Raw genomic sequence first — 57,671 nt, forward strand, 5'->3', positions numbered from 1 at the left:
AGCTACATCCTGATAAGAAGCGCCGGTCTCCTGCTTAAATCTTAATACATTCAGTTTAAAATTCAATGGATAGTGTTTGTTTGACTTCCTTTTCTTAAGCCCTGACGGGCCTTCCTCTCGAAACTGAGCTACCCATTTTTTGACTAAGGAAGAACTGGAAACGTCATATTTTTTGGTCAGTGACTCGTACCCTAACCGACCTTTTAAGTACTCTTGTACAATTTGTAATTTAAATTCGTAAGAATATTTTTTGGACATAAAATAACCCCCAAAAGTTAGATTTTTAACTCTAACTTTTGGGGGTCAGTACATCTTAGGGGTGGTCTTTTCTTAATTATAAGGCTTGATAAGTAGCTGAATTCATTTTCTTTAGAATAGCGGTCACGAGCTCTTTACAAGCTTGATAGTCTTCATAAGCGACATATCCGTAATGTGTATGCGGGTAGCGGACGGGTACGGCTACCACGATGGTTGGGATGCCTTGTTGAGCAAGATGGTAGGCAGCTCCATTGGTTCCTCCGCCGGATCGGACAGCTACTTGAACAGGAATCTTTAATTCCTTGGCAGTATCAAGAGCTAGGGCTTGGAAGCCAGGGTGAGTGATCATCGTGGTATCGAAATGTCTTAGCATGGGTCCCTTACCTAGACCGGATTGAATCTGATAGTCAGGAGCAAAGCTATCGTCAGCCGGAGCTCCTTCAAAGACGATGGCTAGGTCACATGCCACTTGGTTGGCAATCACTTTTGCCCCTCGAAGACCCACTTCTTCCTGCGTTGTCAGAGCCGCTTGAATCTGACAGTCTAGTGAATCCTTAATAGGAGCTATGTCTTGGAGCGTTTCCAGCAGGGCAGCTACACCAATTCGGCAATCGAAGGCCTTGCCGAGTAAGATTTGATCTTGATGCAGGCTTTCGAATTCAACACAAGGAACAACAGGATTACCAATTTCAATACCTAAGTCCTGGGTTTCTTGGCTACTTTTGCTTCCTACGTCGATTACCAGAGATTGGATGGTGACGTTTTGATTTCTTTCAGCTTCGCTCATATAATGGGGTGGTTTGGAAGCTACTACTCCTTTGATTAATTCGCCACTGCGAGTCTTGATGTGAACCAGATGGGCTGGGATGGTATAAGGGGTCCACCCACCCAAGGGTAAAAATTCAAGCATACCGTTGGGGCGGATATTTTGAACAATAAAGCCTACCTCATCCATATGTGCGTCAAGTAAGATTCGAGGACCCTTATTCTCTTGATCAGAACCCATATTTATCAATAAGTTCCCCATCTTGTCTTCTTTGTATGAGGCAAAGGATTGAACATAATTCTTGGCGATCTCCTTGACTTCACTTTCAAAGCCAGAAGGGCCGAAGGCATTCGATAAGTCTTTAATTAAATCAATTGACATAAAATCTTCCTTTCCTAATCGGATAATCAGCCTTATTATACCAGAACTTAACTTTCAATCGAATAGGGGTCAGTTATAGATATTTTGTTTGGTATATAGAGAATAAACCATCCCTGAGCAGATAGGGATGGTTCATTTAGTTATTAGATGCGGTAAGTGAGTCTATTAAGCTTCTGCTGTTTGGTACATTTTATCCACACGTTCTTGGACGTTCTCGTCGTTAAGATAGTCTTCATAAGTTGAGTCAATCCGGTCAAAGGCACCGTTCGGCGTTAATTCGATGATCCGGTTACAAGTTGTATTTAGGACCTCATAGTCATGAGAAGCGATTAAGATCGCGCCATCGAACTTAATGAGTCCTTCGTTAAGGGCAGTGATAGACTCCAAATCCAAGTGGTTGGTCGGTTGGTCCATGACTAGAACGTTGGCTTTGGATAACATCATTTTGGAGAGTAAGCAACGAACTTTTTCGCCCCCGGATAAGACATTAACAGGTTTCATCACATCATCCCCGGTAAATAGCATCCGACCTAGGAAGCTTCTGAGGAAGGTGTTATCTTGTTCTTCCTTATCAGCGTATTGACGCAACCAATCAACAATACTTAGCTCATTACCATCGAATTCATCGGCAGAATTACGCGGTAAATAAGTCTGAGAAGTGGTAACACCCCATTCAAAACTACCCGCATCCGCCTCCATCTTGCCCATTAGGATTTCGAATAGGGTGGTCATGGCCAAATCATTCCGGCTCAAAAAGGCAACTTTATCATTGCGGTTCAAGGTAAAGGTAATATTATCTAAGATTTTCTCACCGTCGATAGTCTTAGAAAGTCCTTCCACTCTAAGTAAATCATTACCCATCTCACGCTCCGGGCTAAAGCCGACGTAAGGGTACCGTCTTGACGAAGGTTGGATATCATCCAGGGTAATCTTGTCGAGTAATTTCTTACGGGAAGTAGCTTGCTTAGACTTAGAAGCATTGGCAGAGAAACGGGCAATAAATTCTTGTAGTTCTTTGATCTGCTCTTCCTTCTTAGCGTTTTGGTCTGCTTGTAGTTTAGCAGCTAGTTGACTGGATTGTAACCAGAAATCGTAGTTACCAACATAGATTTTAATCTTACCAAAGTCCACATCCGCCATATGGGTACATACGGAGTTTAGGAAGTGGCGGTCATGGGAGACAACGATAACAGTATTTTCAAAATCAATAATAAAATCTGTTAACCAATCAATCGCGTGAGCATCTAATCCGTTAGTTGGCTCATCTAGAAGCAGGTTATCAGGTTTACCAAAGAGAGCTTGAGCGAGGAGAACCTTAATCTTATCAGCCTCTACTAATTCTCTCATATGTTGCTGGTGCATGTCGGTGGTGATTCCTAGTCCTTGCAGCATATCGCTAGCTTGCGCTTCTGCTTCCCAGCCTCCCATTTCAGCAAATAAACCTTCTAATTCGCCTGCTCGAATTCCATCTTCATCAGAAAAATCTTCCTTCATATAGATGTTATTCTTCTCAGTCATAACCTCGTAGAGTTCTTTATAACCCATTAGGACCGTATCAAGAACTGTATAGTCTTCAAAACCGTAGTGATCTTGGTTTAATACAGCTAGACGTTCATTTGGATCCATAGTGACGGACCCTGTTGTTGGTGTTACTTCTCCAGATAGAATCTTCAAAAATGTAGACTTTCCGGCTCCATTAGCACCGATTACTCCGTAGCAGTTGCCCGGTGTAAAAGTAATATTCACATCATCAAATAGTTTACGGTCTGGAAATTGCAGACTGACGTTGGATACATTGATCATTTAGTTTCCTCCAGTATTTATAAAGTGATCGATTCTCTGTTAATCATATAAATATTAGCACAAAAGCTTAGAAAGTCCTAACTTTAAATGACTGCTTATTGCTAAGATTTATCTGAGGAATCTTACGTAAATATTCACATTTGATTGTTATAATGATTATTTGAGGAGGGGATTAAATGGATCGAAAAAACTGGTTTTTTATCATGTTATTAAGTTTCATGATAGCTTTTAGTATTCAAACTCCCTCTCAAGGATTGGTGATGGCAGAATCTCTCATCAGTGAAGTTGACAGGGATTCTGGTCAAGAGGACGAGTCAACGATTGGTGAAGTGGAAGATCTTGATGAGATCCGAGAAGATTTACTGCAAGAGACGCCCATCACCCAGGAACAATTACTTCAAATTGAAGACCAGATGATCGAAAGGATACTTGAGGACCAGCCGCAAGTATCGATCGAACAATTATTTGATCGACTTATTAAGGATTATCCAGGATTTTTTGTGACGGAAGCTAGTCGGATTCGTAAGTTATTGGTAGATCAGTTTGACTTGCAGCGTCATTTATTGGATCAAATGAGTGACCAAGAATTACTTTGGCAATCGTTTAAGGTGTATCAAGCCAATAATCAGCATGAAAATATTGGCGAACTAGCAGAAATCATTCGGCATGCTAATAAGCGATTAACGGATGCCAGTGGCGTTAGCCAGTCAGATCGTGATCTATCGCAAGTTAAGCAATTAAGAGAAGATTTGCGCCACGATACCCCAATCTCTGATCAATCTCTGGCTAAGATCAATGATCAGCAATTGCTACAAGTCGTTGATAGTCAAAATATAAAGATGGACTCCTTGAATTCAGACCAGTTAGAGTTATTGAGTCGCCAATTGGTAATGTGTTTTCCCCAAGCCTTTAATCAAGAGGAAATCCACGCTGTAGCGGATTACATTCGGAGTCAAACGATTGATTCATCAGCTATGACCCAGGCAATTGCTCGAGAAATACCTGATTTAAAGTTCTTGGCCTGGGGTGAGCAGGCGGTGTATCGCCAAGGGGACCCGATTAATTATCCATTCTTAAGAGCCTTCACTGAATATACAGATTTGTTTGAAGGCTTGGTCCAAGAAGCTCAGGCTAACTATCTACAATCCAAACTTCTAACCCAATTGGATATTCAACAGATTTCAGATATTGAACTGGTCGATGCCTTGTATAAGGCGGATGGTGCAGTGGACGTGGCGGTATCACAACTCAGACAACGATACCCTAACTTGTTAGCCCCACACCGCAAAAATCAAAAAGAAACCAATCCTGTCAAGAGCCGATCACAAGAATTTTCAAGTAGCATCCATCAATCAGAGCCTTCTAGCTTCTGGTTATGGCCCCTAGCCTTGGTGGCCCTTATATTAGCCATCGTGTATGTCATGGATCGAGTTCAATCTTAATCATTCACATATTAAAAACAACACCTACCCCTATTGCACAGGTTGACTAAAGCAGTCAAGGAGTGCTTAAAGTGGATAGGTGTTTTTTTGATCGAGTCTAATTAACTTAAGGTTTAGTGATCAAGCCTTGTAAACTTTTAGTCTTAACAGTGGGGGTCGCGTTCGGGCCATCTCTCCCACTGAATATGCCGATAGTGATGGTTGACCTGTCTCCAGTTTTCATCCCTAAACTGGTTTAGAGCTTTTTTGATGAGGTTAGCGATATCGTCCTGGGAAAGATAATCCACTTGGTCTAGGTTGAACCAATGATAGTCGCCCCCACCGGCTGCACGATATTGATTGAGAGCTAAACTATAGGTTTTTTCACGATCAATCGATTCTCCGCTGGCTTCATCAATGAGGTCGATGATCCTGATTTGTCCATCATGAACGTCTAGTTTAATGGTTAGACCGCTATACAAGTCATAATTGAAATGTTGAGGCTTAGGCTCAATATAAGTAGGGTTAATCGTTATTTGTCCTGCTTGATTGATCTGAAGATAGTTCAAGTTGTATTCCATTACTTCCCAAAGAGTTTGTCCGCTGACTTGGGTCTTAGCTACTAAGTTGAAGAAAGGGTAGGTCTTTAATAAGGTTTCATTGGTAATTTCCCCAGTAAAGGCTTGGTAAGCTTGATTGGGGAGGGCGACTCCACTAAATTGAGCCCCTGTTTCCTTGAGTTGGATTTGATTCAAGAATTCTGCAAAAGGGTGGCCTAACAACTTACTCTCAAAGTCAGTTTGATCAGGTAATTCGATCGGGGCTTGTCCGAGCGGCTGATTAAGCCATTCTTTGGCTTGGGAGAATTCGGGTTCCATTGCTTCTTGAACGAGGGTATCTTCAGGCGATTGATCAACGGGTTCCAGACTTCCAGTGATCGATTGGATGGCGTTTCCATTCATTTCGATACAAACATGGCCGACATACTCACCGGCGTAGCCAGGTTGGACAGTAAAGGTTTGCTGGCTCATCTGGGCAATTTCTCTGTGTTGATGCCCCGTTAAAAGTACATCTATCCCCTCAATTTCACGGACCATCTCAATCCCTTGATTTTCTCCTGTTGCTTGCTCGGTGGCTTGGAAGGTCTGTAAATCAGCTTCAAAGCCACCGTGATAGGCAAGGACAATGACATCAGCTTGATCGCGAAGTAGATCAACGTAATAGTGGGCGGTCTGCTTAGCATCCTTGAATTCAATCCCACGGTAGTGATCTTCAAGTTCCCAATTGGGGATGTAGTGGGTAGTGAGGCCGATGATAGCTAACCTTACTCCTTCAAAGTCAAGAATTTGATAGGCTTTCCCAAAGTAAGGCTCCTGGCTTTCTTGGCTAATGATATTTGCAGCGAGAACCTGACTGCTTAAATGATTCAAGGTATTTGTCAAATAGTCTAGGCCAAAATTAAATTCATGGTTTCCAATAACTTGTATATCATAGCCTACTTGGTTCATGGCGCGGGCAATGGATTGAGCATTTCCTACTTGTTCTTGTAAGTAGCTAGCAAAGGATGACCCTTGAATAAAGTCTCCTAAGTCTATAGTTAGCACGCTATCTCCAGCTTCTTGATATTGTTTTTTCAAGGATTGGAGGGTTGTTGCAGTGTTCAAGAGGCTTTTATGAGCGTTGTTTGGTCGATTCAGCCAATGACCATGCGTATCAGATGTATAGAGAAGATGTATCTTATGAGTCACTATTACGGTGTCCTTTCTTACGAGATAGAATTCTTTTCAGCCAATGATTGAAGGTGCTTCCGCCATGTGCTCTTCCTGGCAATCGAGAGGAATCCTTGGATCTAGGCTCTTCTAATCGTGCTAGGTTTTTCTCAGCGGCTTCTTCTATTAATTGATTGTGGTTGTTGAGCTTCACTTGAGATTGATCAGGTCTTACATAACAGCCATCTTCTTGCAAGACTCTCGCCTTCATTGTGTCAGCTAATTGCAGATCCAAAATATGTCTAATCGCTTGAGCAATTACGGGATCAAGAATGGGAAACTCAATCTCCACTCGTTTGATCATATTACGGGTCATCATGTCTGCTGAGGAAAGGAAGGTTCGATGCTGGCCATTGTGATGGAAGTAGTAGACTCGGCTGTGTTCTAAGAAACGCCCAACAATCGAACGAACTTGAATATTATCAGAAAAATTAGGAATGCCTGGCTTCAAGCAACAAATGCCTCGAACAATCAAGTCTATTTTTACTCCTGCTTGACTGGCCTGATAAAGTTTTTCGATGAGTGGCTTATCGGTTAATGAGTTCATCTTAGCGATAATATAACCATTGCCATACTGTTCTTGATAGCTAATCTCTTCGTCAATGTAATCCAAGAGCGAATCTCGGATAGCGAAGGGAGAAACTTGTAAGAGCTGGTAGTCGGGTCTTTGGGTATAACCACTTAAGTAATTGAAAAAGTCGGAAGCATCTTGTCCAATTTCTGGATAGGCGGTTAGGATTCCCATATCAGTATAAGTACGAGCGGTCTTATCATTGTAATTACCCGTTCCAAGATGGACATAGCGCTTAATACCATTATCTTCTTGGCGGACAGCTAAACAAATTTTACTATGGGTCTTCAAGTCACTCATGCCATATAAGACGTGGCAACCTGCTTCTTCTAACTCTCTGGCCCAGTGAATGTTGTTGGCTTCATCGAATCGGGCCTTTAACTCGACTAGAACGGTTACTTCCTTGCCATTATCGGCCGCTTCTTTAAGGGCTTGAATAATGGGGGAATGCTTGGAGACACGGTAGAGAGTTTGCTTGATGGCGATGGTTTGAGGGTCCTTTGCTGCTGTTTGAATAAAAGAGACAATTGGATCAAAAGAATCATAAGGATGGTGGAAGAAAATATCTCTTTCATTAATCTGATCAAAAATAGTTTCTCCCATCAAACTTGGATCAAGATAAGGCTTAAACGGTGGATATTGAAGCTCAGGATGGTCCTGGCCGATTTCATCCACCAGCTCAAACAGAAAGGTCAGATCTAGGGGACCATCGAAATAATAAATAGCTCTTTCTTCTAAGTTAAAAGTATTTTGAATAAAGTCATCATCCATTCGCTTAAAGTTGTTGCTAAAACTCGTATCAACTTCAAGGCGAATGGCTATACCATTTCTTCTTTTTTGGACATAGTCTTCAATTAACTCTAATAGATCGCTGGCACCATCTTCAATCACATCAAAGTCGGCATTTCGCGTTATTCTAAAGGGGAAAGCTTGGGTTACTGTATAGCCAACAAATAGTTGGGATAGGTGATGAATAATCATATCCTCAATCATTAAAATAACCGTTGAATCCTCTGTTGTGATGGTCAGGAAACGATCAATGAGGCTAGGAATAGGGACTATAGCCACTTGCGTGCTCTCCTGGTTTTGTAGTTCCACGTAAATATTTAAGTGTTTATTCTTTAAATGAGGAAAAGGTCGGTGGCTATCGACACCCAGAGGTGTTAGTGTAGGTAGAATAAATTCGTTAAAATAAAGGTCTGCTTGATGAGCTTCTTCTTCATTTAATTGGTCGAAACGCTTGAGTTGATAGTTTATTTTAACTAATTCGTCAACTATTTGGTGGAAGCGCTGATATTGATAGTTTATATTTCGTCGGTTTCTGGTCGATATTTCATCCAATAATTGGTCAGGGGACATTAAGGTTTTATTCTCAGCTATTTCCACTTGGTCCAAATACTGGTCATAAACGCCAGCAACACGCACCATGAAGAATTCATCCAAGTTTGAAGAACCGATAGCAAGGAAATTTAATTGCTCTAAAAAGGGATTGTTAGGGTCATAGGCTTCTTCAATCACTCGGTAGTTGAAATCTAGCCAACTTAATTCTCGGTTAAAGAAGTAGTCAGCTTGATTATTGGTTTTAGATGGGGTTATTACTTGCTCAGCCATGCTTGATGCTCCTTTGTATGGTCGATAAACATTAAATATCAATAAATTTTAGTTCTAACTTGCCGTCTAACGCCCGTTCCAAATGTTTAGCATAACGATGGGTTCGATAGTATTCTGCTAAGGCCGGGCCATGGTGATAAATTTTTAAGAGGTAGTTATGATCTTTAGTTGCCTCCAATTGAATGTCTTCAATAACAGCAGTCTTGGAATCGTTTAGCCCGCTAGCAAATTTTAAGAGACCACCTAATTTTTGCAGGTCTTGGATCTCTTCATCACTAAACCAAGACTTGAAGTCTTCCAAATAGCGTTTAAACAAGCTTTTATTACGATAGCTAGCCAGTAAGGCAAGGCGTAAACGCTTGTGATGACTGAAACCGAAGAGATTCATATTAGACAACAAATAGAAGGTGTGTTGGGAATCTGCTTCAGGGCTAATAAACTCTCCAAAACGATAGAGAATCGCAGCGTACTCTAATTCCTCTTGTTGATCAAAACTGTAAGCCATTAATTGGTGACGGTTCAACTCTTGATAGAGCTTCAAGATGAACTTGACTTGTTGGTCGGCGCCGAGTGTATTAACTGGCAAATCGCGAATTAAATTACGAATCGTTCGGGCGCGGATTTGGTCATTATCCAGTGGGGTATTGTAGTTGTTATTAATATATTTGAGTATAATTCCTTCTCTAAGCCCCTGACTAGATATTAAGAAGCAAGTCGCCTTGACCACGCGGAAAAGTTCGAGAAAGACTAGATTAGCAGGAATAATGATATCTGTACGGTCATTAGAAAGCCCTTCAATATCCCTCATCTCATCTTCAGTACTAGTGACAAATAGGTCCAAGGTTTCTTGGAGGGTCTCTTTAGACATATGGTAGCCGTGGATACCAGCCATGGGATAATTACTGGCTAGTTGATGAACATTAGCTATGTTACGGGCTGATCCTCCGATCGCAATGATGGGGACCTGGGCTTGACGTAACCAGTCCAGACTCTTAAAGGCTTTCTTGACGTAAGCTCGTAGCTCATCAATAGCTTCTGGATCGTTGTGGTCCTTATCTTTAAAGAATTTTTCCTTAAGAGTGACGACGCCAAAGGGGAAACTGTGAAAGTGGATGGGTTGCTTATCCTCAAAGTAGGTTATTTCGCAAGATCCCCCGCCGATATCGATGGTCACAGCTGTTGGGGTAATCATAGTATGGGTCACAGCGTACTGACCGAAAAGGGCTTCCCCTTCCTCGCTGATTAATTCGATAGTCAAGCCGGTCTTAGCCTGTACTTGTTGGAAGATCTCTGCTTGATTGGCTGATTGTCTAATAGCAGCCGTAGCCATTGACTTGATTTGATTGGCTTCAAGCGATTCAGCGGCTTGCTTGAAACTATTCAAGGCCTCTACCAATCGGTCGATCCCTGCTTGATTCATCCATTTCTGGCCTTGATCATCACTTTCCAAAAATTGGGAGAGTCGAGCAGGGGTCTTGATATTCAACAGTTCGATGTAGTCGTAGTTACTGTCAATTCCATAAACAACTAGACGGATGGTATTGGATCCAATGTCGATGATGGCAACTTTTTCTTTGAAAATCATGGTATCCCTTTCTATGCTTTCTTTTACTTATAGGTACTTTTTGAGGATTGAGACAAGGTCATCGGTTGAAGCGACTACTTCCCCGTTTAACTTGATAAGACCAATCGTGTAGAGATTAGCATAAGAAAATTGGGACTCAGCCAGCTCAGCTAAGGCTTCTAATTTTTGGGGGTTGTCATAACCTGCTTGACGACTGTCTGTATAAAGTCCGACAACTGGGATTCCTGCTTGATAAGCAATTCCAATCTCTGAGGCAACGCCTGGGTCAATGGCCAAGCCGTCAAGAACAGCAAAGAGGAGGTCACTTGATAGCACAGCTTGAGTATCAACTTGGGCAATCATTTTGGAATCGGCGTAGGCATTCTTGTCATTGATTTCCCCTTGTTCTTGAGGCAAGAAAACCTCCACATCACTGATTTCAGCGCGGATTTTGTCTGTTAAAGCTTGATTGAATTGAAGTTCACTGGCACTAAATAAGGGCGCAGCAAAGTAGATTTTTTTCATTTAAGTATCGCTCCTTCTAGCTAGCTTTGAAAGCCTATTCTTATTCTATTATAAGTAATTTTCAGTAAATTTGGCAGATTTTCAACAATCTTTACATAAAAGTTACAATTCGAACCCGTATTGTTTGTATGAAGATGAGATTTACATTAGTATGTATTTATGTTTTTAATTTAAGAAAGGAATGATTGAATGTTTGGACGTAATGAGAGTGGTTTTAATTGGGGTTCGTTTCTTTTAGGAATCTTCTATATCATTATTGCGGTAATGGCTTTTCGTAATTTGGATGCCAGTTTATTTGCAGTGGTAGCCGTTATTGGAGTAACAGCGATTATTAAAGGGATATTTGAGTTATTCTTCCGTCGCCGCCTAAAAGAATATACCGGTTATAAGTCTACCTTATTGATTGTGACCGGAGTGATCGATATTTTAATCGGACTCTTTGTCCTATTCAACTTTACGGCTTCCTTGGTAGCTCTACCTTATATTTTTGCCTTTTGGCTTATCTTTGATGCGATCTCGGCCATGGTAACAGCCGGCCCGATCCGTTTAGTGAGTAATACCCGTTTTTGGCTAGTGATTGCTATGGCGATCTTTGGCTTAATCTTAGGCGGTTGGCTATTCTTCCACCCTGTAACCGGATTGATTACGATCGCTGTGATGGTAGGAGTTTACTTCTTATTTAACGGCATTATGGCTATCATCTCAGCTTTTTAAGATGGATGCTACAAGCAATTAGACGAATAATAAGAATTTAAAATATCAAAAAAGTCGAACCTTACTAAATGATTGAGGTTCGACTTTTTTAGTATTTATTTGGTTAAGACTGTTTATACTAGTTAAATACTATTAAATATTTTTGAGTCTTAGAGCATTCAGGAGAACAGAAACTGAACTTAAACTCATGGCAAGAGCGGCAAACATAGGGTCGAGAAGAGGACCATCAAAGAAATAATAAAGGGCGCCCATAGCAATGGGGATGCCAATGACATTGTAGGCAAAGGCCCAAAATAAATTTTGCTTAATGTTTCTAATAGTTGCCCGGCTAATGCGAATAGCTTCTACAACATCTTCAAGATCGTCATGCATGAGGACGGTATCAGCTGATTCGATTGCTACATCGGTTCCTGAACCAATAGCAATACCGATATCCGCTTGAGCTAGAGCTGGAGCATCATTAATTCCGTCTCCAACCATAATGACGTGATGATCTTCTGCTTGCAAGGTCTTGACTTGCTCGGCCTTATCCTGAGGTAAGACTTCACTGAATACGCGGTCTAGTCCCATCTTGTCAGCAACTGCTTGAGCCGTAAGGCGATTATCCCCTGTGACCATACTGACTTCGATCCCTAAATCTTGTAATTCTTGTATCGCTGAGTAGCTAGATTCTTTGATAGGGTCGGCCACAGCAATAACGCCTACAAGTTTATCGTTAAGGGCTATGTACATAGCCGTCTTACCTTCTTGCGCTAGGTTTTGGACTTGTTCTTTGATTGTTGGATCCACTTGAGTGACAGAGGCCATTAACTGATCATTTCCGATATAAACAGTTTGACCTTCAACCATAGCTTTGATTCCCTTGCCTGTGATTGATTCAAAGTGGTCAGGACTTGTCAGGCTGAGTTGGTGTTCTTCTTTAGCATAAGTGACAATGGCATTAGCTAATGGGTGTTCTGAACTATTTTCAGCGCTAGCTACTAGGCGTAGAATCTCTTTGTCATCTCCGCCATAAGTATGATAATCGACTACTTTAGGTTGACCCCGGGTAATGGTTCCTGTCTTATCAAGTAAGACGGCGCTAGCATTATGGATGGACTCCAAGCTTGTTCCGTCCTTGATAAGAATTCCCTTGTTGGCGGCATTCCCAGTTCCTACCATAATAGCGGTAGGAGTAGCCAGACCCAAGGCACAAGGACAAGCTATGATGAGAACAGAGATAAAAATATTTAAGACAAAATCGATACTTTGTCCCGATAAGGCCCACATCAAGGCGGAAACAATAGCCAAGCTAATCACAATAGGAACAAAATAACCGGAGATTTGGTCGGCTAATTTGGCAATGGGTGCCTTGGATCCTTGAGCTTCTTGTACCATAGAAATAATCTGGTATAGAAGGGTATCTGAACCCACTCGAGTGGCTCTGTAGGTAAAGGATCCAGTCTTGTTGATACTAGCCCCGGTAACGGTATCTCCTACTTGTTTTTCCACGGGTAGGCTTTCTCCAGTAATCATTGATTCATCAATTGCGGAGTGTCCCTTGATAATGACGCCATCAACGGGCAGACTTTCTCCAGGTTTAACCATTATCAGATCATCTACCTTTAATAGGTCGACTGGCACCATTGATGTATGCCCTTGTTCATCTACCAAACGCGCTTCTTGAGGGGCAAGGTCCATCAGACTCTGAATGGCCTGAGAGGTCTTACCTTTAGCTATACTTTCCATGTAATTACCCAAGGTAATCAAGGTCAAGATAACGGCAGCAGATTCAAAATAAAGGTGCGGGTGACCCTGAACTTCGACCATTTCAAGGAAGATCATGGTAGTCATCACAATCCCTTGAAGGAGTGCAGCTAAAGTACCGATTGAAACCAGTGAATTCATATTAGGATGCCCCTTGAAGAGGGCTTTAAGTCCAGACTGATAAATATCTCTGGCTAAATAGACTACGGGTAAGGTGAGAATCAGTTGAACCAAGGCATTTCTTGCTGGCTCCTGACTTGGGCTTAGCCAATGAGGTAGGCTGAGTCCCACCATGGGTCCCATGGTCAAGATAAATAAGGGAACGGTAAAGCAGGCCATCGCTATTAATCGCTTCTTCAGTTGCTGGACTTCCTGTTCTCGTCTAGCTTGTCCTTCTTGGTACAAATCAGTAGATGATAAGACTAATTCAGCCTGATAACCGGCTTCTTGAACGGCCTTTTCGACAGCTTCTGGTCGGACTTGATCGATCCAATCGACGACCAAGGTGTTATTGGCCAAGTTTACTGAAGCTTGATTAACCCCATCCAATTGATTGACAGCCTTTTGAATGGTTTGAGCACAAGAAGCACATGACATGCCAGTAATTTGGAAGGACTGATGGCCTTTTGTTGACGCTTGGGCTAAGTCTTTATTGCTTAGTAGGTGATAACCCGCATCAGCTACTATTTGTTTGAGTTGATCTGAGCTAACCGCTTCGGGGTCATAGGTTACTTGGGCCTGGTTATTGGTTAAATTAACTTGAGCCTCAGTTACCCCGGGGGTTTCTTGCAGGCTTTTTTGAACCGTTTGGACACAAGAGGCACACGACATACCCTCGACAGTAAATGTTTCCTTCATCCTAATCGCCTAACTTCTCTAACTGGTAGCCTAAGTCTTGGACAGTATCAAAAAGACTAGATTCAGCCGTCACGGTCGGATTATATGAGACAGCTAGAAAGGCCTCTTCATAGTTAACTGCTGCTTCATCGACACCATCTAGCGCTTGAATTGCCTGAGTAATTTTTTGGGCACAGTGTTGACAACCCATTCCTATGATTTGAAATTCTTGATGTTGAATCATTTAATAACCTTCTTTCTTAATGCTGACAGAGGTGACATTGACATTGACCGGTTGGACATTGACAAGGGACTTCTTCTGGAGCAGTTTGCTTCTTTGTTTCAAGCGTATCAATCAAGGCTTGGCAATCCGCCCGGCTCAGGCTAGCTTGTTGGATTAGATCTTGAATTGCCATGCCGGCTTTTTTGTTGCAGATACGGCCAAAAATATCAGCTAGCTCTTCTTGAGTGGCTTTGCTTTGGGAGAGGCTAGGAAAATATTCGGCTGGGCGCTTTTGGCCTTTATTAACCAGTATGTTTTTTGAAACTAAGCGGTTAATGAGGGATTTTAAGGTCCCTTCTTTCCAGTTAGTGACGGATTGAGCCCGATCAATGATTTCTCGGCTGGTCAAACCTTCTTGGGCCCAAACAATCCGCATCACTTCCCATTCTGCATCAGTAATCCCAGTTGTCATAGACGAGTGCCTCCTTTCGAGTTTACAAATGTAACCTGCCTATTTAGTTTACGCTTGTAATCTTAACTTTTCAAGTTTTTTGGTTCAAATTAAACAAAATAATTTCAAACTGTGTTATGATTGAATTAAATCGGTGAAAGCGATTAATCATGTTTATTTAATGGAGGTATATTTTATGGGAATGTTTGAAGATCTAAGCGCAAAAATTAAAGGAAAAAATATTAAGATTGTTTTTCCAGAAGCTAACGACATTCGTGTCTTAGGAGCAGCTATTCGCTTGAATGCAGATGAACTGCTAGAGCCAATCTTAATTGGAAAGCCAGAAGAAATTAAGGAAATTGCAGATAAGAACCGCTGGAATATCGAAGGAATTACTATTTACGATCCTGCTAATTACGAGCAATTTGATGAGATGGTAGCAACCTTTATTGAACGCCGTAAAGGAAAACATACCCAAGAAGAAGCAGAGACAATGCTTCAAGATAATATCTACTTTGGAACCATGTTAGTCTACATGGACCTTGCAGATGGTCTAGTGAGTGGTGCCGTTTATACAACGTCAGATACTGTCCGTCCAGCCCTACAAATTATTAAGACTAAGCCAGGAGTCAACTTAACAAGTGGTGCCTTTATTATGTTACCTTCTGAAGAAGATGGTCAACGCTTAATGATGGGCGACTGTGCGATTAATATTAATCCAGACGCTCAATCATTAGCTGAGATTGCCGTAGAAACAGCTAAGACTGCAAAGATCTTTGATATTGATCCACGTGTAGCCATGCTAAGTTTTTCAACCAAGGGATCAGCTTCTTCTCCTGAAGTAGAAAAAGTAGCTGAAGCGACACGGATTGCCAAAGAATTGGCTCCAGACTTCAAGATTGATGGTGAATTACAATTTGATGCGGCTTATTCAGAAATCGTAGCTAAGCAAAAAGCACCTGATTCTGAAGTTGCAGGTAAAGCCAACGTCTTTATTTTCCCTGAAATCCAATCAGGTAATATTGGCTATAAAATTGCTCAACGTTTAGGTAACTATCAGGCAATTGGACCCATCCTTCAAGGACTAAACAAACCGATTTCAGATTTATCCAGAGGTTGTGTGGAAGATGATGTTTACAAACTATCCATTATTACAGCTAATCAAGCCTTGCTAAGTGAATAGTTGACATGGAGCACCGAAATAGTTATCAGCTATTTCGGTGATTTTTTATTTTAAAGGAGCTTATATGGTTGAATCAGTTAAATTATCTCAATTAGGATTAAGTCATTATTTGGGAGGTCGTTCTTATAACTTTCGTTTTCAAAAGAATCAAGCTCACTTTCCTGATCATGTCCGAGCCTTGGTTAATCAATTAGATTGTTCAGTGAATCAAGTCTATACTGGCCAGCAAGTGCATGGAGATGCTATCGAGTATTGCAAGGGGACCAACGGGGAAGAATTTGTGGTTGGACGTCAGTTTAAGTCCACAGATGGTTTGATTACTGATCAAGTCGGTATTGGCTTATTGATTAAATTTGCTGATTGTACACCGATTCTGTTGTACGATCCCGTACGCAAGGTGCAAGCTAGCTTACATTCAGGCTGGCGGTCAACGGTCAAGCAGATTGGTCCGCTAGCCATTCAGCGGATGGTTGATGACTTTCATTGTCGTAGGGAAGATATCCATGCTTTTATTGGTCCCTCAATAGATCAGGCGAATTATGAGGTGGGACCTGAAGTTTATCAAGCTTTTGGTGAGATCAAGAGAAGAGATCAATTCTTTAAACCAGGTCTGACTAAGGATAAATTCTACCTATCAATGACCCAGGCCAACCATTATTTATTATTAGAAGCGGGGCTTCCTGCTCATCAGATCGAAGTTAGTCAGCGATCAACCTATCAAGATCCAAGCCTTCATTCAGCCAGAAGAGAAGGGCTAGACTATGGGTTGAATGGTTTGCTGAGCGTCATTTGTGATTAGATCCAGAGAGGCTCCCGTTAAGTAAAACTTAGCGGGAGCCTCTCTGAGATATGAAAAAAGACCCCGAGTGGGGTCTAGTATGAGTTATTAGTTGTTAGTAAGCTCTTCACTGTCTGTTTCTGAATCTTCCAGAGCAGCTGGTCCTTCTGTGTCCCGACCTTCTTCAGTGTCTGTAAGGTCCGTGTCACCAGCAACATCTTCAGCAGGAATAATTGTTACTGGAATTTCATCGATCGTTCCAAAATACCATTGGATGGTATCTCCTGCTTTAAGAGTTTGAGAAACCACTCCCGCTTCAGCGAACTGACCGTTCAAGAGGTAAGTCCAAGTTTGACCAGAAAGGTAATCATTATCAATATCGTTAATTGAATCAATCACACCTTCTTCTTCGTTGAAGTTGAAAGGTACTTGATCTTTTGAAGCTTCCATCGCTTCTAAGACATTCATACCCTCAGTTAGATTTACATCGTATTCAGCAACGGGTGCTTCTTGCCCACTAACATAAAAAGCAAATTTAACTGATTCTCCAGTGGTATCATCTGCTTGTGTATCCTCATCATGAGAGCTTTCTGCAGCGTCGGATGAAAGGGATTGAGAAGAGGATTCTTGGCTAGAAGCTTGATCTTGCGACTCAACAACTGAGCTGACAGATTCTTGAGCAGGCTCAGCTTCTTGTCCTCCATTATTACAAGCAACGAGTAAAAATGCTGCTGTGGATAAAGACATTAATTTAATAAATTTCTTCATGTACTAGCCCTCCTAAGATTAGTAATATCTAATAATAAACTACCAAGAAATCGCTTCAAAGTCAAATAATTCGCTGTTTGTGAGATTTTTGACTATAATAAGAATACTAGACAACTGTGGATAGAGTAAGAAGGATGTTAGACCTTTTAGTTAAGGAGGATTGAATGGAAATCATCACATTTAATGCTGAGGAAACTAAGCAAGTGGGAGCTCTGCTGAGTCAATTAATGAAACCAGGGATGGTAATGACCTTGACTGGGGATCTTGGAGCAGGTAAGACAACCTTAACCCAAGGCTTTGGTAAGGGGCTTGGAATTAAACGAGCCATTAAAAGCCCGACCTATACAATTGTCAAGGAATATCCGCTGGAGGATGGGTCTACCTTTATTCATATGGATGCTTACCGCTTAGAAGAAGGAGGGGCAGATACTGTTGATTTGGATCAGTATTTAAGTGACGATTATTTAGTTCTGATTGAATGGCCCCAGTTTATTGAAGACTATTTACCTCAAGACTACCTAGAGGTTCACTTGGCGGCTACTTCCAAGGACAATCAGCGACGAATCCAGATTGATTCGCATTCACCGGCCTATTCAAGTATAATAGATGCGTTAAAACAGAAGTGGAAGGATGTTAAGTAGATGAGTGATATCAAGCCGCTACAAGTTGTCAATAAGGAAGATGATTATGAAATATCTGTCATCATTCGCCAGGCAGAAATAAGTGATGCGCGAGCAATTCTAAATTTACTCTGTGAAGCTAATCAAGAAACGGATTTTCTCCTAGTCAAGCCCAAGGAACTGAGCTTACAAGATGAAGAAGATATTATTGAGCGTTTTCAATATGCTGAAAAGAGTATTCTTCTCGTTGTGGAAGTTGATGGACAGATTGTTGGTCTAGGCAACCTGGCTTCTTATGGACGAGGGCACCAGGACCATATTGCTCAAATTGGTCTAGTGATTATTAGTGAGTACTGGGGATTTGGTCTAGGTAAACTATTAGTTGGAGATTTACTTGACTTCGCCAAATCTGTCGGTCTAGTTAAGATTACCTTAGAAGTCATGGAGAGTAATATTCGAGCAATTAGTCTCTACAAGTCCTATGGCTTCAATGAGATTGGTAAATTAAGTAAGCACGTTCGCAAAGATCATAGTTATTTTGATGCTTATCTCATGGAGTTATTACTATAAATTTGCTTTACTTTCTCGGGTGCATTCTCTAGAATAGTTGAGTATATGAATTCGAGGTGGACAAATTAGAATGAATTATCAAGACTTAATCGAGGCTTTTCCAACCTTAAATTTTAAGTTAGATGAGCCTCTAGCTAACTATAGTTATACTCAAACGGGAGGTAGGGCAGATGTCATCATCCTCCCCAAAGACGTTCAAGAAATTCAAGCGGTTTTAGCTTGGATTAAAGATCATGATCCGACTGTTGATGTTCATGTCTTGGGTAACTTGAGCAATGTGATTGTTCGTGATGGTGGGATGGAAGGTATCGTATTCATCTTAAGTGATATGAATCAGATTTCTTGTCAAGGTACTGAGATTTATGCGGAGGCTGGAGCTAGTCTAATTGACGTTACCCATCTAGCCCTAGGAGAAGAATTGACGGGCTTAGAGTTTGCCTGTGGCATCCCCGGCAGTGTAGGTGGAGCAGTCTTTATGAATGCGGGAGCTTACGGCGGAGAAGTTTGTGAGGTGATTGTTGAAGTTGAAGCGATTACCCAAGAGGGACAGCCAATTAGCTATTCAAATGAGGAATGTGATTTTGCTTACCGTCATAGTGTCTTTCAAGATAATGGGGCGATTATTCTGGGGGCTCGTTTTCGGTTAAATGAAGGTGATCCTCAGGCAATTAAGAATGAGATGGATCGTGTGACTGAGCTTAGACAAAGCAAGCAACCTTTAGAATATCCCTCATGTGGATCTGTCTTTAAACGTCCTCAAGGCCATTATACGGGTCAATTAATTCAGCAAGCAGGTCTTCAAGGTCACCAAATTGGTGGTGCCCAAGTTTCAACCAAGCACGCTGGTTTTATCGTGAACATTGACCATGCTACGGCCCAAGATTATACCGATATGATTGCTCATATTCAATCTGTTATTTGGGAAAAGTTTCAAGTTAGACTAGAACCAGAAGTTCGAATTATTGGTCATGATCAGATTTAATCATCAATTTAAAAAAGAGGGCCTAGGCCCTCTTTTTTGATGTATTAGTATTTCTCTATTCACCAAAAAACTGGTAGGCGATCTCATGCCCTTGGTCTATTTTTGCCCATTGTTGTTCCTCACTGAGTTCATTACCACAGTCGCAAGAGGCAAAACCACACTGGTGAGAGAGGTATAATCGATCCTTGCCTAGATAGCGACTGGCTTCTTCAAGCATGGCTAGGGCACGGTCGGGGTCATCTAAATTGGCGGTCTTACTTGATAGGGCGCCTAGAACCACCTCAACTTCTGGCCGGTCAGAGAAGACTTTTAAGACCTCCAAGCTACCTGCACGATCATCATCCCACTCTAAGTAGAAGCGGTCATAATGTTGGCGAGCTAGGAAATATTCAGCAACTTCTGAATATGCACCGTCTGTGAAGGCGCGTGAGGCGTAATTTCCCCGGCAGTTATGGGCATAAACTTTCAGTCCAAGCTCATGGGCATAGTCTGCGACAGCATTATTCATATCAATCAAGTGTTGGGCTACTTCTTCTTTGTCGAAGCTTGAGAAATCGCTATCCAGAGAAGCTAATTGAATGGTATCTTCATCACCAACAAAGCTAGCCCAAATACAATCATCCAACTGCAAGATGCTCCCTCCTGCTTGAGCGTACTCTTTTACATACTCTTTGTAGGCGGTGATTAGGTCTTGGCGGAAATCTTCTAAGTTTGTGTAATAATGCCCCTCACCGATTGTTTCGTGGCCAATGGTTTCGATATATAGATGACCAGGGGCGACGATCGGATGCTTGATAGCTACGGTGTCTGGTGCATATTTCTTAACTAGTTTGAAGTGCTCGATAAAGGGGTGATTTTTGCCAGATAATTTACCAGTGACGGCTAAGCCGATATCACGGCGTGTTTCATAAGTGTGGCGGTGGCCCTGTTCATCTTCTTCATAGAACTTATAACCCTGTGTCTGAATGGAACGCTCATAACCTTGTAATCCCCAGGCAAAGTCCAAGTGCCAGAGAGAACGAGCATATTCTCCGTCGCTGATTTCAGTGAGGCCATGAGCAACTTGTTTTGAGACGATGTCTTGGATCGCTTTTTCTTCGGTTTCTTGGTAACCTGGTAGGTCTTGATAGAAGGGATAAGTGATATCGTCTCGGTGTTCGATCTCCTGCTTGTATTTTAATAGTTCTTCTGGTCGTAATAGAGAACCAACGGTTAGAAATTTTCTTGAATAAGTTGTCATTTTTATCATCTCCTTTATTTATGAGATAACTATACGCAATTTTTAATTGTATTAGAAATACCTATTTACAAGAGGGAGCTATAGTTGTAAGCTATAATGAATTCATTTAAGGAGGGATTACCTTGCGCTTAGAAGACTTTCAATATTTTAAGGCGGTGGCCAGCGAACGTTCCTTAACACAAGCCGCTCACTCACTCTATATTTCTCAACCTTCTCTATCCAATGCGATGGCCAAGTTAGAAGAAGAGTTAGGAGTTACCTTATTTGCCCGTAATTCAAGAGGAATTACTCTAACCAGTGATGGAGAAGAATTTTTGCAGTATACCAATCAAATTTTGGAACAAGTTTCCTTGATGAAACGTCGTTACCTAGATAAGGAGCCTGCTAAACAGATATTTTCTGTGGTGAGTCACCATTATGCCTTTGTGGTGGATGCCTTTGCTCGCCTCTTAAAGCGCCAGTCCCCTGATCATTTTCAAGCGACCCTAAAAGAAGTCAGAACTTATGAGGTTATTGATGAAGTTTATCGTTTGCGCAGTGAATTAGGAGTGATTTATCGTAGTCGCTACAATCAACAAGTGATTAATAAGGATCTTTTAGATAAACATTTAACTTTTAATCCACTCATCAAAGCCAAGCCCCATATTTTTATCTACCAAAATCACCCCTTAGCAGACCGTGACTTTGTTACTTTTGATGATTTAGCCCCTTATCCTCGTTTGAATTTCGAACAAGGTAAGTATAATTCTTTTTACTTTTCAGAGGAGGTTCATGCGGATTATGAGGTTGATAAATCAATTGTTGTGAGTGACCGGGCCACTATTTTTAACTTAATGATTGGTTTAAATGGTTATACGATTTCATCTGGGATTATCAATGCTGACTTAAATGGCGACGATATTATTGCAGTCCCATTGGATTCAGATGAGCTGATTGAGATTGGCTACATAACAAACGACTTTCATCAATTGAATGCGGTAGCGATAGAATTTATTGATATCCTCAAAGAATGCCTAGATGCTGGGAGTCAGGCTAGGGAGGGATAATTAAAGAGTTCTTCACAGTAACTTCCTTGAATTTCCCCCACCATCCTGTTAATCTAAAGCATAGCTTTGATAATTAAAGAGGAAAAGAGGAAATGATTTTGCCAACCTTAGTTCAACAAATAATTCGATTTATACTAGTGGGTGGCTTAGCTACTTTGATCGACTTTTTGGTTTTAGCCTTCCTCTACCATGGTCTGAACCTTTACTACCTTATAGGAACAGTGATTGCTTTTATTGTGTCCACTATTTTTAACTATTGGGCCAGCATGCGGTTTATCTTTAAGTCTAAATATGGTCCTGACCAAAGACATAAGGAGTTTATAATCTTTTTGATTTTAAGTCTTATCGGCTTAGCCCTTACCTCCTTATTAATGGTTCTAGCTGTTGATTGGCTAGGTTTACCTGTCATGTTCGCAAAGGTTTTGGTGACCGGGTTCGTCATGGTCTTTAACTTTGTTAGTCGCAAGCTTTTTATCGAAGGACGTTAGGGGGAAATATGTGAAGAAGAATACTATAACGCTAATTGTTCCTTGTTATAACGAAGAAGCCAGTTTGGATTTATTTATGGCCGAAATTGTAAACACACAGGCCAAATTAAAGCAAGCTTTTATCGAGGTTCTTTTAGTCAATGATGGTTCCCAAGACAAGACCCTGGAGGTCATGAAGCGTCTTAGTGAGGAGTATCCTGACCGTGTCAATTATCTTTCTTTCTCTAGAAATTTCGGCAAGGAAGCAGCGATCTTAGCTGGTATGGAACATGCGCAGGGCGAATGGGTCGGCCTAATTGATGCGGACCTACAAGATCCACCAGAGCTGTTAGTTGAAATGCATCGATTGATTACAGAAGAGGGCTATGATGTAGCAGCTACCCGTCGGGTAGATCGACAAGGAGAGCCCCCTATTCGTTCTTTCTTTGCTAATTTGTACTATAAGATCAACAACTCAATTTCTGATGTTCAATTAGCTGAAGGTGCAAGGGACTATCGCCTCATGACGCGACCGGTTGTTGAAGCGGTTATTTCATTACCTGAACACAACCGTTTTTCTAAGGGGATTTTCGCCTGGGTCGGCTTCGATGTTGCCTATTTAGAATATGAAAATATCGAACGCAGTGCTGGGGAGTCTTCCTGGTCTTTTATGAGCTTGTTTAATTACGCGATTGAAGGTTTGATCTCTTTTTCTGACCTTCCGCTCAAGATAGCTTCTTATTTGGGATTGTTGGCTTTTTTGGGGGCCTTAATCTTTGGTCTTTATATTATTATTAAGACACTAATCTTTGGTAACCCAACTCCGGGATGGCCTTCGCTTGCTGTTCTAATTGTTGGAATGGGAGGCTTGCAGTTGCTGTGTTTAGGGATTGTGGGTAATTACATTGCTAAGATTTATCTAGAATCCAAAAAGAGACCCACTTACATTATTCAAGATCAGCACTTTATCCAAGCCAAGCACTAAATATCATGAATAGACAAGAGGCAGGAAAGGTCTAGAGATTAGACTTTTCCTGCCTCATTTTGTGTAATCAAGGAATAAGAGGGAGTTTAAATTTGATCCGTCTCCTCCTCAGTTGGAGCTTGATAGTCTCCAGGTAGACCTTCCAAGAGATTTTCTGCCCACTGGTCATCAACATGAATAAAGTGGCCTAAGTGGGGTGTCTTCAATAGTTTGCCATATTTATCTTGGACAAAGTGGACCAAAGATTCATGAAAATCAACTAACAGTTGTCCCTGATTGGTAAGGTAGATTATTTTTTCATCCTTGTTATCCTTATAATAATAGCGGCCATAGACTTGGCAATCTGGCTTTTCTTTGGCGAATAATCCATCGGTTAATAATTTGACGATCTCGATTAATTGATCATCGTAGCCATTTTGGTAGATTTGAATTTTTTCGATAAGGCTGGTGATTGAGCCAACCACTCGGAGTTGGTATTCATCCCATGAGAAGTCAAGACTGGTTAAAATATTGCTTAATTGTTGGTCAGTCTCTTCTACTTGGCTAGCATAGTGGGGGGCTAGATAAATCATCCATCTAGCATCAGGATCATGATAGAGAAAGGTACTTTCAATATGCCGGCTAGCGCCACAAACCTCGCATTCAAATAAGAACAACTGACCGCGAATCAATTTGTTCTTAAGTTCCGGTTCTAAGTGGCTATTAATGGATGTATAACGGGTGAACATTTGCTCATGGTCACAGACTGGGCATTGAATAGAAATTAATTCTTGCATAAGAACCTCCTCTAGATAGACTTAAACCTATTATAACAAAGATTCACCGTCTGTCTCTATAGGAGATAATAGACTCAAATTATGCTATAATTAAAAGTGAGTAAACGATTAAAACAAGGAGGCAGATAAACATGTCGCTAGCTAAACAAGTTGCCGGTTGTAAGGCGGTTGATTATGTGGAAGATGGGATGATCGTTGGATTAGGCACAGGTTCAACGGCTAACTACTTTATTGATGAATTGGCCAGTCGAATTCAATCGGGTCAGCTCAAGCACATTGTTGCTGTCGCGACTTCCCAAGCGAGCTTTCAACGTGCTCGTCAGCTAGGGATCAATGTATTACCTCTTGATGAAGTGAATTCAATCGACCTACTTGTTGATGGTGCCGATGAGACCTTGAGAACTTTTACTGGTATCAAGGGTGGCGGTGGTGCACTTCTACATGAAAAAATTGTCGCCCAAAATAGTCTCAAGGTAATTTGGATTGTCGATGAATCCAAGTTAGTGGAACAACTGGGAGCCTTTCCATTGCCGGTGGAAGTCGTTCAATATGGTTCTTGGAAGCTATTTAGAAAATTCGAAAATGCACAAATGAAACCACAATTCAGAAAGTCGGGCCGAGATTCACTATTTATCACTGACTCAGGCAACTATATTATTGATTTAAATCTAGGCATGATTCCTAGCCCCGATCAAGTATCTTTCCAGTTAAATAATATGGTTGGCGTGGTAGAACATGGTTTATTTATTAATTATCCTGATTTAATTATTGTTGGTGATAATCAAGGCGAAGTTAGTTTAATTGAACGTGACTAAGAGCATCGATGAGGAGAGATAGCCATGAGAATGACCGAAATTATTGCCCATAAGCAAGCTGGATTGGCTTTAAGCAAGGAAGAAATCTACCACTTTGTCAATGGATTTACTGCTGGAGATATTCCAGACTACCAAGCAAGTGCTCTATTAATGGCTATTTACTTTCAAGGGATGTCCGTAGAAGAAGCTGCTGACTTGACTTTAGCCATGGCAAATTCAGGCGACCAATTAGACTTGTCTGCCATTGATGGGGTCAAGGTGGATAAGCATTCCACAGGTGGCGTCGGGGATACAACAACGCTTATTTTGAGTCCCTTGGTTGCTAGCTTGGGAGTTCCTGTAGCCAAGATGAGTGGCAGGGGACTTGGACATACGGGAGGGACCATTGATAAACTTGAAGCAATTCCCGGTTTCAATACGGAATTAAGTGTGTCGGACTTTATTGAGGCCGTCAACCAGATTAAGTTAGGACTAGTCGGACAGACCGGTAATCTGACGCCTGCTGATAAGAAGATCTATGCCTTGAGGGATGTTACTAATACTGTTCAATCGATTCCACTTATTGCGTCGTCTATTATGAGCAAGAAGATTGCTGCTGGAGCGGATGCTATTATACTGGATGTTAAGGTTGGAGAAGGAGCCTTTATGAAGACGGTTGAGGAGGCGGAAGAACTGGCCCATCTGATGGTACAAATCGGTAAAGCCGTTGGTCGCCAAACCCTGGCTATTATTTCCAACATGGATCAACCATTGGGCCATGCAGTCGGTAACGCGCTCGAAGTCCAGGAAGCGATCGCTTGTTTGAAAGGAGAAGGGCCTCAAGATTTGACAGACTTATCTGTAGCATTAGCCAGTCAAATGCTCTTAGCGGCAGATCGGGTAGATTCTCTTGAAGAAGGCCTAAAACTTCTTCAAGAGCAAATCCGTAATGGCCAAGCCTTGGTAAAATTTAAAGAATTTATCGCTAACCAGGGCGGTGACGTCACATATATTGATGATCCAGATCGTTTGCCCCAAGCTCGTTACCAGATCCCGATTTTCGCACCAGAGTCCGGCTACCTCGCTAGTTGGCATACTCAAACTGTTGGTGAGGTTGCGCGAATCTTGGGTGCGGGTCGAGCGACCAAGGACGATCAGATTGATCCTGCTGTTGGATTGATGGTCCACAAGAAGTTAGGTGAACCTGTGGAAGCGGGTGAAGTGGTTGCGACCTTATACAGTCAATCAGAAGAAGCAACAGAGGCAGTGCGGATGATGCAAGGAAGTTTCACTATCACTTCTCAAGCGGAATCAGCGCCGTTAATTTATGAAATGATTACGGATTGAGAAGGGTAGGAAAATCATGTTAAGTGAGAAAATTAAAGAATTACGGTTAACCAAAGATATGTCACAAGAAGATCTAGCAGAAATTTTGGATGTGACACGACAGTCCATCTCCAAGTACGAGAATGGATCAGCCGATCCGGGTCTCGATAAGATACGTTTAATTGCGGATTATTTTGACGTTTCCTTTGATTATTTGTTGGATGATAAGATATCCACTCGCGACTATCAAAAACAGACAGTCGAGGAACCAAAAGCTCAGGCTAAATCTGTTAAAGAGACGGAAGATCCTAATGAGAGTACTAAGCACTTACCAAGAATCCATATACAATCTAAGATTGAAGATGAAGATTTAGATGAGACTTATTACAAGTTTGATGTCGTTGAGAAGTTTCCCCATATCGATTACAAGCCAACAGCCTTATTAATGGGGGTTCATTCAAGAACTTTTGTTTTTGAGAATAAGACAGAACTTGCCTGGTATCGGACGATGGAGGATGCTTACCGAGAAGTCGAAGCGATTCAAGAAGCCCTAGCTAATGGTGAGACTAGTTATGAATTACAATATGATGCGCCTGTTAAGAAGCGTGGCTTTTTCTCGGTTCAATTAGCGGATGTCGAAGTAGATAGTGAATAATTAATAGTTCTATTCTATCGCTATAACATTAAAATGGCCTGACTATTCCCATTTAACGGGAGTATCAGGCCATTTTTGTATTTTAAGTTAAGCGATAGATACTTGGTGAGAACTATTTAAGGGTGAGCTTGCGTGCTTGAGCATATTGGGCTAGGTCCCCCGTTATGATCCAATCGATGTCTTTTAAGTGTTTAACGGATTGGGCGCCAGCCATGAGACAGGTTAGTTGGATAGCTTCCTTCATCTCCTCGACCAAGCGAACGGTGCCATCAATTCCCTGATCTTGAATGGATTGGAGGAAGAATCCTGAAATACCGCAAGCCTTAGCCCCCATGACCAAAGCCTTAACAATATCTAGATAGTGGCGAATGCCACCACTAGCTAGAACTTCAATCTCCTCCAAGAAAGGACGGGCTTCCAAGAGGGATTCAGGGGTGGTCTGGCCCCAACTGGCTAAAGATTCAAGGCTAAAGTTTTGCCGACGATTATTCTCAATGCTGACGAAATTGGTTCCACCACGCCCAGAAACATCGACGGTCTCCACTCCTAAATCAATCAGGTGCTGGATGGTCTGCTGACTCATTCCAAAACCGACTTCTTTTACAATGACAGGAAGCCCTAAGCCCTCAACAATGGATTGAATGTTTGTAGACCAAGTTGAAAAATCTCGATCACCTTCTGGCATCACCACTTCTTGAGGAATATTGAGGTGGATCTGTAGAGCGTCGGCTTGCAACAGTTCTACTGCCCGCCGAGCATTATCCAAATCATGGTGAGCGCCCAAGTTAGCTAGGACAAAGCCATCCGGATTCTGCTCGCGGATGACGGTAAAAGAATCGCTTACCTGGGGCTCCTTGAGAGCGATGGAGACGGAGCCAGAGGCCATGGAGAGGCCCGTTTGCTTAGCCACTTCTGCTAGGTCATGGTTGAATTTCTTTGTAAATGCACTGCCACCGGTCATCCCATTGATATAGAAGGGAAGCGAATGGTTGTTGCCAGCCCAGTGGGTGGTTAAGTCGATTGCTTCGAAGTCAACTTGATTAAAGGAATGGTGGATAATTCGTAAATCATCAAAGGCAGAATGTTGCAACTGCTTTTGCTGTTCTAGTGCATGGTTGACGTGGTCATCCTTACGCTGTTGGTTGATGCTTTGTTCAGGTTTCATAATAGTCACTTCCTTTCAAAAGATGGACAGACATCCGCATTCAGTAGGTCAATGCCTGCTTGTTGCCAGTCTTGTTGGAGTTGTCGGCGGTCTTCATCTTGGCCTTGGTATTTGAAGGCCAGTCCACAATCTCCTCCACCTGCTCCAGAAGACTTGGCCACCCAACCATTAGCATTGGCTAGGTCAATCAGTTGCTGAAGCGGTTCTGTTTCAATCGGTAGATCATAAGCTGTTCCTAGATCTTGAAGGAGGTGGCGATGGTTGATGATTGCCTCTAGAAAGGCTGCCGGCTGTTGTTCTTGGATGGCTTGATAGAGCTCTTGGACAATTAATTGAACTTCCACTAGGTAGGCTTGGTAGACAACGGGATCACTTAAGGTCTTCTGTTTCATTCTTTCAACCAGGTTGTCTGAGGAAGCAGGTGCACCAGTCCAACCGATTGCAAGGCTTATTTGATCCGGGTGAGGGAGGGATTCTAATCGCAGTCCAGGCCAAGGCTTCTGGAGGAGGTCAGGTATACAACTGGGGCCATTCAGTGCTTCTTCTAACCAATCCCGTTCAAAGTTTTGGTAATAGACCCAACCGCCCAAACAATTGGTAGCAATATCGGCGAGACTGCCTTGACTTTTCAAGCGGATAATAGAAATTGCTGCTAATTTGAACAGACTGGTCGGATGGTGAAGTGTGATACCGTGCCAGTTTAAGTATGCCTTAAGGCTAGCAACAGTGACCGCACCACTTGATCCGAGTCCGTATTTACGACCATCTTTATTGGCAAGTTGGCTGGTCAGATTCAGTCTAAAGGATCTAGGTTCAATGGCTAGTTCTTTGAGCAAGGCTTGTCCAGTTATCAATGCTGATTGGACATAGCGCCAGGGGTTGTTTTGATCTGATAGGCTACTTGAAAACTGTAGTTGGTCTTCAACAAGCGGTATTGCTAGATCTGCTAGTTGGTCTGAGTGAAGCTGGCACATATGATTAGTGCTTGCTTGAATTTCGGCGGTTAAGTATTGGTCGATGCCAATCAAAATAGCTCCCTGACCTGGAGTCAAAATAGCATATTCACCAGCAACAAACAACTTGCCAGGCACCTGGTGGGTCTGGCAAGTTTCTGGTTGAGTGTCAATGGTCAATAGGTGGTGATTCAAGCTTTAACCTTCCTTCCAATCAATCGCATAAGGTGCAGGACCTGGGCGACTCATAATCAGTTTTTCTTCGGTAAAATACTGGGCCAGCCGTTTCTTGATGGTATCTAATTGCGAGTAGGGGGCAATCACTTTAACATTAGGCCCAGCGTCCATCGTATAGTAGCAACAATAGCCTGCTTCACGTAAGTCTCTTACTGCCTGCATAGCAAGCAAAGAATCAGGTTCAAAGTAGGTAAATGAAGGGTTGGCTGCTAGGATCGTAGCATGCATTTTCATAGCATTATGTTCAGCAATTTCCCCGATTCTTTGGACATCCCGTTGTTGAATGGCTACTTCCATTGCTTCTAGGTCTTTAGCAACTTCTTTAGGCCAGAGTTGGTAGAAGGGGGAAGTCTCCATTGTATGAAGCATACCTTTTCTTGAAGAAATGGCCTTCTTGTCCGCATTAACAGCAATAGCTAACATTCCGATATCCCATTGGGCGGAGTCGATAGCTTGGGCAAACGAAGATTCACTCTGGTCGTCTTGCCCTCGGTTCCAGCGTACAAAGCCACCAAACAAGCTTCTTGAAGCTGAACCAGATCCTTGTCTAACCAAAGTCGATAATTGTTCCGGACCTAAGTTCAGACCTGAGACCTGATTAGCACACGAACCCAAGGCAGCAAAAGCTGAAGCTGAAGAAGCTAGGCCAGCAGCAGTGGGGACATGATTATAGCTATCCACACGAAAGTGAGTAGGAGCTTGGTCTGAGTCTGGATAGAACAAATGGAGAAAACGACTCAACTTTTCCACTTCTTTATCTTCTTGTTGGATCCCATTTAAATAGAAGCTGGATTGAGTGAGGGCTGGATCCACTGTTAGCCGTGTATCGGTATAAAAAGCTTCCAAAGTCAGAGATAGACTGGAAGTGACGGGTAGAAACAGCTTGGGGTCGCGCTTGCCCCAATATTTAATGAGAGCGATATTGGTATGAGCACGAAAACTCGCTTGATTAAGATTAGGCATAGTCTCTCCTTTGATTATTGGTTCAAGTGAAGGCTCCAAGTTTGAATGGCTCCGGCTTCCTGCATAGCTTGTCTTATCTTCTGAGCGCTATCGAAGCTTTCTGCCAGGGCAATAACGCAACCACCCAAGCCCCCTCCTGTTAATTTAGCTCCAAGGGCTCCGGCCATCCAGCAGGCATTGACGATTCGATCCAAAACACTATTGGATATTTCTAATTGGTTTAAGTAATAATGATTGTAAGTTAATAACCGGCCTAGTTCGTGGATGTCGTGTTGAGCAATCGCTTCGTAAGCTTGTTCGACAAAACCACCAATGGCCGCCATAGTTCCTTCAACAAAATCGGGTCTAACTTCCTTTAAGCGGGCAACATGGCCGACCGCTTCCTTGGTTTGTCCCACTTGCCCTGAATCAGCTACGACTAGATAAGCATCTAATTTAAAGGCAAAGGGAGCAGGACGCTTACTCTTACGGTAAATGACTGGATTGGATGATGAGGCCATTAAAGTATCCAAGCCAGAAGTGGCCTCATGGGCAATAACTTCCGCTTGGTTAACAATAAATCGTAGTTGATAGGGGGATATATTTACCCGGTAGAGGTCACAAATAGCCCGCACTAACGCCACACAGACTGCCGCCGACGAGCCCATTCCCCGTCCCACTGGAATTGATGAATCGATTGAGAATTTTAGACTTGTTTTAGGTAGTTTGAATGATTTCAAGGTTAAGTGGATCGCTTCCTTGATATTGTCCAAGTGGCTAGGCGCTTTAACCAACTTCCCCTTGTAATAGAGGCTGTCAAGGTAATGGTCTGCGCAGGGGTCGCTTTGAGCTTCGACTTCTACTTGAACATTAGCCGCAGGAAAGGGAAGAGCGATGGCAGGGTAGTCATAAACTACTGCATGTTCTCCCATGAGAATAATTTTTGAATGGGCTTCTCCTTGCCCAAGCGACTGGTGGGTTACTTGCTTAGCAGATGCTTGATCTTTGGGTGACTGCCTAGACATTCACGTTCAACTCCTTTCCCTAATTGATTAATATAATAACATGGAATTCACTTAATTTGTAGGTAAAACACTGCTTATTTGCTCTTCTGGAAAGTTAAGAATGGGTAAACAATCTGATGAGAGGGTATTTTTGTGCTACAAAGCCAGGTCGACGTATGATAAACTATTAGCAATAAGAATTGAAAAGAGGGTTGTTTGTCGATGAACGTGTTCGAACACTTCACACGTCAAGAGTGGAGTCAGCTTTATTATGATGGAGAGATAGAGGCAGAGCTAATCGCTGACCTGGATGAATTGGTCGCCGTCAATGACCGCTTGACGCAAGCGGATATTGATGAAATTTACCAGCCCCTTATCCAGTACATTGATATTTTTGTGCAGAAGTTTAAACGGTTTGAACTCGCTAAATTAAATTTTTTTGCTGAAGATAAGAGTAACTTACCCCCATTTATTATTGGCATCTCTGGGAGTGTGGCTGTCGGTAAGTCAACCGTTGCCAGGGTGCTTCAAGAATTACTGCAACGGGCTTATCCAGCTAAGACGGTCGAGATGATGACCACTGACGGTTTTCTTTACTCTAACCGGGAGTTAAAGCGTCGCGGGATCTCAAACCGCAAGGGTTTTCCTGAGAGCTATGATATGGTAGCCTTATTGGACTTTATGAGTGCTGTTAAGACACAATCAGGACCGGTCTCTTATCCCATCTATTCTCATGACATTTATGATGTTATTCCTGGAAAGAAGCGGACAATAGAAGCAGTGGATATTCTGATTGTTGAAGGAATTAATACCTTCCAACTGCCTCAGAACCAGCAAATTTATGTGAGTGACTTTATTGATTTTGGCATTTATGTAGATGCTGATCCCTTAAATATTAAGAAGTGGTACATTCAACGTTTTCACATGCACTTAAAGCATGCTCAGGATAATCCAGATTCTTATTATTATCCAATGACCTTTAGGTCCCAAGAAGATTTAGACAATTATGCTAATGAGGTTTGGTATACCGTCAATATGACAAACTTGGTCCAATACATTGAACCAACAAGAGACCGAGCCGATCTTGTCCTGCATAAGGGCGACAAGCACTTAATTGATGAACTTTATATCCGTAAATACTAAGAGGAGGAATGTTTTGTGACGCAAAGTATTCAAGAAATAGAAAAAATTATTGTTTTAGACTACGGTAGCCAATACAATCAATTAATTACTCGCCGTATTCGTGAGTTTGGTGTATATAGTGAACTCAAGCCTAACACTACTAGTGCACAAGCCATCAAAGACCTGGGTAACGTTAAGGGGATTGTCTTATCTGGAGGCCCTCATAGTGTTTATGAAGAGGGAGCTTTCACTATTGATGAGGCCATCTTTGACTTAGGTTTACCAATCTTGGGTGTGTGCTATGGGATGCAATTAATTACCCATAAGCTAGGTGGGAATGTTGAAGCTGCTGGTAGTCGTGAATACGGTCAATCTCCTCTGCAAGTATTGGAAACAGAATCGGGAATTTTTGCTGGTTTGGAATCTGAAGAAGTAGTCTTGATGAGTCACGGCGATTTAATTACTGAAATTCCAGAAGGATTTGAAGTGACAGCTAAGAATGAACATTGCCCATTCGCTGCCTTCCAAAATACTGATCGTCAAATCTATGGCGTTCAATTCCACCCAGAAGTCCGTGCGTCTATTCATGGTAACGATATGTTGCGCAACTTTGTCTTTAATATTTGTGGCGCCAAGGGCGATTGGACGATGGAGAACTTTATTGATTTAGAAATTGCCAAAATTCGTGAGGCAGTCGGTGACCGGAAGGTATTACTCGGCTTATCAGGTGGAGTCGACTCTTCGGTAGTCGGTGTCCTCTTGCAAAGAGCGATTGGAGACCAACTTGTATCCATCTTTGTTGACCATGGTTTATTACGTAAGAATGAAGCAGATCATGTGATGAATGCTTTAGGCGAATTTGGTTTGAATATTATCAAGGTGGATGCTAAGGACCGTTTCTTTAGTAAGCTAGCGGGTGTAAGTGACCCCGAGCAAAAACGTAAAATTATCGGAAACGAATTTGTCTACGTCTTCGACGATGAGGCGGCTAAGCTAGATGGTATCGACTTCCTAGCCCAAGGGACTCTTTATACGGATATTATTGAATCTGGGACAGAAACTGCTCAAACGATTAAGTCACACCACAATGTCGGTGGCTTACCAGAAGATATGGAATTCCAATTAATCGAGCCTTTGAATACGCTATTCAAGGATGAGGTTCGAGCCTTGGGAACGGCTTTGGGGATGCCGGACTCTATTGTCTGGCGCCAACCTTTCCCAGGACCAGGTTTAGGTATTCGAGTTCTGGGTGAGATTACTGAAGAGAAAGTGGAGATTGTCCGTGAATCTGACGCTATTCTTCGAGAAGAAATTGCTAAGCATGGACTAGAACGTGAGATTTGGCAATACTTTACTGTCTTACCAGGTATTCGCTCGGTAGGGGTAATGGGTGACGGCCGGACCTATGATCATACGGTCGGTATTCGTGCCGTAACTTCGATTGATGGTATGACTAGTGAATTTGCTCGAATTCCTTGGGATGTGCTACAGAAGATATCAACACGGATTGTCAACGAGGTGCCACACGTTAACCGCGTAGTCTATGACGTAACTGGAAAACCACCTGCAACAATCGAATGGGAATAATTTAATAAAGACCGCTAAGCCTTGTTTGACAAGTTTTAGCGGTCTAATTTTTGTTTAGATTGTCAAGCAGTGACTGGTCCTATAGTCAATTTGGCTGACGGGTCTGAGGATATTATCTAGCCTCAATCGGCTCAATCAAGCCGTGTTCCACGCAGTAATGATAGATACCTTCATCAGCTACATGGCCAATTACCTCGTCAGCGATGGTCTTCAAGTCGTCAGAAGCATTAGCCATGGCCAAGCCCCAGCCGACTGCTTCCAACATTTCGATATCATTATTGCCATCGCCGAAGGCTAGAGCTTGGCTGGACTCTAGGCTATAATAATCTAAAATTCGTTTGATTCCTGTGCCCTTACCACTCTTAGCCGGAATGATATCAACGGCCCGGTCCCACCAGGCTGTAATCTTAGAATCGGTGGTGCCTTGCATCAAGTGATCATAATTATCTGAACGGCAACTAACTAATAGCTGGTAGACGGGCTCTTGGTGAGCGATCCGGTCGAATTCATCAGAAACTTGGACTTCTTGATGAGCAAAAGAAAAATAATCCACTAAATCTTGATCTTTTCCATTAGCTAGCAAGCGGTCTTTAGTAGCGATAGCAACGGGTCGGTGGATTTGATTAGCATTTTCAACAATTTGTTGAATATCTGCTTCAATAAGGGGATGTTGATAGATATCCTCTTGGTCGTTAAAACAATATGATCCATTGAAAGTTAAATAGGCATCAAAGTCAATTCCTTCGAAGTGGGGCAGGGAGACAGGGCTTCTTCCCGTGGCCAGACAAAGGATAAAATCGTTCGCTTTTAAGGCTTGGAGGGTTTTTAGGGTGAGGTTAGTCAGGTGCCCCTTATCCATGTCAATAAGGGTACCGTCAATGTCAAAAAAGATTATCTTGATAGGTTTCAATAGCTGGATCCTTTCTAAATCGGTATTAGTCGATAACTGACTTATTTGAGGAGCGATCATACTAGTGTCAGTGCTAAAATAAATAAGCATTGAGGTAATTATATCAAGGATTGACCGGTTCTGCTATTAATCAGTGACTGGCTGATCATTGATAACATGTGAGAGGGTGAAAAAGTTGGGAAGATTCGTATGCATTTGTCTTAGTTTATGGGGGCTCCTTTCTTATCCATCCATCTGGGCGGTGGAAGAGCTTGGAAATAGTCAAGAAATGAATCAATTAAATATTGTCCAAACTTGCTTTGAAGAAGCCTTTCATTCTCTTTCAGGAGATCATAGTCTCTACTACCAAGATCTCACTCAAGCGGATGCTACTAAGCTAGTGATCAATTCCAATCCGATGCGGTCAGCTAGTTTGATAAAGTTATTTATCCTAGCTGTTTTCTTTCAACAAGTAGCTGATGACCAGATTCGGTTAAATCAGACCTATATTTTGCAGGATGCAGACAAAGTAGGTGGTACGGGGACTTTACAGCAACAAGCGGAGGGATCGACCTATTCATTCTTAGATTTAGCACAGGAAATGATTATTAATAGCGACAATACCGCTACTAATATCTTAATTAAGCAACTCGGTGGGCTTTCTTCCGTTCAAGAGCAAATTAATCAGTGGGATTATGGGGATACCCAATTGAATCGATATATGTTAGATTTTGATGCTCTAGCTAGTGGTCAGGATAATTACACGAGTGTTGAGGATATAGCCAACTTGCTCAGATCATGCTATCGCCAGGAATTGATTTCACCCGTATTGGATCGTCAGATGCTAACTATTCTTAGCCAACAAAAAGATCGTAGTAAGCTACTTGCTAGGTTAGGTCATAAAGTCAAAATATACGGTAAATCCGGTCAATTCTCCCAATATGGCGTCTTGGGGGATGCGGTGATTGTCAAACAGGGAGCAAAGGCTTATTTACTGATTATCCTATCCCAAGATGGTGAGGAGCAGGACCAGTATCCAGCCTTTAATAAGGTGGGCTTGACTGTCTACCAAGTGTCTTTCTAGGGAGCTTATCTTTTGGTTAGCTAGTTCTTGCATAAACTTTTATAATGAAGATAAGTGAAGGAGGCATAGAATGAGACTGATAACGATTGAAGAACACTATATGTCTAAAACTATTAATAAAGGCTATCAAGCCGTGGCGGAAGAGACAGGGCAAACGATTGCTCCGGAAAAGGCTCAATTTGTGGCTGACTATTTGGCTAATAATTCGGATATTTCTGATATTAGTCAAGGTCGGATTAACTTTATGGATCAAGCCGGGGTGGATGTCCAATTATTGTCCTATGGTAATAATAGCCCAATGACTCTTAGGGGCCCTCAAGCGATTGATTTGTGCCGAGAGGCTAATGATGAACTGGCCCAAGCCTGTCAGCATTATTCGGATCGGTTGTATGGATTAGCTTGTCTGCCCCTTACGGATCCCCAAGCAGCAAGCATTGAACTAAAGCGGACGGTAGAAGAATTAGGCTTTCGCGGGGCTTTGATTCAGGGAACTTTCCAAGGGCAATTCTTGGATGATCCGTCTTTTTGGCCGATTTTTGAGCAGGCTGAAGCATTGGAAGTACCGATACAATTTCATCCCGGAGAAGTTTTGCCAGCTGTGCAAGCGACTTATTATCAGGGAAACTTTTCCGATCAAGTGGCGATGATCTTAGCGGGTCATGGGATTGGCTGGCATTACGAAACAGGCATTCATGTCTTACGTTTGATCCTATCAGGTGTGTTTGATCGTTATCCAAGATTACAAGTTATTCTGGGACATTGGGGTGAATTACTACCCTACTTTATCGGTCGCTTTGATGAGATGCTACCTCAAACTTTAACCGGATTGGAGCAGCCTATTTCTTATTATTTTAAGCATAATTTGTACTTAACGCCTAGTGGAATGTATGATGAAGCACCCATGCGTTTGTGCCTAGATACGGTTGGACCTGAGCGGATTTTGTGGTCGATGGACTTTCCTTATGTTAAGCGCCTGGATAGTCAAGAATTCTTGTTAGTCCTTGGTCTTGATCAGCATTCATTAGATCTCATAACACATCGAAACGCTGACGAATTATTTAAGTTAGCAGATAAATAGGGCGAACTTCCCTAAAGACTATCAAAAAAACGCCAACCAAAGTTGGCGTATAAAATAGATTGGCTATTGAAAATTATCCCTTAACAGTAAAGCCCTTCTTATCATAGAGACTATCCTTAGCATTTACTGAGTCAAGGCCCCGTCCAAATACGAGTGCTGCTTTGAAAGTCCAATGATCAGGTGTTTCAATTGAGTCTTTAGCCAGTTGGCTAGGATGTTGGAGGGTAGCTTGGATATCTACATCTTCCAGTGCCAGCCAAGTGGCTAAACTAATATTGGCATGGTTTTCATCGGAATAACGACGGGCTAGAGACTCATCAATGCCAAATTTCTCTGTTAAACTATAGGTGTGGTTGCGGTCTTCAAAGAAGAGAACGGTTCCTTTAGCCTGGGCGAAGCTTTGGTAGAGTTCCTTCTTTTCATCGTTTAAAGTGGCTGTTTGTTCCCAGAAGCCCTTGTTTTCATCATTTAATAAGACAAAGATTCTAGGTGTTTGTTGGCCATAAGCAACCGGCGCTAGGTCACACGCTGCCTTGATGGTAGCAACGATTTGCTCGTCTGCTAAGGGCACTTGTGCGTCCAGCTGGCGGTGTGATCTTCTTTTCTTAAGTAAGTCATTAAAGGTCATTATTACCAATCCTTTCGATTTATTGTAAGATCTATTTTATCAGCTTTCAATGGACACTGCAAAAACAAAACACGAACATTAGTGCTTTTTAAATATTAATCATTTGTAATTTTTATGTCATCTATTTTAACTTGTGCTAGACTTGATTTTAGATTTTTTAAAAGGAGATGTCTTATGACTGCTAATATTCAAGCTGTTTTAGCTAATTATTATTCTTGTCCACAATACGGTGACTTAACTTATCAAGAACAAGCTTTGATCTTGATAGATTCGCAAGGAGTCATCCAAGAAATCATCGCGTCAGATGCAGCTAATTATCAAAGTGAAATCGAGCGATTACGTCAAGCGGGTCAATTAGTTGAATTAGAAGAAGGACAATATCTCTTGCCCGGATTTATCGATACTCATATTCACGCTCCTCAATGGCCTCAAGCTGGCATTGCTCTAGATCGTCCACTTGATGAATGGTTAGACCAACATACCTTTCCTTTGGAAGCTAAGTATGCAGACTTAGACTTTGCCCGTCGTGTCTATCAAGATTTAGTGGACCAACTATTAGCTCGAGGAACGACCACGGCCCTATATTTTGCCACCATTCATAAGGAATCTAGCTTAGAATTAGTGAAGATCTGCGCCGAAAAGGGTCAGCGAGCCTTGGTTGGTAAGGTGGTTATGGATGATCCCGATGGGAATCCAGATTATTATCGTGATGAATCTACCGAGCAAGCCTTAGCTGATACTGAAAGCTTTATACAAGAAGTTCGAGCCTTGGCTCCCCAAGTCAAGCAAGGGGTCTATCCGGTGGTGATGCCCCGCTTTGCCCCCTCTTGTACAGATGAAGCCTTGCAGGGCTTAGGTGATTTGGCACAGAAATATCACTGTCACGTCCACACACATTGTAGTGAAGGGCAGTGGGAACATGACTTCACTCATGAGCGCTTTGGTAAGTCGGATACGGAAGCTTTGCGTGACTTTGGCTTGTTTGGCCCTAAATCAGTGATGGCTCATTCTAACTTCATTAGTGACCAAGATGCTACCATTTACCGCGAAACAGAAACGGCAGTGGCTCATTGTCCAATTTCGAATGTTTATTTTGCTAATAGTGTGATTCCGATTCGTCATCTAAAGGACTTAGGGGTTCAAATTGGTCTAGGAAGTGATATCTCTGGAGGTTTCTCCCCAAGCTTATATGATAATATTCGTCAGGCTGTCATGTCCTCAAGACAATTGGAAGAAGGGGTTGACCGTGACTTGCCATTTGAGTCACGCGGAGTCGCTGATTCTAGAATTTCAGTGATTCAAGCCTTGCACTTAGCAACGGCCGGTGGGGGCGAAGCCTTGGATCTGCCGATTGGACAGATTGCTCCTGGCTATGCAGCGGATTTCCAAGTCATTGATACACAGGGATTGCCAGCCTTTGGCGTCTTTGAAGAGCCAGAGCAAATCTTACAACGGATTCTCTACTTGGCTAACAAGGAAAATATTCACCAAGTCTATGTTCAAGGCCAACTAGTCCATCAAAAATAAGAAAGGAAATACTATGTCTAATCGATCCAATATTCCTGATTTTATCCAAGTGACCGCTGATGAAAAGCTACCTGCTCTGCAAGCAGGACTTCTTGGATTAGCCCACGTCTTAGTAATGAATGTCTTTGTTGTTGCTGTGCTTTTAGCAGGGATTCTAAATTTAGGCGAAGTCCAAACTAGTCAGTTGATTCAATCATCTTTTATGGGAGCCGGTGTAGCGACTTTGCTTCAGGTTTTCTTTGGGATTCGTATGCCTGTTGCCCAAGGGGCTTCATTTGTTCCCTTGGGAGCTATGGTGGGTATTTATCAAGCGACAGGTTCGTTTGATGCGGTTATGGGTGCGATGTTAGTGGCATCCCTTGTGTTATTTCTTCTAGGCTTATCTGGCTTTTACCGCAAGGTAACTCAAGTATTAATTCCTAATCTAGTTAGTGGCTTAATAGTGATGGTTATTGGTTTATCTTTGATGCCGACGGCCTTTATAAATAATATTTTTATTGAGAGTGGTAGTTTGACTATGCCGCAAAATATTCTACTAGCTAGTGTAACAATTATTACCTTGATGGTTGCATCCTTGATTGGCAAGTATGTCCCACGATTAGCTCGGCCTATGGCTTATTGTTCAGTTCTATTAGCACTAGGAGTAGGAACGGGACTTGCTCAATTGATGGGAGGAGTGAATTGGCAGGCTTTCCAACAGGCTCCATGGGTAACCCTACCTAGCATGGCCTTTGTTAATTATCACTTAGCCTTTGATCCATCGTCTATCATTACCATGCTTTTAATCTTCTTGGTATTGTTGGCAGAAACGACGGGATCTTGGTATGCCATCGCATCCGTATCCGGTGAAGAGTTAGACCAAGAGCGAATGAACCGTGGGGTTATTCTTGAAGGAATTGAAAATATTATTAATAGCTTACTTGGCGCAAGTCCAACCGCTTCATATTCTTCAAACGCTGGAATCATTGCGATGACTGGGATAGCTAGTCGTTCGGTTTTCGTTGGAGCAGGGATTATTTTTATCATGCTTGGCTTTTTCGGAAAATTAGCTAGCTTGATCAGTATCATTCCAACTGCGGTAATTGGTGGTATCTTTGCCATGGTCAGCTTCCAAATTTTTCTAGCTGGCTTTAATCTTGTTCATCCGCTCTTATCTTCAGAACGGAACCAATATATCGTTGGGATTGTCGTATTGGTCACTTTAGGTAGTGTCCTCTTGCCAAGTGAAGTTTCCGCTCTGGCACCAAACCTGATTCGATATTTCCTAGCGTCCCCGATAGCAGTGGGAGCCTTGGTGGGTATCGTGTTAAACAAGTGCTTACCAGAAACAGAATAATTTTAGCGACAACACTATTCACATCAGTCATTAATCTTGAAAGGATTAAAGAGCCTGATGTGGATTTTTTGCTTTGGCTATCAATTGCTAGTTGACTTTGCTAAAATCGAAAATGAAAAAAAGATCAAAATAAAGGAGAGATAGATACCATGAGAAGTGAACGTGAAAAAATGCTAGCAGGGGAATGGTACGATGCAAACTATGATCAAGAGCTAGTCCAAGCCAGAAGACATGCGCAAGACTTATGCTTTGAACTCAATCAATTGAAACCGAGTCTAACAATAGAACGTCAGGAAATTCAAGACCAATTATTTCAAAGTCCTTATCCGACTTTGGAACTTTTGAGTCCATTTGTCTGTGATTACGGCTATAATATTCGCTTTGGTCAAGATTGCTTTGTCAATATGAATTGTTATTTTATGGATGGTGCACCCATTACGCTTGGCGACCATGTTTTTGTGGGACCTTATTGCGGTTTCTATACGGCCAACCATCCTTTAGATGCCCAGAGCCGTAATAAAGGACTAGAAAAAGCCGAACCCATTCAAGTGGGTGATAATGTTTGGTTTGGAGCTAATGTTAGTGTAATGCCAGGAGTGAGCATCGGCGATAATTGTGCGATTGCAGCAGGTAGCGTGGTTACCAAAGACTTGCCCGCCAATAGCCTAGTTTCAGGTGTACCTGCTAGACTTATTCGAACCATTGATCAAGAAGAGAGACTGTAAGAGGAACAAGCCCCTCAACTAAAGCTTAGCTTTAGTTGAGGGGCTTGGTATTTATAATTCAAAGAATAGGGATTGGTCAAGGTAGGAATTGGGGTACTTCTTAGCCATTCTTTTTAAGAATCGTTTAAGCTTGATGCCAGCATCTACACTAGTCTCCACTTGAAGATTTTGCTGTAATGATCGGTAATTTGCTTTTTCCTTGTTGGTCACTTGGTCTTTGAAGTAGCCCCAGACGTGGTCGTAAGCATTGGTTAACGAGCCAGCTGTAGCTGGGGTATCCAGAGCTTCTTCTAGCAAGGAGTAGAAATGGACTGCAGGATAATCTGTCTTGTCCTTCAACAGCTGGCGAATAGCTTGGTAGTGACTAGGAGAATGCTCTAGGACAGAGTATTTATAACGTGCCCACTCTGCTTCTAAATACTTGATATGGCGGTCAGATCGGGTGAGGTTGATGCATTTGACTGCTGATAAATTCTTGTCCTTTACCTCTAGAACAATATCAAGGTCTAGGTCTTGAAGTTGATAATAGTAGTCCAGAAAATCAGCATGATAAATGGTAGCGGTATGACTCCCCAACCGACCCCCAGGTTTTTGTTGGGAATAGTGGACAGCTTGAGGACCGTCTTGAACTGCCCAAGTTAAGCTAGCTTCTTGAATCCAGTCTCGGTCAGACCGAGTGAGATCAGCTGGATTGCAAGCGTTATGTAAGTTGTCATAGACAACCGGGGCCCCAGTTGCTTGAGATAAGTTGAGAACTTCTTGAATGGTGTAGAGTCGGTCATCATTTTCAATCACTAATCGCTTCTTAATTTGTGGGTTGAGCTTTTGGTAATTATCAACAAATCGCTTCATAGCGGCTTGCTTATCACCGTAGATGCCGCCAATATGTAGGACAATTTTGCTGGCAGAATCTGTTTCTAAGAGGGTCAGAAAGCGATCATGATATTCTAAGTCAGCGATGGTCCGTTGTAGGACAGCGGCTTTTGGAGTGTTTAGAACGGTATATTGACCTGGATGGGCTGATACACGTATTTGGTAGTTTTTGATTTTTTGAGCAAGATCTTGCCACTCCTGTCTAAACAAGTGCCCCCAATCCAAAGAATTGGTCTCTAAGTCTGAACCAAAAGGAATTAAGTCAGACGTGATACGAAAGAGGCGGATCCCTTGCTGATGATTATAATCCAGTTGATGAGAGAGAACCAGTAAATTATGCTTGATCAGCTCCTTAAGTTTATCTGGCGTCGCATTTTGTTTACGACAAGTTCGGTAGTTAACTTTGGGCCCGCCAACAGTCAAGCAAGCATAGCCAATAGCCATGAAATTCCTCCTTAAATAGCCAGTATAATAAGCCTAAGATCAAGCCTAGATCTAGTAATTTTGTCTTGTTACACTGGACCAAATCGTCTATAGTAATAAAAGTTAATTTCAAACTAACATAAAAGAGGTAAAATATGAAGCAAAACACAAATTTATATACTGCATCTATTACTGGTGCCTATGATTTTATGATAGGCTCTGTGACAGCCTTCTCGATGGTTTACTTGCTAGCTAATAATCTAAGTGAAGCTTTGATTGGTAATTTAATTGCTGGAGCTAATCTATTGGCGATCCTAACTCAGCCCTTGCTAGCTTCATGGGCGGACCGGAGTCGCAAGTGGAGTGTCTACCATTTTATTCAAGTCTTAACGGTGGTAATCTTACTAGCTTTGTTTTTGCTATTAATTTTAAGAGACCATTTTATTTTGGTGGCGGCCACTTATTTACTAAGTTTAGGCCTCTTATCGATGTTGCTTCCCTTTCATAATGCTTTTATCATGTCGCTTCTGAATGCCGGTTATCAAGTTAACTTTGGTGTAACTCGAGCAGTCGGAAGTTTCTCCTTTGCTGTAACTAGTAGTTTGGTGGGTTATTGGGTTACTCAGATGGGGGAGCAGGCCATCATTTATGTTGCCTTAATAGGTGCGATTTGTTATTTATTCGCTAATTGGCGGCTCTACCATAAATTTAAGAAGGATTTAGAGCCAGCGGGGCGGGAAGTTTCCAGTCAAAATTTTCATTTTCGAGAAGAATCAATCACTCAATCTTTTTGGCGTCGCTACCCACAGTTTATTTGGTTGATGGTGGGGACTTTAGGGCTTTTTATTAGTCATAATATTGCTAATTTATTTGTTTATCAGATTGTAGCTGGTGTTGGTGGTGGGACGTCTGAGATGGGACTGGCTATCGCCTTAGCAGCTGTCGTAGAAGTGCCAGTAATGGTCTATTATTCTCGCTTAACTCGTCGTTATCATCATAGTCAATTGTTGAAGCTATCTAGTTGGGGTTTTATGCTAAAGGCTTTACTGACCCTACTAGCAAGTTCAGTGGCAGGCGTTTATTTTGCTCACTTGTTTCAAACGATTTCTTTTGGTCTTTATATAGTGGCTTGCGTTTACTATACGGATGAATTAATGGGCGGTCAGGATAAGGTTAAAGGTCAGTCTTATTTAGCTATGATGCAAACAATGGGCGGAATTCTTGCTGGTTCAGTGGGTGGCTGGTTGTTGGATTTATATGATTTGAAATGCCTTTTAATTTTTAGTCTAGTAGGGACATTGGTAGGTGTTGCCTGCTTTCATCGAGGCTTACAAAATCGTTAGAAAATTAGTCACCTCCTTGTCTGTCAGCGAGGTTAAAAGAGCTGACAATGGGATTTCTAACTAAAAACAATTCCCCATGCTGTGGCATTCATGTGCTAAGCATGGGGAATTGTTTTGTCTAATTTTTTCTAGAGAAGATCTTCTTTAGTCTTGTTGCTTTCAAGGTTGCTTGTGGCCAAGGGGGACCCATAATTGAGAAACTTCTTGGTCGACATTTATCTTTTCAGGTAACAAGCCAAATTCTTGGTATTCATTAGCGATGGTGAAGAGGGCTTCTTGGGTGTCCTTATCGTCTACAGTCCAATCATAAGTTTGAATTAGCTTTAAGGAAGTGTCGAAGTCTCCAGTTAACCAGCCCTTGTCAAAGCCGATTTGAACGACTTCTTCAAAGTGGTTCTCAATGTATTGAGAAGATTTAGCGAGAACTTGACCAATTTTTTGCGCTATTAGGGGATTTTCCTCAACAAAAGTCCCATTTAAATAATGAACACAGCAAGGTTCATGGGCAAAGTCTTCATCTAATTGAGATCGGATTTGTCGAATTTCACCTGCATCTTCAAATTTTTGCGCAAAAGTATCTTGTAAGACGACAGCCTGGATTTCACCATTTTCCAGAGCGAGTACGGATGATCCTTCATCGACCACTGTATAATCTACTTCTTCTGGCTTAATTCCGTCATTACCAAAGAATCGCAGACCAATATTATGACGGGAGCCGCCGTAGCCGTTGGTAATACCAACTTTTTTGTGTTTTAAGTCTTGGGTGGAGTGATAATCAGAATCGTTGGCTACATATAAGTTAGTACAACCAGTGATGGCGCCTTGAGTGAAGTAAATATCTAGTCCAGATACTGTTGGAACCAGGGTCTCAGCAATATGTTTGGTTGTTAGCTGAACCTTACCAGTGCCTACTGCGTCAATTTGATTGTCAACATTAATAATCTTTACATCGAGGCCGGCTTCTTCAAAGAACCCTTTAGCGGCAGCAATGGGAGCCGTTAACTGGCATAACCCCCCGTTGTAACCGATGGTAATCGTCTCCTTGTAGAAGGGTTCGTCCTCGATCTTGTGCGACTTTGGGACCTCCACCTCCCGGTGGCCAGCCACGTGCGCGTTGTGCGTGGCTTCTTCAATTTGAGCCCGCTTCTCATTTGATTGATCGACAGTTGTTTGACAGCCTGTTAATATGGCTAGGCCTACTAGAAGGCCGGTTATTTTAGTTTTAGATGACATAGAGATCCTCACTTTCTCCAAAATTCAATCGGTTCAAGATATAGCTTCGATAGTCCAAAAAGGCCCGCGATGTTCGGTTACGATCCTTAGGTAAATCAATGGTTAAATCTTCGACAATGCGTCCGGGTCTAGGGGCCATAATTAAGACTCTGGATGACATATAAATGGCTTCATCGACATCATGGGTTACCATCAGTGAGATCATGGATTCAGCTTCCGCCATCTTCAGGATCTCATCTTGCATTTCCATCCGCGTAAAGGCATCCAAGGCCCCCAAGGGTTCATCCAACAAGAAGACTTTGGGTTGGGTAATCATGGTCCGAATCAAGGCGACTCGTTGAGCCATACCCCCTGATAATTGGTGGGGATAGGCTTGGGCAAAGTCTTGAAGACCCACCATTTGAATCAGATCATGAACTCTTTGGTCTGATTGATCCAAATCAGGCTTATTTTTGAGACCAAATTTTACATTCTCATAGACGGTGAGCCAAGGAAACAAGGTCGGCTTTTGAAAGACGAGGCCGCGGTCGATAGAAGGTTGCTTAATTTCCTCTCCGTTAAGTGTCAGAGAGCCTTGAGTAGGGGTAATTAAGCCAGAGACCAGTCTTAAAAGGGTCGTCTTCCCACAGCCAGAAGGACCAACTAGTGAGACAAATTCCTTATCCTTAACATTGAAGTTGACTTGATCTAAGGCTTGGGTAACGGTTTTATTTTGTCGGTTGAGATAACTTTTGGATAAGTTTGTTGCTTCAAGAAGATTACTCATCTTAGCTCCTTTCTTGCCATTTCAAGACGTAGTCACGTATTAGACCGAGTAAGTAATTCACTGCCAGGAAGGTAAAGGCTAACAGGATAATGGCCGCATACATCTTGGCGTATTGGGCCCAAGACCGCTGCCAGGTGATATACCAACCAAGTCCGGCTTCCACCCCTAGCATCTCAGCTACTAATAAAGAGGTGGTCGCTGAAGTCATACCTTGGGTTAAGCCTTGGAAGATATTGGGGCTAGCAGCTGGGACAGCAATTTTAAAGACGCGATCCTTAGTTGAAGAACCCAAGGTTTGAGCAGCTTCAAAGTAGGCCGGGTCAATATTTTGGATTCCAGTCATAGTAGCCAGGGTCACGGCATACCAGACTCCTAAGGCAATGATAAAAAGGGCGCCCTTAAATAAAGTAGTAGCTAGGACCATCACAATGGGTAACCAAGTGGTTGTTGGAATAGGTCCCAAGATATTCATAAAGGGTTGGATCCAATAACGAACTCCCTTGGAATAACCGGCCAAGACCCCCGTAATTAAGCCGAGGCCGACTCCAATAGCATAACCGGTCAACAAGAGTTTAACAGAGGCTACCAGTGATTCAGCTAGATAAGCCCGGTCTTCAATCGCTACATTTAAGATATTATCTACCCAGGGGAAGTAGGGTAGAGCTAAGGTGTTGGTCTTTAAGGTGAGATAGTCATAAATCGTAAATAAAATAAAGACAAGACTGATAAAAGGAGCATAATAACGAACTCTCTTAAAAACACCTGGTTTTTGGATTCCCTGAAGGAAAAAGATTAAATAACAGCCAATTCCAAGCAATAGAAAAATGCCATAAACATGCGTATTTAGGTTTCGTCCATAATTCGGAACATAATAATACTCTCCCAAAGCGATCAGGCAAGTGAGGATTGGTAAGCAGGCAATAATCCAATCCACTATTTTTTCTTGGCGTGTTTTTTCTGTTTGCTCTAGTTCTAATAATAATTCTGGACTTATAGGTTGGGACATGATCGCCCTCCTTTCTATTCGGCAAATAAATCAGTAGACAAATAACGTTCTCCGTTATCGGCAGCAGTCGTTACTACTTTCTTGCCCGGACCTAAACGACGAGCAACCGTTTGAGCGGCATATAGGTTGGCTCCGGAAGAAGCACCTAATAGAAGGCCTTGCTTAGCTAAGAGACGCGTCGTTTGATAGGCTTCTTCATTAGTAACGACAAGGATTTCATCATAAGCAGTCTCGTCTAAAATCTTAGGAACAAAGCCGGCTCCCATCCCCGCAATCTTATTTTCACCAGGAACTTGATGACCAGAAATAACGGCAGAGTGAGCTGCTTCAACTAAGAAAATTTGGACTTGACTATCTTGTTCCTTGAGATATTTACCTACGCCAGAAACGGTTCCTGAAGTTCCGACCCCAGCTACGAAGGCATCCGGAACCCTTTGCAAATCTTCCACAATTTCAGGGCCGGTGGTTTGGTAATGAATAGCTGGATTATCTGGATTGTCATGTTGGACCAAAGAAAGATAAGTCGGGTTCTGCTCGAGGAGTTCAAAAGACTTATCGCGAGCGCCGATTGTTCCTAGCTCCTTAGGTGTTTCAACTATCTGGCCGCCGTAGGCGCGAATTAATTGTTTTCGTTCCTCGGATGAATTCTCAGGTAAGACAATGATCACTGGATAGCCCTTCCAGGCGGCTACCATGGCTAGACCAATACCAGTGTTGCCCGAGGTTGCTTCGACCAAGGTCATTCCATCCTTGAGGTCTCCGCGTGCTTCGGCTTGCTCGATCATATTGAGAGCAATTCGGTCTTTGATGGAACCACCAATATTGAACATCTCCAGTTTGACATAGATATCTGCCATCTGATCCGGTTGTGGATTAGGGAGGAGATAGAGTGGTGTTTGACCGATAAGGTCACTTAACTTTGTATACAGGGTCATATCACTGCTCCTTTAACTACACTTATTACCATAATAAAAAAGAGCCGTCCCTGAAGCATTTGCTTACAAGGACGACTTCTGCCGTGGTACCACCTATTTTTATAGGCAACTTGTGCCTATCTCTTACCATTCGCTGAAATCTACGAATGAATATCAAGCGATAACGGGACCACCGAGTAGAGTTCATTATCAAGGATAACTGGCTCCACCTAATATAAAAAGGCCATCTTCAATATTCATATCTTGTTCGCTTCCACCTTCACGAACTCTCTGGTAAGATTTTGAATATCTACTCTTCTTTTCTTATTTTAAATTATGGTAAGAGAATTATAAGTAAACATTCATTTAAAGTCAACTAATTCAAACAAAGATTTGAAAGTTTTTTAAAAGGAACTGTCTTCGTCACTTAAGTTTGACTCTGGTGCACGGTGGTAAACTTCGGTCCATTGGCGGAGTTTCTCCACAATATCGGGCCGTAAAGCCTGGTCTGACATCCGCCACTGCCAGTTGCCACCCAAAATGCCCGGTCGGTTCATTTGAGCTTCATTGCCTAAGTTCAGTAAATCTTGCATGGTATAGATGGCCGTATCGGCAACGCTCGCTGCAATTGTTCGGTTCAGACAATCAGGGATGGTTTCTCCAGGGCGTCGGTTGACATAGAGGTCTAGGTAATCACGTTCCTCTTGAGTACTGGATTCGGTGTACCAGCCCAGGGCGGTCATATTATCGTGGGTTCCAACATAGGCGACGGCATTTTGTTCGTAGTTATGAGGAAGATCTGGGTTATCTCCCTTACCACTGAATCCAAACTGTAAGACCCGCATACCAGGGTAGCCACTGGCTTGTCGCATCTCAACAACTTCCTCCGTTATGAAGCCTAAGTCCTCGGCAATAATAGCGATATCTCCCAGTTCCTCTTGAATAGCTTCAAAAAATGCTATACCTGGACCTTGAACCCATTTGCCAAAGCTGGCGTCAGGTGATCCGTATGGAATTTCCCAATAGGATTCAAAGCCACGGAAGTGATCAAAGCGGACGATATCGTATAAATGGAAACTCTCTCTTAGACGCCAGAACCACCATTGATAACCATCTTCTTTCATCTGTTGCCAGTCATAGATAGGATTGCCCCAATATTGGCCTAGAGGTCCCAAGTCATCAGGTGGGCAACCGGCCACAGTCAGGGGCTCATTTACTTCATTGACCTTGAACAAATGCGGACTGGTCCACATTTCCACGCTATCTCGTGCAACGTAGATCGGTAGGTCTCCAATGATTTCGATTCCTTTATCGTTGGCGTATTGTTTCAGCGTCTGCCATTGCTGGTAGAAGAAGAATTGGGTGACCCGGTAATAATTTAATCGGTCAGCTAATTCTTGACGGTAGTAAGCAAGGGCTTCAGGTTTTCTTAAGCGAATCGATTCTTCCCATTCATACCATGGAGCTAGCTCAAACTTTTCTTTAATAGCCATATATTCGGCAAAGGGTTCCAACCAGTCCGCATGAACTTGAATAAAGGTTTGGTAACTATGTGTGTTCCCAGCTTCGAGGAATCGGTCTACCGCCTTCTGAAGTAGGGCGGGCCTTTGCTTGAAGACAGTTCCATAATCAACGGCCTCTGGGTTGGATCCAAAGTTGAGTTCTTCATAATCTTGACTGGAAAGGAGGCCTTCTTGAGTGAGAAGCTCCAAGTCAATAAAGTGGCTATTACCGGCAAAAGCAGAAAAGGACTGATAGGGCGAGTCGCCATAGCTAGTTGTGGTCAGAGGAAGAATCTGCCAGTAAGATTGCTTGGCTTCAACTAGAAAGTCGACAAATTGGTAGGCTGATTGGCCAAAAGAACCAATGCCAAAAGAATTGGGTAAAGAAAAAATAGGTAATAAAACTCCGCTCGCTCGTTTCATGGTTGGTCTCCGTTCTTTGTTTATCTGCTTATATATTATAATTTGTTAAATCAGAATGCAAACGTTCTCTTAGTTAAAGTGTCATTCAGGCAATCAAATGAACCGTTCAGGAATTAATTCACAGAAGAGTGGCTAAGCTATGTTATATTAGGAGTAACAGTAGCTCTAATTGATGATTTGAAATAGATACCATAGGAGGTTGCTAAGTGAAGAAGACAAAATTTTTATTGGTAATGAGTTTATCAACCTTGACTCTTATCACGCCCGTAATAAAGATGGTAAAATCAACTATTTATGCAGAAGAAGCTTCGACTTCAGTGGATGTAGAACAGACAGATGTGCAGTCTGTTCAGGATTCAAAGCAATTAGGGAGGGTAACTTTCCAACGACCTGATGCTTTCTTTACTCAAGTTGAATTGGACTTAGCCAATAATAGCTTAACTGTCTTCTATGAAGGTGGTAAACATAGTGAACTAGGCTCTATTGGTAATGAACCAGCCAGTATCAAGGTATTGGAAGTCGACGGCACGAGTAAGGAGATTGAGGTCTCCTCTTATTTCCAAGTAGAGGCCTTGGGAAGAGCCCATAATTCTCTAGATGGTCAGAAGTTCTATGTATATTATGATGAAGAAGATAATTTAAAACTAGCCGCCTATAATAAGGAGGCTGAAGCTCTTGAACCAGATCTAAGGGATCATTATATTGAATACGATTTAATAGGAGATAATCCAAGCCTTGAGACTCCAGATCAAGCTGATATCCCAGAAGCCCAATCGGCTAATCATGAAGATACTGAATCAAGGGGTGACATTCTATTACCTAAGCCTGTTCAGCCTGGTGAAACTGGAGTGGGTGTTGACGCTCAGCCATTTGAATTACTCGGCCAAACTTATAACGAAAACTGGCAAACCATTTTGTTCGAAGAACTGGCAGCTGAATTACCAGAAGCTATTCAAAGCGAAGAGGAATGGCGTCAACTGAGACCGGAATTAGACGTATCTATCTCTCCTTTTATTCATGCCTTTTATGATCATTTATACCAGCTAGATTTCCAGGATCAATTTGGCTGGCAAGCGAATAAAATTTATGGACATACCTACTTGTTGGAAGACTACTATGCCTTAACACCGGAAGATCGCACAGCCTTGAATCAATTGCGGGTTATCATCTACTATGGAACCCTACTGGCAGAAAGACAAGAAGGACAAGGGCGTAAAGGAGACCAGACCGTACTTGAAGATTGGCAAGAGATCTTTAAGCAAGGTATGAATTTAGTTCAATCGAGTGAAGAAAGTTTCTACGCAATTCAGTCCATTGAATTAGCAGAAGGAATTTCTAAATTTTCTCATCTCTTTGAAGCGGGCGAAATTGAAGCCTATCCCAACTATTATATCTTCTTTGTCAGAGATTTGTCGATTCCATTTGTTACAGAGTATCCTTGCTACGCTGTGGATAAAGAGACAGGAGCTGTAGGATACGTCCCTCTAGGTAACCAAGAAGCCATCGAACCCATAGGTGAATCTTTCTCACTAGCAGATTACTATAATGTTTGGGTGGGGGATGAAGAAGCGACGAATCAGGATGAATTAACTGGAGTAAATGAGACATCTGCTGATATACAAGAGCTCGCTCCTCAGACTGGACAGATGGTCTTTGATGATCTCACTCAAGGAGTCAATGCCCCTAATCAAATTATTCTTAATTTTGATGAGGGACGGGTTGATCTGGTGAACACCATTATGAATTCTCAAATGTCCTTTGAATTTTCAGGATTTGAAGATTTTGGTGATCAGGCGATTGAATTCTTCCCGATTGACGGGGCTCCCTTGGAAACAATGACTGTAACGCTTAACCAAGGTTTTCGCTTAGGAAATAATCTAGGTGACGCGTCTGGCGACCGTTACCTTGATGACGAATTCTTACTCTATGCGAATGATCAAGGAGAAATATCTTTGATTGCCTATAACTATGCAGGCAATGTTCCTGGAGGAATGGAAAATGTTCGAACAGAGTATGTGTTAGTGAATTAAATCAGTCTAAAACCTTTTTAGAAAATGAAATTCCGGATCATATGTTTTGATCCGGAATTTCATTTTTTTATTTTAGTAAGTTTAAATAATCATAACGCTCAAAGGTATGGGAGGTAGCAATGGCTACAATGAGGATATCAGCTTCTAGGGGTTCGCCGACCACTAAAGTTTCCATGGGCTCACCTTTTTCTTGGCGAATGCCAACTAAGTTGATATCGTATTTTCGACGTAAATCCAATTCTTGTAATGTCTTACCTACCCATTCTTTGGGAATACTGAATTCGACAACAGAAGTATCATCATCTAACCTCAGTACTTCTTCGATATGGTTGCGCATAATTTTAGTGGCTAATCTAAAGCCCGAGTCTCTTTCAGGAGCAATGACTGTGGTTACCCCCACCTCATACATCACTTCCTCAAAGATAGGACTACGCGCCTTGGCTACAATTTGAGGAACCTTTAACTTTTTGCATTGCATAATCGCTAAGACAGAGCTTTCTAAGTTGCTACCTGTAGCTATAACTACGATATCGCAATTTTGAATTCCGACATGTTCAAGCAGTTGAATATCAGTAAAGTCCCCTACGGAAGCCGAGGTGACAAAATTAGCAACTTGGTTGACGTTTTCGCTTTTGAAATCAATGGCAATCACCTCATGGCCGTAACGGCTGAGTTCTTCTGCGACCGTTCGACCGAAGATACCCAGACCTAAGACACCGACTATTTTAGTGTTCATCTTCTTATCCTTTCTTAAGCTTAACCAATATAGATATTGGCTTCTGCGTAGTGAACCTCGTTACTTTTATGGTAGAGCACGCTCATTAAGAGAGTAATCGGTCCGACACGACCGGCTATCATTAGAATCATTAAGACTAAATGGCCGAAGGTACTTAATCGAGCAGTTAGATTCAAGGAAATACCGGCTGTACCAAGGGCATTCACTACTTCAAACATTAGATCTAAGGCAGCTACATGGGTTTGCGTCAAGAGCAGGAGAGAGTAACCACCGATAAACATCATAGTAAAGAAGAGGACGATCACTAGAGCCCGCTTTTGAATAACGGAAGAAATCGTTCTCCTGCGAATGATGACGTGGGAATAATTAAGTAGCTCGGAGCGGAAAGTTAGATACAAGACAGCAGCGGTTGTAACCTTTAATCCTCCGGCAGTCCCCCCGGGACCAGCCCCAATGAGTGTATGCACCATAGAGACAAACTTAGTGATAGGTTTTAGGTCATAGTAATTAACCGTTACATAGCCAGCGGTCCGCATATTGACCGAGGCAAAGAAACTATTTAGTAATTGATGAGGAAATGATAAGGTACCAATACTATAGATATTTCTGGACTCCACCGCCCAGACGAGTAGTGTCCCAGTTGTTAAGAGAATAACCGTCATCTTCAGGACTACATGGGTATGAATACTCATATTGCGGAAGGCTAGGCGTAAGGAGTAAGGCCGGTGACTTCGGTACTGCTTGAAGCGTTCATAAATTTCAAACCAAACGGCAAAACCTAGCCCACCTGCAATAACGAGAGCGCTAATAGTCAATAGAACCAAGGGGTTTTCTTGAAAGACTTCCAGGTTTTTCCCGGGAAAGTTTTGAAAGCCGGCATTGGAAAAGGCTGAAACAGCAGTGAAAATTGCATTGAAACTACCCTGCTTCCAGCCCCAACGAGGAATGAAATCCAGCATCAATATTAAGGCGCCGAGTAATTCCATTGATAAGGTAAATCGATAAATAGTCAAGAGAAAACCGGTGAAATCTTCAGAAGTGTCTCGGTTAAAGGATTCTAGAAGCATATGTTGTTCAGTGAGGGTAATTCTTTTTCTTAAGTAGTAAAGCCCCACGTTTAGGAGGGTAATAATGCCTAGACCACCAATTTGAATCAAGATCAAAGCCAGGATTTGCCCATAAATATTATAAGTCTCGTAAATCGAAACAGTAGCAAGCCCTGAGACACAGACAAGTGAGGTGGCAGTAATCAGGTGGTCAAAATAAGTCGCATCATTGGGTACTTGTAGAATGGGTAAGTTTAACAGGAAACTTCCAATCAAAGCAAGTAGGACGAAACTGCCGGTTATTTTAAGGGCGGTGTGTCCTTTAAAACGATCATTTGACACAAGGCATCCTCCTTCTAGTTTAAACTCCATTTAGTTTAACATATAATAGATGGAGATGTGATAGAATTTATCAAGAATGGAGGATCAAATGAATATCGAAATAATTACTGTAGGCAAGCTCAAAGAAAAGTATTTAAAGCAAGGAATCGCCGAATATATCAAGCGGTTAGGTGCCTATGCCAAGGTTAAGATCATTGAGGTGGCTGATGAAGCTACCGCTGAAAATATGAGTCCAGCTGAAGAAGCCATCGTTCTTGAAAAAGAAGGGGAACGTATCCTAGCTAAATTAGCCCCCGACCGTAAAGTGATTGTATTAGCCATTGAGGGCAAGCTCATTAGCTCGGAGGATCTTGCCAGCCAATTAGATCGTTATGCAACTTATGGCGACAGCAAGGTAACCTTTGTTATTGGGGGATCTTTGGGGCTTAGCCAAGCCGTCAAAGACCGCGCTGATGCATCCGTATCAATGGGAAGAATCACCTTACCTCATCAATTGATGCGCCTCGTTCTGGTAGAACAAATCTATCGTGCCTTTCGCATTATTAACGGACATGCTTATCATAAGTAAAGAATGAGCTAGAAGCTACTATTATCCTCCATCAAAAAGAGTAATTCCTCTGGAGTAGAAGTTCTTCCCATCACTTGATTACGGTGTGGGTAGCGACCGAAGCGGTCAATGATTTGCTTGTGGGATTGTTCGTATTTGAGACCTTCTTCACCCCCATATTTCTTAAATAAGTCTAGGGCTTCCTGGTGAATATCAGGTGATTCACTGTGCATAAAGGGCATAATGGCAAAGTGTTGTTCTTCTTGGCTTAAATCCTTGAATTCAACTTGGCTTAATAACTCCTGGCTGAGAATTAGGGCCATGCCATCTTGGCTGTAACTAAAGTGTGAACCCCGCATTAAATTTCTTGAAAATTGATCAAGGACAATGATTTCTGCCAAACGGCCTCGAACATCCTTCCGCCAATCACTCAGCAAGCCTTGACAGGCAGCAAGCCAAGTCTGGCCAAACTGTTCATGGATTAGCCGATCAAAATCTGGATCTTTTTGGAAACGTTTATCAGCGTTATCAGGATTAAACCAAAAATTTAGAACCTCTTGATAGGTAACTTGTGACTGTGTCATTTGAATCGACTCCTTTTGTATATGTTTACTGTAGAATATCATGCGGGCTTAATTATTAGCAAATAAGTTGAATATTACTTTACTTACTTTTGAACCTTATTGTTGACAATTGATAATGGATTAAAATAGCTATATAATTAGACAAAGTAGAGAGGTGAATAAGATGAAACTCTATGTCAAACAAAGACGATTTTCATTAAACCAAAATTTTGATGTGACTGACGGAGACGGGCACTCCCTCTACTCGGTCAAATCGGCTAAAGTATCCTTAAGAAGAAAGCAAACCATTTTAGATGGTCAAACAAAAGAAGAATTAGCCAAGGTTAAGGAACGTTTAGTCAGCCTGCGACCGACGGTAGATGTCTTGATTGCCGGTGAGAAAGTTGCTACGATCACCAAGAAATTGACGATTGGTCGAGACCAATACCAAATCAAAAACCTGAATTGGTTGGTCCAAGGGAACTTATTTGACCACCGTTATAAGATTACCCACAAGGGTCAGACCTTAGCAACAATCAACAAAAAATTATTAAGCTTATCGGATAGCTTTGTTTGTCATATCCGGAATGAAGAAGTTAATCCGGTCTTGGTTTTAGCGGTTGTCTTAGCTATTGACCTAGTACTGGATGATGAAGAAGATGATGATTAGAAATAGAGGAAGCAAAGAATGAAAAGAAATGAATGGATCCGTGAAATTATAAGTACCTTAGGTATGGTTGTCCTCATGGTGGCCGCTGTCTTATTAATACGCTGGTTTGTTATCGAGCCTTTTGTAGTTAGTGGCCGCTCGATGGAAGATACCCTGCATGACGGTGACCGGATGGTGATGTTGAAGCGTAATGAAATTGAGCGCTTTGACGTGGTAATTATGCCAGCACCAGAAGGCGATGCTTTGTACGTCAAGCGGGTAATCGGTATGCCTGGTGACCGCATCGAATACAAGGATGATAAGCTAATTCTTAACGGCAAGGCCTTGGATGAACCTTACTTAGAGCCACGCAAGAGCCAGGTTGCAGGGGACTTTACATTTGACTTTACCCTGGAAGATGTAGCTGGACAAGCGGAGGTTCCAGAAGGTTATGTCTTTGTGATGGGGGATAATCGTCAAAATTCACTAGACGGTCGTGCCTTTGGCTTCGTCAAAATAGACGACCTTCATGGGGAAGCGGATTGGATTCATTGGCCATTAGATCGCTTTGGCTTGTTAGAGAAATATGAACTGAATGAAGATGGGACACAAATAGTTAAACGTAGCTAACAGTTTACAAAAAGGCACTGGAGAATTAATTTTCTTCCAGTGCCTTTAATTTTATATAATTCTAGCCTTGTCTTTCGCTTAAGAAGCGGGTTAAGAATTCACGGGTGCGTTCATTTTGTGGGTTGTTGATGACTTGTTCTGGTATACCTTCTTCAGCGATCACACCTTGGTCCATAAAGATGACGCGCGTTGATACATCACGGGCGAAGGCCATCTCATGGGTGACTACGACCATGGTTAAACCTGTAGAGGCTAAGTAGGTCATGGTATTTAAGACTTCTCCCACCATTTCTGGATCCAAAGCAGAAGTAGGCTCATCGAAGAGTAAGACTTCAGGATCCATGGCTAGAGCGCGGGCAATGGCTACCCGTTGTTGCTGACCGCCGGATAATTGGTTGGGCTTGGCATCTTTATGAGTGGCGATGCCAACGCGGTCAAGCAATTTAAGGGCTTTGGCTTCAGCTTCTTCTTTGGAGCGTTTGAGTATCTTGATCTGACCAACTGTACAGTTATCCAGCACCGTCATATTATTGAAGAGGTTGAAGGACTGGAAGACCATGCCTACCTTGGAACGGTAGAGGTTACGGTTGAAGTTGGATTCAAGAACAGACTGTCCATGGAAGCGAATATCACCATCTGTCGGAATTTCGAGTAGGTTTAAGCAACGAAGCAAGGTGGACTTACCGGATCCGGATGAGCCGATAATACTAATCACTTCGCTTGGCTGAACCTCAAAGGAGATATCCTTTAAGACTTCATTGGATCCATAAGATTTTTTGAGATGTTGAACTTGAAGTAAGTGCTCGAACATAATTATACCTCCTTCATAGGTTGTGGATTTGTGGATGATTCAAAGACTGGAATCGGTCGATCTTCATAGAAGTGCTTCTCCAATAGGCGAATAACCCGGGTTGTGATAAAGGTTAAGACAAAGTAGATGAGCGCGGTAATGAAGAATGTTTGGAAGGTCTGGTAGGTTGAACCAGCCACTGACCGGGTGATAAAGAACAATTCGGTAACAGCAATCACATTCAAGACGGAAGTATCCTTAATATTAATAACAAATTCGTTACCAATAGAAGGCAGAATACTCTTAATCGCTTGTGGTAGAACAACTAAGGTCATGGTTTGATAATGGTTCATACCAATGGCCTTGGCTGCTTCTGTTTGTCCTTTGGAAACACCACTAATCCCGCCACGAATGACTTCAGCTAAGTAGGCTCCTGTATTAACGGATACAATAAGTAGAGCCGCGGTCATGGCTGTTAGATCAATACCAAAGAATAATTTAGAACCATAGAAAATCAGCATAGCTTGAACCATCATCGGGGTGCCACGGAATATTTCGATGTAAGCAACAATAATTAAGTCGACAATCTTAAACAAGAAATAGCCAAGAGGATTATGTTGTTTATCAACCTCGCTTGAGCGGAAGATGGCAATGGCTAGACCAATTAAGAAACCTATTAAAGTTGAAGACAAGGCAATAATTAAGGTGTTGATTGCCCCTTTGATGAATTGGCTACCAAACTGGTCCC

55 protein-coding genes and 1 other annotated feature (1 of these 56 running past the window's edge) are annotated in these 57,671 nt (G+C 42.2%); of the genes, 25 read left to right on the top strand and 30 right to left on the bottom strand.

The features are described from left to right. The 3 genes from T408_RS0101275 to T408_RS0101285 all read right to left on the bottom strand — a co-directional run. A partial coding sequence (locus tag T408_RS0101275) for a helix-turn-helix domain-containing protein (RefSeq protein WP_028118223.1) occupies positions 1–258 on the bottom strand: 258 nt, incomplete at its 3' end. 76 nt (positions 259–334) lie between these two features. Further along, positions 335–1,405 (bottom strand): M42 family metallopeptidase, encoded by a 1,071-nt coding sequence (locus T408_RS0101280; protein WP_035419741.1) that lies wholly within the window; start codon positions 1,403–1,405, stop codon positions 335–337. Between the two features lie 165 nt (positions 1,406–1,570). Beyond that, a complete protein-coding gene (locus T408_RS0101285; protein WP_028118340.1) occupies positions 1,571–3,208 on the bottom strand; it encodes an ABC-F family ATP-binding cassette domain-containing protein in 1,638 nt (545 codons plus the stop codon). Positions 3,209–3,384: 176 nt separating this feature from the next. Between T408_RS0101285 and T408_RS0101290 the strand changes: the two genes are divergently transcribed. Then, positions 3,385–4,650 (top strand): hypothetical protein, encoded by a 1,266-nt coding sequence (locus T408_RS0101290; protein WP_028118341.1) that lies wholly within the window; start codon positions 3,385–3,387, stop codon positions 4,648–4,650. Positions 4,651–4,793: 143 nt separating this feature from the next. On the opposite strand, the gene T408_RS0101295 is transcribed toward T408_RS0101290, so the two are convergent. Genes T408_RS0101295 through T408_RS0101310 form a run of 4 tightly spaced genes read right to left on the bottom strand, consistent with a single transcriptional unit; the run spans position 4,794 to position 10,669 of the window. Beyond that, entirely contained in the window at positions 4,794–6,377 is a 1,584-nt protein-coding gene (locus T408_RS0101295) for a bifunctional metallophosphatase/5'-nucleotidase (protein WP_051444711.1), read from the bottom strand. Continuing rightward, positions 6,367–8,580, bottom strand: a complete 2,214-nt coding sequence (locus T408_RS0101300; protein WP_051444712.1) for an RNA degradosome polyphosphate kinase — start codon at positions 8,578–8,580, stop codon at positions 6,367–6,369. Before T408_RS0101300 ends, T408_RS0101295 begins: the two co-directional genes overlap by 11 nt. Positions 8,581–8,611: 31 nt before the next feature. Further along, positions 8,612–10,165 (bottom strand): Ppx/GppA family phosphatase, encoded by a 1,554-nt coding sequence (locus T408_RS0101305; RefSeq protein ID WP_035419743.1) that lies wholly within the window; start codon positions 10,163–10,165, stop codon positions 8,612–8,614. A 27-nt stretch (positions 10,166–10,192) separates the two neighbouring features. Then, positions 10,193–10,669: a nucleoside 2-deoxyribosyltransferase gene (locus T408_RS0101310; protein ID WP_028118345.1), complete on the bottom strand. Its 477-nt coding sequence runs from the start codon at positions 10,667–10,669 to the stop codon at positions 10,193–10,195. Positions 10,670–10,858: 189 nt separating this feature from the next. On the opposite strand from T408_RS0101310, the gene T408_RS0101315 reads away from it, so the two are divergent. Then, entirely contained in the window at positions 10,859–11,383 is a 525-nt protein-coding gene (locus tag T408_RS0101315; protein ID WP_028118346.1) for an HdeD family acid-resistance protein, read from the top strand. A 132-nt stretch (positions 11,384–11,515) separates the two neighbouring features. Here T408_RS0101315 and T408_RS0101320 read toward each other — a convergent pair whose 3' ends face one another. The 3 genes from T408_RS0101320 to T408_RS0101330 are packed head-to-tail and all read right to left on the bottom strand — an operon-like array spanning position 11,516 to position 14,661. Next, complete coding sequence (locus T408_RS0101320; RefSeq protein ID WP_028118347.1) at positions 11,516–13,987, bottom strand: heavy metal translocating P-type ATPase; 2,472 nt, start codon at positions 13,985–13,987, stop codon at positions 11,516–11,518. Between the two features lies 1 nt (position 13,988). Then, positions 13,989–14,210: a heavy-metal-associated domain-containing protein gene (locus tag T408_RS0101325; protein ID WP_028118348.1), complete on the bottom strand. Its 222-nt coding sequence runs from the start codon at positions 14,208–14,210 to the stop codon at positions 13,989–13,991. Positions 14,211–14,226: 16 nt separating this feature from the next. Beyond that, positions 14,227–14,661, bottom strand: coding sequence for a CopY/TcrY family copper transport repressor (locus T408_RS0101330; protein WP_028118349.1), 435 nt, complete (start codon positions 14,659–14,661; stop codon positions 14,227–14,229). A gap of 175 nt (positions 14,662–14,836) precedes the next feature. Here T408_RS0101330 and pta point away from each other — a divergent pair, with 175 nt between their 5' ends. Together pta and T408_RS0101340 are read left to right on the top strand one after the other, a co-directional pair. Then, positions 14,837–15,823: a phosphate acetyltransferase gene (gene pta / locus T408_RS0101335; protein WP_211230818.1), complete on the top strand. Its 987-nt coding sequence runs from the start codon at positions 14,837–14,839 to the stop codon at positions 15,821–15,823. Positions 15,824–15,887: 64 nt separating this feature from the next. After that, positions 15,888–16,622 (top strand): polyphenol oxidase family protein, encoded by a 735-nt coding sequence (locus tag T408_RS0101340; protein WP_028118351.1) that lies wholly within the window; start codon positions 15,888–15,890, stop codon positions 16,620–16,622. A gap of 87 nt (positions 16,623–16,709) precedes the next feature. On the opposite strand, the gene T408_RS10445 is transcribed toward T408_RS0101340, so the two are convergent. Beyond that, on the bottom strand, positions 16,710–17,369 hold the full coding sequence (locus T408_RS10445; protein WP_051444713.1) for a DUF4430 domain-containing protein: 660 nt from the start codon (positions 17,367–17,369) through the stop codon (positions 16,710–16,712). 164 nt (positions 17,370–17,533) lie between these two features. Between T408_RS10445 and tsaE the strand changes: the two genes are divergently transcribed. The 3 genes from tsaE (at position 17,534) to murB (ending at position 19,541) form a co-directional block, all read left to right on the top strand. Beyond that, entirely contained in the window at positions 17,534–18,010 is a 477-nt protein-coding gene (gene tsaE, locus T408_RS0101350; protein ID WP_028118352.1) for a tRNA (adenosine(37)-N6)-threonylcarbamoyltransferase complex ATPase subunit type 1 TsaE, read from the top strand. After that, the gene (locus T408_RS0101355; RefSeq protein WP_051444714.1) at positions 18,011–18,559 is read left to right on the top strand and encodes a GNAT family N-acetyltransferase; all 549 of its coding nucleotides are present in this window, start codon (positions 18,011–18,013) and stop codon (positions 18,557–18,559) included. It abuts the gene before it with no gap. 70 nt (positions 18,560–18,629) lie between these two features. Beyond that, entirely contained in the window at positions 18,630–19,541 is a 912-nt protein-coding gene (gene murB / locus T408_RS0101360) for a UDP-N-acetylmuramate dehydrogenase (protein WP_028118354.1), read from the top strand. A 55-nt stretch (positions 19,542–19,596) separates the two neighbouring features. Here murB and T408_RS0101365 read toward each other — a convergent pair whose 3' ends face one another. Beyond that, positions 19,597–20,781 (bottom strand): uroporphyrinogen decarboxylase/cobalamine-independent methonine synthase family protein, encoded by a 1,185-nt coding sequence (locus tag T408_RS0101365; RefSeq protein WP_028118355.1) that lies wholly within the window; start codon positions 20,779–20,781, stop codon positions 19,597–19,599. A gap of 122 nt (positions 20,782–20,903) precedes the next feature. On the opposite strand from T408_RS0101365, the gene T408_RS0101370 reads away from it, so the two are divergent. The 3 genes from T408_RS0101370 (at position 20,904) to T408_RS0101380 (ending at position 23,279) form a co-directional block, all read left to right on the top strand. After that, positions 20,904–21,827, top strand: a complete 924-nt coding sequence (locus tag T408_RS0101370; protein ID WP_028118356.1) for a LysR family transcriptional regulator — start codon at positions 20,904–20,906, stop codon at positions 21,825–21,827. Between the two features lie 98 nt (positions 21,828–21,925). Continuing rightward, positions 21,926–22,315 (top strand): GtrA family protein, encoded by a 390-nt coding sequence (locus T408_RS0101375; protein ID WP_028118357.1) that lies wholly within the window; start codon positions 21,926–21,928, stop codon positions 22,313–22,315. 10 nt (positions 22,316–22,325) lie between these two features. Next, positions 22,326–23,279 (top strand): glycosyltransferase family 2 protein, encoded by a 954-nt coding sequence (locus tag T408_RS0101380; protein ID WP_028118358.1) that lies wholly within the window; start codon positions 22,326–22,328, stop codon positions 23,277–23,279. A gap of 86 nt (positions 23,280–23,365) precedes the next feature. Here the strand turns inward: T408_RS0101380 and T408_RS10450 are convergent, their stop codons facing one another. Then, complete coding sequence (locus T408_RS10450; RefSeq protein ID WP_051444715.1) at positions 23,366–24,055, bottom strand: CpXC domain-containing protein; 690 nt, start codon at positions 24,053–24,055, stop codon at positions 23,366–23,368. Between the two features lie 131 nt (positions 24,056–24,186). Between T408_RS10450 and rpiA the strand changes: the two genes are divergently transcribed. The 3 genes from rpiA to T408_RS0101400 are packed head-to-tail and all read left to right on the top strand — an operon-like array spanning position 24,187 to position 26,830. Next, positions 24,187–24,870 (top strand): ribose-5-phosphate isomerase RpiA, encoded by a 684-nt coding sequence (rpiA, locus tag T408_RS0101390; protein ID WP_028118359.1) that lies wholly within the window; start codon positions 24,187–24,189, stop codon positions 24,868–24,870. Positions 24,871–24,894: 24 nt separating this feature from the next. Next, the gene (locus tag T408_RS0101395) at positions 24,895–26,196 is read left to right on the top strand and encodes a pyrimidine-nucleoside phosphorylase (protein WP_028118360.1); all 1,302 of its coding nucleotides are present in this window, start codon (positions 24,895–24,897) and stop codon (positions 26,194–26,196) included. A 16-nt stretch (positions 26,197–26,212) separates the two neighbouring features. Further along, the gene (locus tag T408_RS0101400) at positions 26,213–26,830 is read left to right on the top strand and encodes a helix-turn-helix transcriptional regulator (RefSeq protein WP_028118361.1); all 618 of its coding nucleotides are present in this window, start codon (positions 26,213–26,215) and stop codon (positions 26,828–26,830) included. A 112-nt stretch (positions 26,831–26,942) separates the two neighbouring features. On the opposite strand, the gene fni is transcribed toward T408_RS0101400, so the two are convergent. The 4 genes from fni to mvk are packed head-to-tail and all read right to left on the bottom strand — an operon-like array spanning position 26,943 to position 31,152. Further along, positions 26,943–27,995, bottom strand: coding sequence for a type 2 isopentenyl-diphosphate Delta-isomerase (gene fni / locus T408_RS0101405; protein ID WP_028118362.1), 1,053 nt, complete (start codon positions 27,993–27,995; stop codon positions 26,943–26,945). Positions 27,996–28,000: 5 nt separating this feature from the next. Further along, positions 28,001–29,143, bottom strand: coding sequence for a phosphomevalonate kinase (locus T408_RS0101410; protein ID WP_051444716.1), 1,143 nt, complete (start codon positions 29,141–29,143; stop codon positions 28,001–28,003). A gap of 3 nt (positions 29,144–29,146) precedes the next feature. After that, positions 29,147–30,148 carry a diphosphomevalonate decarboxylase gene (mvaD, locus tag T408_RS0101415; protein ID WP_028118364.1) on the bottom strand — a complete coding sequence of 334 codons (1,002 nt, stop codon included), beginning with the start codon at positions 30,146–30,148 and terminating at the stop codon, positions 29,147–29,149. Between the two features lie 14 nt (positions 30,149–30,162). Further along, a complete protein-coding gene (gene mvk / locus T408_RS10455; protein ID WP_035419750.1) occupies positions 30,163–31,152 on the bottom strand; it encodes a mevalonate kinase in 990 nt (329 codons plus the stop codon). Positions 31,153–31,353: 201 nt separating this feature from the next. On the opposite strand from mvk, the gene coaA reads away from it, so the two are divergent. Both coaA and guaA read left to right on the top strand, forming a co-directional pair. Then, positions 31,354–32,274 (top strand): type I pantothenate kinase, encoded by a 921-nt coding sequence (coaA, locus tag T408_RS0101425; RefSeq protein ID WP_028118365.1) that lies wholly within the window; start codon positions 31,354–31,356, stop codon positions 32,272–32,274. A 15-nt stretch (positions 32,275–32,289) separates the two neighbouring features. Further along, positions 32,290–33,840 (top strand): glutamine-hydrolyzing GMP synthase, encoded by a 1,551-nt coding sequence (guaA, locus tag T408_RS0101430; protein WP_028118366.1) that lies wholly within the window; start codon positions 32,290–32,292, stop codon positions 33,838–33,840. Between the two features lie 112 nt (positions 33,841–33,952). Here the strand turns inward: guaA and T408_RS0101435 are convergent, their stop codons facing one another. Then, complete coding sequence (locus tag T408_RS0101435) at positions 33,953–34,750, bottom strand: HAD family hydrolase (RefSeq protein WP_028118367.1); 798 nt, start codon at positions 34,748–34,750, stop codon at positions 33,953–33,955. Between the two features lie 175 nt (positions 34,751–34,925). Between T408_RS0101435 and T408_RS11630 the strand changes: the two genes are divergently transcribed. Together T408_RS11630 and T408_RS0101445 are read left to right on the top strand one after the other, a co-directional pair. Then, the gene (locus tag T408_RS11630; protein WP_157060743.1) at positions 34,926–35,813 is read left to right on the top strand and encodes a serine hydrolase; all 888 of its coding nucleotides are present in this window, start codon (positions 34,926–34,928) and stop codon (positions 35,811–35,813) included. Between the two features lie 70 nt (positions 35,814–35,883). Continuing rightward, positions 35,884–36,891 (top strand): amidohydrolase family protein, encoded by a 1,008-nt coding sequence (locus tag T408_RS0101445; protein WP_028118368.1) that lies wholly within the window; start codon positions 35,884–35,886, stop codon positions 36,889–36,891. A gap of 73 nt (positions 36,892–36,964) precedes the next feature. Here the strand turns inward: T408_RS0101445 and T408_RS0101450 are convergent, their stop codons facing one another. Then, complete coding sequence (locus T408_RS0101450; protein WP_028118369.1) at positions 36,965–37,519, bottom strand: nitroreductase family protein; 555 nt, start codon at positions 37,517–37,519, stop codon at positions 36,965–36,967. 174 nt (positions 37,520–37,693) lie between these two features. Between T408_RS0101450 and guaD the strand changes: the two genes are divergently transcribed. The 3 genes from guaD to T408_RS0101465 all read left to right on the top strand — a co-directional run bounded on the left by guaD (position 37,694) and on the right by T408_RS0101465 (position 41,107). Further along, positions 37,694–39,046 carry a guanine deaminase gene (guaD, locus tag T408_RS0101455; RefSeq protein WP_028118370.1) on the top strand — a complete coding sequence of 451 codons (1,353 nt, stop codon included), beginning with the start codon at positions 37,694–37,696 and terminating at the stop codon, positions 39,044–39,046. 13 nt (positions 39,047–39,059) lie between these two features. Further along, positions 39,060–40,382, top strand: a complete 1,323-nt coding sequence (locus T408_RS0101460; RefSeq protein WP_028118371.1) for a uracil-xanthine permease family protein — start codon at positions 39,060–39,062, stop codon at positions 40,380–40,382. A gap of 149 nt (positions 40,383–40,531) precedes the next feature. Next, entirely contained in the window at positions 40,532–41,107 is a 576-nt protein-coding gene (locus tag T408_RS0101465) for a sugar O-acetyltransferase (protein WP_028118372.1), read from the top strand. 51 nt (positions 41,108–41,158) lie between these two features. Here the strand turns inward: T408_RS0101465 and uvsE are convergent, their stop codons facing one another. After that, entirely contained in the window at positions 41,159–42,424 is a 1,266-nt protein-coding gene (gene uvsE / locus T408_RS0101470; RefSeq protein ID WP_028118373.1) for a UV DNA damage repair endonuclease UvsE, read from the bottom strand. 134 nt (positions 42,425–42,558) lie between these two features. Between uvsE and T408_RS0101475 the strand changes: the two genes are divergently transcribed. Beyond that, positions 42,559–43,746 (top strand): MFS transporter, encoded by a 1,188-nt coding sequence (locus tag T408_RS0101475; protein WP_028118374.1) that lies wholly within the window; start codon positions 42,559–42,561, stop codon positions 43,744–43,746. A 159-nt stretch (positions 43,747–43,905) separates the two neighbouring features. Here the strand turns inward: T408_RS0101475 and T408_RS10465 are convergent, their stop codons facing one another. The 5 genes from T408_RS10465 to malQ all read right to left on the bottom strand — a co-directional run bounded on the left by T408_RS10465 (position 43,906) and on the right by malQ (position 49,590). Continuing rightward, the gene (locus T408_RS10465; RefSeq protein ID WP_035419752.1) at positions 43,906–44,979 is read right to left on the bottom strand and encodes an ABC transporter substrate-binding protein; all 1,074 of its coding nucleotides are present in this window, start codon (positions 44,977–44,979) and stop codon (positions 43,906–43,908) included. Continuing rightward, positions 44,969–45,745 (bottom strand): ABC transporter ATP-binding protein, encoded by a 777-nt coding sequence (locus T408_RS0101485; protein WP_028118375.1) that lies wholly within the window; start codon positions 45,743–45,745, stop codon positions 44,969–44,971. Before T408_RS0101485 ends, T408_RS10465 begins: the two co-directional genes overlap by 11 nt. Position 45,746: 1 nt before the next feature. Further along, positions 45,747–46,751: an ABC transporter permease gene (locus tag T408_RS0101490; protein WP_051444718.1), complete on the bottom strand. Its 1,005-nt coding sequence runs from the start codon at positions 46,749–46,751 to the stop codon at positions 45,747–45,749. Between the two features lie 14 nt (positions 46,752–46,765). Further along, a complete protein-coding gene (cysK, locus tag T408_RS0101495) occupies positions 46,766–47,686 on the bottom strand; it encodes a cysteine synthase A (protein ID WP_028118377.1) in 921 nt (306 codons plus the stop codon). Between the two features lie 64 nt (positions 47,687–47,750). Then, positions 47,751–48,002 (bottom strand) — a binding site (T-box leader). Positions 48,003–48,069: 67 nt separating this feature from the next. Beyond that, entirely contained in the window at positions 48,070–49,590 is a 1,521-nt protein-coding gene (gene malQ / locus T408_RS0101500; RefSeq protein ID WP_028118378.1) for a 4-alpha-glucanotransferase, read from the bottom strand. A gap of 206 nt (positions 49,591–49,796) precedes the next feature. Between malQ and T408_RS0101505 the strand changes: the two genes are divergently transcribed. After that, positions 49,797–51,620, top strand: a complete 1,824-nt coding sequence (locus T408_RS0101505; protein WP_028118379.1) for a hypothetical protein — start codon at positions 49,797–49,799, stop codon at positions 51,618–51,620. A 67-nt stretch (positions 51,621–51,687) separates the two neighbouring features. Here T408_RS0101505 and T408_RS0101510 read toward each other — a convergent pair whose 3' ends face one another. After that, on the bottom strand, positions 51,688–52,356 hold the full coding sequence (locus T408_RS0101510) for a potassium channel family protein (protein WP_028118380.1): 669 nt from the start codon (positions 52,354–52,356) through the stop codon (positions 51,688–51,690). A 20-nt stretch (positions 52,357–52,376) separates the two neighbouring features. Beyond that, the gene (locus T408_RS0101515) at positions 52,377–53,744 is read right to left on the bottom strand and encodes a TrkH family potassium uptake protein (protein WP_051444719.1); all 1,368 of its coding nucleotides are present in this window, start codon (positions 53,742–53,744) and stop codon (positions 52,377–52,379) included. A gap of 88 nt (positions 53,745–53,832) precedes the next feature. Between T408_RS0101515 and rlmH the strand changes: the two genes are divergently transcribed. Beyond that, on the top strand, positions 53,833–54,312 hold the full coding sequence (gene rlmH / locus T408_RS0101520) for a 23S rRNA (pseudouridine(1915)-N(3))-methyltransferase RlmH (RefSeq protein ID WP_028118382.1): 480 nt from the start codon (positions 53,833–53,835) through the stop codon (positions 54,310–54,312). A gap of 8 nt (positions 54,313–54,320) precedes the next feature. Here rlmH and T408_RS0101525 read toward each other — a convergent pair whose 3' ends face one another. After that, complete coding sequence (locus T408_RS0101525; RefSeq protein WP_035419754.1) at positions 54,321–54,875, bottom strand: DUF924 family protein; 555 nt, start codon at positions 54,873–54,875, stop codon at positions 54,321–54,323. 163 nt (positions 54,876–55,038) lie between these two features. On the opposite strand from T408_RS0101525, the gene T408_RS0101530 reads away from it, so the two are divergent. Next, on the top strand, positions 55,039–55,524 hold the full coding sequence (locus tag T408_RS0101530) for an LURP-one-related/scramblase family protein (RefSeq protein ID WP_028118384.1): 486 nt from the start codon (positions 55,039–55,041) through the stop codon (positions 55,522–55,524). Positions 55,525–55,542: 18 nt separating this feature from the next. Next, positions 55,543–56,133, top strand: coding sequence for a signal peptidase I (gene lepB, locus T408_RS0101535; protein WP_028118385.1), 591 nt, complete (start codon positions 55,543–55,545; stop codon positions 56,131–56,133). A 61-nt stretch (positions 56,134–56,194) separates the two neighbouring features. On the opposite strand, the gene T408_RS0101540 is transcribed toward lepB, so the two are convergent. Further along, a complete protein-coding gene (locus tag T408_RS0101540) occupies positions 56,195–56,944 on the bottom strand; it encodes an amino acid ABC transporter ATP-binding protein (protein ID WP_028118386.1) in 750 nt (249 codons plus the stop codon). Positions 56,945–56,946: 2 nt separating this feature from the next. Then, positions 56,947–57,671, bottom strand: partial view of an ABC transporter permease subunit gene (locus T408_RS0101545; RefSeq protein ID WP_028118387.1) — the 3' portion only. It continues 901 nt past the right edge of the window; 725 of the gene's 1,626 nt are visible here — the last part of the coding sequence; the start codon falls outside the window, past its right edge; the stop codon is at positions 56,947–56,949.

The organism is Hutsoniella sourekii ATCC 700629 (assembly GCF_000518205.1).
GTDB lineage: Bacteria > Bacillota > Bacilli > Lactobacillales > Aerococcaceae > Hutsoniella > Hutsoniella sourekii.

Coding starts and splice junctions, on each gene's coding strand:
- T408_RS0101280 (WP_035419741.1), bottom strand. CDS start 1,405: ATGTCAATTGATTTAATTAAAGACTTATCGAATGCCTTCGGCCCTTCT.
- T408_RS0101285 (WP_028118340.1), bottom strand. CDS start 3,208: ATGATCAATGTATCCAACGTCAGTCTGCAATTTCCAGACCGTAAACTA.
- T408_RS0101290 (WP_028118341.1), top strand. CDS start 3,385: ATGGATCGAAAAAACTGGTTTTTTATCATGTTATTAAGTTTCATGATA.
- T408_RS0101300 (WP_051444712.1), bottom strand. CDS start 8,580: ATGGCTGAGCAAGTAATAACCCCATCTAAAACCAATAATCAAGCTGAC.
- T408_RS0101305 (WP_035419743.1), bottom strand. CDS start 10,165: ATGATTTTCAAAGAAAAAGTTGCCATCATCGACATTGGATCCAATACC.
- T408_RS0101310 (WP_028118345.1), bottom strand. CDS start 10,669: ATGAAAAAAATCTACTTTGCTGCGCCCTTATTTAGTGCCAGTGAACTT.
- T408_RS0101315 (WP_028118346.1), top strand. CDS start 10,859: ATGTTTGGACGTAATGAGAGTGGTTTTAATTGGGGTTCGTTTCTTTTA.
- T408_RS0101320 (WP_028118347.1), bottom strand. CDS start 13,987: ATGAAGGAAACATTTACTGTCGAGGGTATGTCGTGTGCCTCTTGTGTC.
- T408_RS0101325 (WP_028118348.1), bottom strand. CDS start 14,210: ATGATTCAACATCAAGAATTTCAAATCATAGGAATGGGTTGTCAACAC.
- T408_RS0101330 (WP_028118349.1), bottom strand. CDS start 14,661: ATGACAACTGGGATTACTGATGCAGAATGGGAAGTGATGCGGATTGTT.
- pta (WP_211230818.1), top strand. CDS start 14,837: ATGGGAATGTTTGAAGATCTAAGCGCAAAAATTAAAGGAAAAAATATT.
- T408_RS0101340 (WP_028118351.1), top strand. CDS start 15,888: ATGGTTGAATCAGTTAAATTATCTCAATTAGGATTAAGTCATTATTTG.
- T408_RS10445 (WP_051444713.1), bottom strand. CDS start 17,369: ATGAAGAAATTTATTAAATTAATGTCTTTATCCACAGCAGCATTTTTA.
- tsaE (WP_028118352.1), top strand. CDS start 17,534: ATGGAAATCATCACATTTAATGCTGAGGAAACTAAGCAAGTGGGAGCT.
- T408_RS0101355 (WP_051444714.1), top strand. CDS start 18,011: ATGAGTGATATCAAGCCGCTACAAGTTGTCAATAAGGAAGATGATTAT.
- murB (WP_028118354.1), top strand. CDS start 18,630: ATGAATTATCAAGACTTAATCGAGGCTTTTCCAACCTTAAATTTTAAG.
- T408_RS0101365 (WP_028118355.1), bottom strand. CDS start 20,781: ATGACAACTTATTCAAGAAAATTTCTAACCGTTGGTTCTCTATTACGA.
- T408_RS10450 (WP_051444715.1), bottom strand. CDS start 24,055: ATGCAAGAATTAATTTCTATTCAATGCCCAGTCTGTGACCATGAGCAA.
- rpiA (WP_028118359.1), top strand. CDS start 24,187: ATGTCGCTAGCTAAACAAGTTGCCGGTTGTAAGGCGGTTGATTATGTG.
- T408_RS0101395 (WP_028118360.1), top strand. CDS start 24,895: ATGAGAATGACCGAAATTATTGCCCATAAGCAAGCTGGATTGGCTTTA.
- T408_RS0101400 (WP_028118361.1), top strand. CDS start 26,213: ATGTTAAGTGAGAAAATTAAAGAATTACGGTTAACCAAAGATATGTCA.
- fni (WP_028118362.1), bottom strand. CDS start 27,995: ATGAAACCTGAACAAAGCATCAACCAACAGCGTAAGGATGACCACGTC.
- mvaD (WP_028118364.1), bottom strand. CDS start 30,148: ATGCCTAATCTTAATCAAGCGAGTTTTCGTGCTCATACCAATATCGCT.
- mvk (WP_035419750.1), bottom strand. CDS start 31,152: ATGTCTAGGCAGTCACCCAAAGATCAAGCATCTGCTAAGCAAGTAACC.
- coaA (WP_028118365.1), top strand. CDS start 31,354: ATGAACGTGTTCGAACACTTCACACGTCAAGAGTGGAGTCAGCTTTAT.
- T408_RS0101445 (WP_028118368.1), top strand. CDS start 35,884: ATGAGACTGATAACGATTGAAGAACACTATATGTCTAAAACTATTAAT.
- T408_RS0101450 (WP_028118369.1), bottom strand. CDS start 37,519: ATGACCTTTAATGACTTACTTAAGAAAAGAAGATCACACCGCCAGCTG.
- guaD (WP_028118370.1), top strand. CDS start 37,694: ATGACTGCTAATATTCAAGCTGTTTTAGCTAATTATTATTCTTGTCCA.
- T408_RS0101460 (WP_028118371.1), top strand. CDS start 39,060: ATGTCTAATCGATCCAATATTCCTGATTTTATCCAAGTGACCGCTGAT.
- T408_RS0101465 (WP_028118372.1), top strand. CDS start 40,532: ATGAGAAGTGAACGTGAAAAAATGCTAGCAGGGGAATGGTACGATGCA.
- uvsE (WP_028118373.1), bottom strand. CDS start 42,424: ATGGCTATTGGCTATGCTTGCTTGACTGTTGGCGGGCCCAAAGTTAAC.
- T408_RS0101475 (WP_028118374.1), top strand. CDS start 42,559: ATGAAGCAAAACACAAATTTATATACTGCATCTATTACTGGTGCCTAT.
- T408_RS10465 (WP_035419752.1), bottom strand. CDS start 44,979: ATGTCATCTAAAACTAAAATAACCGGCCTTCTAGTAGGCCTAGCCATA.
- T408_RS0101485 (WP_028118375.1), bottom strand. CDS start 45,745: ATGAGTAATCTTCTTGAAGCAACAAACTTATCCAAAAGTTATCTCAAC.
- T408_RS0101490 (WP_051444718.1), bottom strand. CDS start 46,751: ATGTCCCAACCTATAAGTCCAGAATTATTATTAGAACTAGAGCAAACA.
- cysK (WP_028118377.1), bottom strand. CDS start 47,686: ATGACCCTGTATACAAAGTTAAGTGACCTTATCGGTCAAACACCACTC.
- malQ (WP_028118378.1), bottom strand. CDS start 49,590: ATGAAACGAGCGAGCGGAGTTTTATTACCTATTTTTTCTTTACCCAAT.
- T408_RS0101510 (WP_028118380.1), bottom strand. CDS start 52,356: ATGAACACTAAAATAGTCGGTGTCTTAGGTCTGGGTATCTTCGGTCGA.
- rlmH (WP_028118382.1), top strand. CDS start 53,833: ATGAATATCGAAATAATTACTGTAGGCAAGCTCAAAGAAAAGTATTTA.
- T408_RS0101525 (WP_035419754.1), bottom strand. CDS start 54,875: ATGACACAGTCACAAGTTACCTATCAAGAGGTTCTAAATTTTTGGTTT.
- T408_RS0101530 (WP_028118384.1), top strand. CDS start 55,039: ATGAAACTCTATGTCAAACAAAGACGATTTTCATTAAACCAAAATTTT.
- lepB (WP_028118385.1), top strand. CDS start 55,543: ATGAAAAGAAATGAATGGATCCGTGAAATTATAAGTACCTTAGGTATG.
- T408_RS0101540 (WP_028118386.1), bottom strand. CDS start 56,944: ATGTTCGAGCACTTACTTCAAGTTCAACATCTCAAAAAATCTTATGGA.